We start from the raw sequence: 45609 nt of genomic DNA, 5'->3' as shown, positions 1-45609 counted from the left end.
CATTCGCATCAGCTCTCACTGACAGCTTAGTTATAATAACACCGCCCAAAGCAAAAGTCAACACCTTTTTTCGAATTTTCTTATTTTTAGAAAAATATAGTTAATTCTGCATATTTTATATTTTATCTGAATTTTTTAAAAAAGACCGTACGCATCACACGCCGGTCCTTTTTCCACAACTTCCTTCTAATTTTTCCCCACGCGCAGAATCGCATCCTGAATATTTTCCACCGGAATCAGTGCGATTCCACCGATTTTCTCCACGGACTTCATGCAGACAGCAGGTAAAATCACCCGCTCGAAGCCCAGTTTTTTTGCTTCCAGTACACGCTGTTCCGCCATGCTGACGGCGCGGACCTCACCGCTTAAGCCGACCTCGCCAAATACGACCGTTTTCTCATCGATCACCTGATCTTTGTAGCTCGATACGACGGCAAGTGCGATGCCAAGATCGATCGCCGCTCATTCATCTTGATTCCGCCTGCGATGTTGACGTAGGCATCGCTTGTCGAAAGATTGACTCTTGCGCGTTTTTCCAGCACTGCCATCAGCAGGTTCACACGGTTGAAATCGCATCCTGCTGCGGTGCGGCGCGGGATTCCGAAATTACTGTGGCAGACCAGTGCCTGAATCTCGATCAGGATCGGGCGCGTTCCCTCCATGGAGCATGCGACAACCGAACCGGAAGCTCCCTCCGGCCGTCCGTTCAGCATGTATTCCGATGGATTTTTCACTTCCACGAGTCCCTCTGTCTGCATTTCGAAGACGCCGATCTCATTTGTAGAACCAAAACGGTTTTTGACGCCGCGCAGAATCCGGTAGGACGCATGACGGTCGCCCTCGAAGTACAGCACGGTATCTACCATGTGTTCCAGCACACGTGGGCCGGCCACATTACCGTCTTTTGTCACATGACCGACGATAAAGATCGAAATTCCCATTCCCTTTGCAATCTGCATCAGCACATTCGTCGATTCCCGGACCTGGGATACACTGCCCGGCGCGGAGCTGACCTCTTCGTTATACATGGTCTGGATCGAGTCGATGACGGCAATCTCCGGCTTCTCTTTTTCCATGACGGCGCGGATAATGTCAAGATTCGTCTCACAGAGCAAGGACAGATTTTCATTAAATTCTCCGATCCGCACGGCGCGCAGTTTGATCTGGCGCAGGGACTCCTCGCCGGAAATGTATAAAACCTGATGTCCTGCTGTGGACAGCATGCGGCACACCTGCAGAAGGAGTGTGGATTTTCCAATTCCCGGATCGCCGCCGACCAGTGTCAGGGAACCCGGCACAATTCCTCCGCCGAGCACCCGGTCGAGTTCTCCGATTCCCGTCGGGATACGCTCTTCTTTTCCTGTTGAAATTTCCGTCAGATGCACCGGCTTTCTGCCCGCTGCGCTGTGGCTTCCGAGCCCCTGGTTTCCCGCCGGTGTTTTGGCCGCCATCGGTTCCTCCACAAACGTATTCCATTCTCTGCACGCCGGACACTGACCCATCCATTTTGCTGACTCATATCCGCAGTTCTGGCAGAAAAAGGCTGTTTTTTTTGCTTTTGCCATAGTTGTGTCTCCCTTATAATTGTCAAAAAAAGCTGCCGCACACGTTCTGCGACAGCCTTCTTTTCTTATTTCATCATGCTTTTACGATTTCTACTGCTACATCCTCTGCTTTTTCCAGCTCTACGCTGAAGGAAAGTTTTCCGCCGAGATTTGTGGTCATGTGGCCAACGTTTACGCCGTCGAGCAGCACCTTGTATTCGGTCTCTGCTTCCATTTCAACGGTGATCTGTGCATCCTCCGGTCCTTCTACTTTGAAGGTCATGCCGTCGTCGAATACGTTCAGATCGGTAACTGCGGTTCCCGGAACGGATTCGTATACGAACAGTCCGTTTCTCTCCAGCTTTGTGATTTCCTTAAAGGTTTTTACTTTATACAGATCTCCTCTGTGCTCAAAATCAGATTTTTTTGCCTTTGCCGCAAGCTCATAATCTCCGAAGCTGATGCCTCCGTCTGCCTCTGTGCGGATTAATTCTTTTACTACTGACATTTGTAAATGCCCTCCTGGTCTTGTCTTTTGTGGTGTTTCGTTTCTTTGTGAAAATCATACCATAATCAAAAAGATTTTACCATATAATTTATGGAATTTTATATTATTTTTTCTCAAGAACCTTAAATGTAATCTCTTTCTTATTCATTCCAGCCGCAACGGTATCGCCTTTTTTCACTTCTCCGTTCAGGATGGCTTCTGCGAGCGGATCCTCAATTTTGCTCTGGATCGCGCGTTTTAACGGGCGGGCACCGTACTTGCTGTCGAAGCTGTTTTCCACGAGATATTCTTTCACGGTGTCACGGACTTTCAATTCAATGTCCATCTGCTCCTTGCAGCGGCGCTCCAGATCTTTGAGCAGAATCTGCAGAATCTTCTTCATATCCGCCTTGGTAAGCTGATGGAATACAATAATCTCGTCGATTCGGTTCAGGAATTCCGGCTTAAACATCCGTTTGACTTCTTCCATCACCTGGCCCTTCATGTATTCGTAGTCTTTCCGCTCATCTTCTGTCGAAAGGAATCCAAGGCGTTTCGGCGCTACAATGTTCTGTGCTCCGGCATTGGATGTCATGATAATGCAGGTCTGTTTGAAATCAACTTTTCTGCCCTGCGCGTCGGTGATATGGCCATCATCAAGCACCTGCAGCAGAATGTTGAAGACATCCGGGTGCGCTTTTTCGATCTCGTCAAACAGGATCACACTGTACGGGTTGCGGCGCACTTTTTCGGAGAGCTGGCCGCCTTCCTCGTAGCCGACGTATCCCGGAGGGGATCCGATCAGTTTGGAGACGCTGTGTTTCTCCATGTACTCCGACATGTCGACGCGGATCAGGGCCTGCTCTGTACCGAAAACTGCCTCGGCGAGTGCTTTGGAAAGTTCTGTTTTTCCGACACCGGTCGGTCCAAGAAACAGGAAGGATCCTGTCGGACGGTTCGGGTCTTTTAATCCGACTCTGCCTCGTTTTACGGCTTTTGCCACAGCTGTCACGGCTTCTTCCTGGCCGACAACGCGTTTATGGAGTGTCTGCTCCAGTCTTGCCAGACGTTTCGATTCTCCTTCCGCGAGACGCTGTACCGGAATTTTCGTCCAGGTGGATACGGTTTTTGCGATTTCTTCTTCTGTTACCTGCAGTTTTTTGTTTTTGCAACGGCGTTCAAAGCGTTTTCGGATCTGCTCCAGATCTTTTTCGAGCTCCTGCTGGCGCGCCTGCAGTTCTTTTGCCTGCTCAAAATCGCCGGCACTGATCGCGGATTCTTTTTCTTTCTGTACTTCGAACAGTGTCTGCTCCTCTTTTGCCATGTTGTCCGGCACCTGGTAGCCGGCGAGCTGTACGCCTGCGGATGCCTCATCGATCAGATCGATGGCTTTATCCGGCAGGAAACGGTCGTTGATGTAGCGGACGCTCATTTTTACGGCTGCTTCCAGTGCTTCATCGGTGATTTCCACGCCGTGGTGGCGTTCGTAGTATGGGCGCAGACCTTTTAAGATATCAAGTGCTTCGCTTTCCGTCGGTTCTTCTACTTTGACCGGCTGGAAACGGCGCTCCAATGCGGCATCTTTTTCGATGTATTTACGGTATTCTTCGAGCGTGGTTGCACCGATGAGCTGAATTTCTCCGCGGGAAAGGGACGGTTTTAAGATATTGGATGCATCGAGTGCTCCCTCTGCACCGCCGGCCCCGATGATGGTGTGAAGTTCATCGATGAACAGCAGAATATTTTCATTGTCCGTCACTTCTTTGACGACACGTTTGATACGCTCTTCGAACTCACCGCGGTATTTGCTTCCGGCTACCATTCCGGAAAGGTCAAGGACAACAACTCGCTTATCGCGGATCGTTTCCGGCACAATGCCAAGGGCAATCCGCTGCGCCAGACCTTCCGCAATCGCCGTTTTTCCGACACCCGGCTCTCCGATCAGACACGGGTTGTTTTTTGTCCGGCGACTTAAGATCTGAATGACACGCTCAATTTCCTGCCCACGGCCGACAACCGGATCGAGTTTTCCTTCGCGCGCAAGCTCAGTCAGATCCCGGCTGTACTGGTCCAGTGCCGGCGTTTCGCTGGTCTGCGCTCCACCTCTTGTCTGCGGTCCGCGGCCGGTATTTGCATTTCCGCTTGCACCGCCCTGCAGCGGTGCCTCGCCCATGGCAGTAAGGATTGCTCCATATAGTTTCTGAATGTTGATCCCCATGGTAAAAAGCAAACGGGTAGCAACACAGTCACTTTCTTTTAAGATTGCGATCAGCAAATGCTCGGTTCCCACAGCTCTGCTCTTAAAACGCGCTGCCTCCGCTTCTGCATTTTCAAGCACTCTGCGTACCCGCGGAGTATAGCCCGGTCGGGATTCGGTCACGGTGTTTCCGCCTGGTGCAATCAGACGGTCAATCAGTTCGGTAAGCTGTCCGGCATCTACGTGAAACTCAGAAAGCACCATGCCTGCTGTGCCATCCTCCACGTTCAGAAGTCCGATCAGAAGGTGTTCGGTTCCTACGTAATTATGTCCACATTTTTCAGCTGTCCTAACCGCATATGCCAGTGCTTTTTTTGCCTGACTGGTATATCCTTCTCTCATAATACTATTGTCTCCTTCATGTTTCGTCTGCGTAATTGCTGTAAATTTCATCTACAAGCTGATGTACTTCTTCTTTTGATATATTTTTGCAGACGGCTTTTGCAAGAATCACCTGCAGATCTTCGCGCAGTTCCTGCATGGCATACAGTTTATCCGCATCGATAGAGATAACGGCTCCTTTTCTTCGGTCAATCGAAAGAAGCCCCTCCTGCCGGAGTACGCTGTAGGCCTTATTTACGGTATGCATGTTGATTCCGATATTGTCTGCGAGCTGTCTTACCGAAGGTAGAGTATCTCCTTCCTGAATTCTGGAAGTGGCAATACCCAGAATAATCTGATTTCTCAGCTGGATATAGATCGCTTCATCGCTGTTGAAATCGATCTGTATTGTCTCATAATACATAGTTACACCCTGCTTTCTCGTATCGTTTTGTTATACATATGTTATAACAATTCGCAAACTTTGTCAACAAACGGTTTCCCTACCTGTTTTTCTCGTAGATGATCTGAAGACCTTTCAGGAGCAGATTCTCATCGATGATGATGTCATGTCTGCAGTGCGGAATCACAGCTTTCGCCAGACCTCCGGTAGCCACAATCGTGCATTTGCAGCCAAGTTCTTCTTCCATCCGTTCGATCATGCCGTCGATGCTGGCAGCGTTTCCATAAATCATACCGCCTTTCATACAGTCCAGCGTATTTTTGCCAATGACTTTTTTCGGTGCTGTCAGACTGGTCTGGCTAAGCTGCGCGGCATTTGATACGAGAGCATCCAGCGAAGTACGAAGTCCCGGAAGAATCACGCCTCCGATGAAGCTTCCTTTCTGATCAAGTACACTCATCGTCGTGGCAGTTCCCATATCGATAACAATCTGCGGACATGTGTATTCATTCAGCGCTGCTACTGCTACAACAACAAGATCGCTTCCTGCCGTTGCGGGGTCGTCCAGTTTGATATTAAGTCCGGTCTTCACACCGGGGCCGACAACTTTGACCGGCTTTTTAATCACTTTTTCTGCCGCACTCCGGCAGAGCTCTGTCACCTGCGGAACAACGGAAGAGATGATACCTCCTTCGATCTGCTCCACCGGAATCTCATACAGTTCCAGTACATTTTTCAGGCTGACTGCGTATTCCAGCTCTGTTTTTGCCTTGTCCGTGGAGAGTCTTTCGATAAAGTATGTTTTTTTCCCTTCCACACACCCAAGGACGATGTTCGTGTTGCCGATGTCTATTGCAAGGATCATGATTCAGGTTCCTCCTGTAAAAACTATGAAATGAAATTCTTGTGGTTTTATTATACATGGTGCGGCGCTTTGAGACAAGGAAAAAGACAGCAAGAAAAAGACAATTAAGTCGATTTCATACTGTCTTCTGAATATTTCATTTTGAATTATCTATTCTTGTTGTTCACAAAAATAAATTTTACATCATTCTCAAACGTACGATTTAGCAGAATTTGCCCTGAAAATGTTTGAGTACTATACATTTTTACATCATTCTCAAACCATTACTTACAGATTTAGGGGAGGTGGAAAGTTTGAGTACCATACATTTTTACATCATTCTCAAACAGGCGGTGATGGATAGTGAGCAGCGAGCGGTTTGAGTACCATACATTTTTACATCATTCTCAAACTAGAAGCTGTCATTTACGCGCTCAAATCGTGTTTGAGTACCATACATTTTTACATCATTCTCAAACGTCTTTTACGCCGTCATATGACGTTTTCAGGTTTGAGTACCATACATTTTTACATCATTCTCAAACTTAAAACCATCATTCGCACCATATACAGTAGTTTGAGTACCATACATTTTTACATCATTCTCAAACTGGTTTTCGACTTTCACGTTTGTTCCTGATGTTTGAGTACCATACATTTTTACATCATTCTCAAACATCGTCGATGAAGGCTTTTCTGGACAGGGTGTTTGAGTACCATACATTTTTACATCATTCTCAAACTTCATGCCTGCAGAATAGAAATCGTCCTCAGTTTGAGTACCATACATTTTTACATCATTCTCAAACTTTCCTGCAAGTGGAATAATATTAGAACCTGTTTGAGTACCATACATTTTTACATCATTCTCAAACCATGGAGGTATTAGGTATGGCAATCTATCAGTTTGAGTACCATACATTTTTACATCATTCTCAAACCACCGATGGGAAGAATTCACAGGAAAGAAGGTTTGAGTACCATACATTTTTACATCATTCTCAAACTGCCGTGGCGATCAGTCCATTGTCTGCCATAGTTTGAGTACCATACATTTTTACATCATTCTCAAACCTCAAATTTAAAAATGAACTGCTTTCATCTGCACAAAACAGGTACTCAAACATCCGATGGATATTAATAGACATCACATCCATCTTTGTCAATTATATAATATTCTCTCTGATTCGAAAAGTCCCTTTGTATATTTTCTATGAAAAGCAAGGATATTTCATAGTAGCATGCCATTTGGGAGAGTTTGTTTATTTGTGTTTCGTTCAGATAGGATCGAATATTGACCAAAATCACCAGTTCTTTTTGGAGAAGTTCGGCCATAACTTTGATATATTGCGTTAATTTTTCCAGAAGCCCCATCTCTTTTTCGGTTTCTGTCTGAACTCCCATCAATTTTAGGAGTGCGCTCAAATCGATTTCCTCATTTTGTTCCAATTCGTACCCACTGACAGCTTCCAATTGATAGATGTATTTCTTCAGTTCCGCAATAATTCTCTGCGTTTCCAGAAACATTTCTTCATTTTGCGCACTTTTGACCAGCTCTGTAAATAACCGTTTTTGTATTCTGTGATCCGCAAAATCAAGAGAAAAGGGCGTTAATACCAATTCCACATCTCTTTTCATATTCAGCTCTGTGTCAGCTTTAGAAAGTACGAAATTTCCCTTCTCTCCCTGATTTTGTTTTTGCAGCTGCTCCACATATTTTAAAAACAGCTCCGGTGATTCTATAATCCATTCCGTGGGACAGTTCCGATGAATCGCAATAGGTTTTTCCAAGTCCACATGTACCAGTTTCATAAAATCACCAGCCTTTCATCCGTATTCAACACTTCACTCTTTACGTTCCCAACAATCAGATCCATTTTCGCATACTGCTTCTCAGTCACCGTTAAAAGCTGTATCAGACCTTCTTCCGGCTTATTTTTATGAATCTGATCCACGATTCCATTCACTACAGTTGTATTTAACGCAAGCTTACAGTATACGGATTCCTGGAGCATCAGGAATCCGCTTTTCAATAAAAACTTTCGAAATCTCGCATATTCTCTTCTCTGATCGCCCGTCAGCACCGGAAGATCAAACAGTACCAATACTCTCATAAAACGATAACTCATAGGCCATAAAACCGGATCAATGCACTGTCATTCTCATTTAAGGCATCAAATACACTTTTACAGTAAATTTTTATGGCATTATTCACATACTGTGTTTTCCCGTCTATCATGACTTCGTTGTTTAATACATTGACCAACTGTATTTTTTCCTCATGCGTAAATTCTTTCCTCTGCATTTGGATTACTTCCCGGTCAATCAGAACACGGAACGGTTCCATCAAATCGGACGCCAGATTAAACTGATTAAACATATTATCATGAAAGAGTCCGAGCTGTGTAATATAACCGCTCGCTACAATTTCTCTCGCAAACGCAGACAACAAAATGCTATATCCGTAATTCAGCGCTGCATTTTCCGGACAATCCGCAGTTCTGGTAAATGTCATACCGAACAATGCATTAAAATATACCTTTGCCGCATGCCCTTCCCGGTTTGTCTCATCGTTCCAGCCAATCTCCTGTAAATATGATTCTAACAGACCCGCTTCTTCCTTTCCCATATTTTTTAACAGTTCCTTCTGTTTTCGTATTTTTTCCGTCACAATTTCTGTCCAGATCGCTTCTTTACTGTGCCGGCTCCACTGAATCTGCTTTCTGATTTTATTGCTGGTATCATGACTTCCGTAATACCCAACCAGTTCCGACGATGGATTTCTCTTTTCATCGCAAAAAATCACTTTTATTTTCTTTTTTGTCAGCTCTGCCAGCAGACTTGTTGTGACTGTTGCTGCTGTTGACTCAATCAGAATGGTTGATATTTCACTTAAATGTATTTTTGTTACTTCCTCATTTCGCACCACAAGGTAACCAAGCTGATAGTCCAGCTTTGCCCGTTTGGAAATAACCACAATCCGCCAGCTCATAATGCATTCAGGTCTACTGTCTGCTCGTAGATACCGGTTGGCGATTGATGAATCATTTCGATTCGACTGCAATCGGTTATATTTTTGTTGAGACACAAAATTCCTGCTCTTCCAGATCCTCCAATTAATTTCAAATCAGCGGCAGCACTCTGGCACTGGAAAAAATGTAAAACTTCATACAAAACGATACACTTTTCTTCTATGCATAATTCTTTAAATTTTTCTCTTTTTTCCGTTAATGTCTTTGCCTGTGCTCCAAGTTTTTTTGCATATACCGTATTTGTTAATTTATTTAAAAAGGTTTCATACAGCATCACCACCTTCTTTTCTTCTAAATGGTCGGAATCGTAAATTTTCAGTTCTTTATTCTGTTTTTTACGTTCCACGTACTGTACTATTTTTTTCAGTATTTCTGTTTCTTCCTGGGAAAGTACCAGCTGATTTGCACCTTGCATCAATAGCTGATCCCCTGATCTTCCGGAAACCCACATATAAAATCCGTCCACACAAAACAGAGTATCTATTTTGATTTCCGGCACCAGCACTCGCGGATTCTTTAACTGTCTTTCCTCTTCCAGATACCGAATTATATTTTCTTCTGACTTCTGAATTTCCTTTTTCAGACGAATCGGCACATACTCGATTGTTCGTATTTTCTTTCCCTTTTTGCCCTCCGATTCTGCCAGTACAAAGTAAGCTCCCGCCTCTTTGTTATATCCTCCATACTTCTGTATATCACAAAGCCGTTCATCACTGCTCTTGATCGGAACCTGACCTTTTCCTTTTTTGACAATCTGCTGGTCAAACAATGCACCTGTTGCCTCATACGATCTTCGCGTCACAAGAATGTTGTTCTTTTCCATAAACTTTCGGACTGTCACAATGGTTCCGTTCCCGCCTTCCCAGGCAATTTCTCCGTTTCGTTCAATTCTTTCCTGTTCAAACATCTTCTTCAGGTTATAACTTCTTCCCGGATTTTCCTTAATGAAGTGAATCGGATTTGATGTGAATTTTACAAAATATGCGTTGCCAACGACAATATTCAAATAAGCATCCTTCGCATGATGATAATCATTCATCTCCCGTACCTTCAGAAATTTAAAATCCTTACGGAACTTTGAAACGGTTGGCGCTTTTACATAAACAATCTGTGTATCCGGGATCACCTGCTGCAGAATACTTGCTGCCGCTTTTGTACTCTGACGAGTTTCCACCAGCTGCCTGGAAATAAATCCAGCCAATTCAGACGGTTCAAATCCATTTCCTCTTATCAGCCGTTTATATTTTTCTTCACTGATCAATCCGGCATCCACTAAAGATTTCCAGAATGGCTGCATTTTTTTCCGAACTGTTTCATCGATCGGATATTTATCCTCTTTCATCTGATTACACTTTTTCTTTACAAGTACCCGGTTATCCAGGCTATCATCCATCACTTTGGACTGTGGAAAAATATGATCAATGTCATACTTCTGATTATCCCACAATTCCTCCAGTTCAATTGTTTCACCGGAATACATGCATTTTCCTTTTTGCGTATAATACAAATACAGCTTGTCTCTTCTCATTTCCGCATCGGAACGCTTTTCAATCTCATCTATCCAGTCTTTTTCTTCCGCTTTACATTTTTTATAAAGTTCCAGCAGTTTCTTTTTTCTTGAAGAGGTTCTTCCCTGATCGGTTTTTTCTCTTGCCATTTCTATAAAAACACGTTTCGGTGGGTTTCCCATCACTTTACAGATTTCCTTTACAATCAAAAGGCTCTGCCAAATCTGCCGCTTCACTGCCGGTGATACGTAAAGCTCCTCGACTAATTCATACGAAATATCCCGTTTTTTCTGTTCGTTTCCATTCTTTTCTTCGATTGCCGATGCAAACAAATATTTTTCGCTAAGCAGTTGCATCAGATTGTCATTCGTCTCCCACAAAGCCCGAATAATAGACCATGCCTCTCCCGTTTCCGGTGCCGGTGCTTCCATCTCTTCCAAAAACACTTTTGAGAGTCTTCCCCAACCACGATACGGCAGTTTACTTATGCTGTCTCTTTGTTTTTCTGTCAACTCCGGAAACAGTTTCTTTAATCTCTGTTTCAGTATCGCTTTATCATCTCCAAACAGCGTTACGTTCAGGATGATGCATTCTTTTTCCGCCTGGTTCAGTGCAGATTTGTTAATTTCTCTTTAAAGTCATGGTATGCCGTAAGAGAACTCTTGAAATCACCATCAATTCCGGTAATTTCAACTTCTTTTCCGGTAATTCCTTCTTTCACTAAATAGTTTTTCAGTTTTTTCTGTGTAACCTTTCTGCTTTTCTGGAATACTTCTTCATATATTTTCTGTTTCTGCTCTACAGATATCTTTTCTCCATCCAAACGCAGATTATTTAATTCATTTAAAACTTCGTATTTGCTGTACAGCAGAGAATACTTTGGTAAAACATCTTCACTTGGCAGATAAGTACATTTATTCGTCATTCTTCGAATAAACTGCTCTGCACTTGCTTCCAAATCTACCATCTCATCGAAGTTCCATGGATATATTTTGCCTTCTTTTCGTACCGCCCAGTTACTCTTCTCCCCTTTTTTTCGAATTCCGTTTAAGGGTCCTACGTAGTACGGAATGCGGAATGTGAAAATCTTTTGAATCTTCTCTCCATTCTCTTTCAGTAGCGGAACTTTATCTTCCAGATTTTTCAGGATTGCATTTAATTCATATAAATGAATCTGATATGGAATGACACTGTTGTCTTTTACAGTCTGTTTCGGAAGAAACGTTCCCATTTCCATTTCCTTCTGCATGCAGGATGCTTTCGTCACATCTGATATCTTGCCCAGAATATTCTTTTTCAGATAACCGTAAAAGTCTTCCTGACTACATTGTTTTGGTGCCTTGATATACGCATAATAATTAGCTTTTTCATCCTTTTTTGCAAACAGTCTCTGATATTCTTCCCTTGAAAGATTCTCTCTGACCAGCTTTTTCAGATCTTTCAGATCTTTTTTATGCTTTTCATAAAGTGCCACTTTTGCCTCTGAAAGAGAAGAATAGTTCTGCAAAATATCAGCCAGAACAGCCCAATCGTACACTGCTTTTGCGTGTTCAATTAATACATATTTTTCTCCCAGCTCTGCTCGATCTCTCCAGCGTATTCTTCATAACCTGCATCTGCGAAGCAAAGTTTTGGCCGTTCCAGTGTATCCATCTGTTTTTCCCCAAACAGATTTCCCAGTTTTGCTGTTCCACCGGTAATCAATCCCAGCCACTCTTTTTCACAGGATGTTTCTGCCCGCATTGCTTTTACTGCTTTTGTCTTTTTCGCAGATTTGGTCAATGTTCGGTCTTTTAAAATTGCCTCTATTTCCTTGCTTCTTTCCACTCCAATCTCGGAAGAAAAGCCAAGTTCTTCTGCCCGCACTGCTTCAAGGAACTGTTCAAATGTTGTCTGAAATTCTCTTACCTGTTCGATATTTCCGTTTAATAGAAAATGGCCTCTGTGTTTCATCATATGATGCAGAGCAAGATATATCAGGCGAATATCAGGCGTTTCGTCAGTTTCCATTAACCATTTTCTCAGATGATAGATGGTTGGAAACTGTTTATGATATTCTTTGTCTGTGTAATCATCATCCGCAAACAATGCATAGGGAAGTTCCGGACACTTTCCCTGCCTGTCACGCTTATCCTCTGGCCAGTAACGACTCTCTTTCATTCTGCGAAAAAATCCATCATCTATCTTTTCTACTTCTTCCGCAAAAATTTTCTGCAGCAATTCTATTCTCCAATTACGACGATCCAATCTTCGTTTTGCTGTCCGAAACCCTCTTCTCTCTTCTGCAGTCTGTGCACTGTCAAATAGCCGTACACCCCAAAGTGTTTTTCCATGTGCGCGCAAAATTTCGTACTTCTCATTTGTCACAGCCCATCCAACCGAACTGCTTCCCATATCAAGTCCGAGATAATATTCCCCTTTCATCTGTTCTTTCCTCCATTTTCTACATTTTATCTAATTTTACCATATATTTTGATTTTTTACATCTTTTCTTTCCTATTTTCAACAATTCTACTTCCTGGTTCTTGCTGTTCTCACAGTACTGAATCATAACCATGTTTCATTTCTAATTTTAGACAACAAAAAAAACTGCTGTCTATGAAGACAACAGTTTTCGTTCCACACACTGTGGACCATCTAACGATGGCGTTTTCGATAAATCGTTATTTGAACTTATGATGTAAAATTTAGTATGGTACTAAACTATCTACACTATACTTCTATTTTTTCCTTTCGTCAATCTTTTTTAGAAAGTTTTTATGATAATTATTCCATTTTTTTCTCTTGCGTCCTTCTTGTTTTTATGGTAAAATATATCTTGTTCTGATTACGAACACTGCCGCTGTGGCGGAATTGGTAGACGCACTTGACTCAAAATCAAGCGGTGAATAACCGTGCCGGTTCGAGTCCGGCCAGCGGCATAGCTAAAAAAGATCTGCAAAAACGAACGTTGATGCAGATCTTTTTTATTGTCTTCCCTTCAAAAAAACAGCTTTTGAAAGAAAGAAAACCCCTTTCGAAGAACCGGCCATCTGCCGCATGGTTCTTTTTGAAAGGGGTTTTACTGTTGTTATTTCTTATTTATTTCCAAACATCTTCTCATACTCCGGTGTTCCATCCAGTGTAGCGAAGTAGTCCTTCGGGGTTTCTGCGCGGCGGATGACTTCAAAGCTGCCGTCCTCTTTTAACAGAACCTCTGCAGATTTTAATTTTCCGTTGTAGTTGTATCCCATGGAAAATCCATGTGCGCCGGTGTCGTGGATGAAGAGGAGGTCTCCGACTTCCACTTCCGGAAGCATGCGGTCGATCGCGAATTTATCGTTGTTCTCGCACAGAGAGCCTGTTACGTCATATTTGTGGTCGCACGGCTGATCTTCTTTTCCCATCACCGTGATGTGATGGTAAGCGCCGTACATAGCCGGTCTCATCAGGTTGACCGCGCAGGCATCACAGCCGATGTACTCTTTGTAGATGTGTTTCTGATGGATGGCGCGGGTAACGAGTCCGCCGTACGGTCCCATCATGAAACGGCCCATTTCCGTGTAAATTGCAACATCGCCCATGCCGGCCGGAACGAGAACTTCATCGTACACTTTATGTACACCCTCGCCAATCACGCGGATGTCATTGCCTTCCTGATCCGGTTTGTACGGAATTCCGACGCCGCCGGAAAGATTGATGAATTTAATCTTCACGCCCGTCTCTTTCTGCAGCTTTACAGCCAGCTCAAACAGTGTTTTTGCCAGAACTGGGTAGTAATCATTGGTTACGGTATTACTTGCAAGGAAGGAATGGATGCCGAACTCTTCTGCCCCTTTTGCCTTCAGAATGCGGAATGCCTCAAAAATCTGCTCGGTTGTCATACCGTATTTGGCATCTCCCGGATTGTCCATAATATCGGTGCTGATTTTAAACAGTCCGCCCGGGTTATAACGGCAACAGATTTTCTTCGGAATGTAGCCTAATGTTTTCTCAAGAAAATCAATATGCGTAATATCATCAAGGTTAATGATCGCACCAAGCTCTGCAGCCAGTTGATACTCTGCAGCCGGTGTTACGTTGGATGAAAACATGATTTTATCTTTCTCAAATCCCATCGCATCGGAAAGCATCAGCTCCGTGTAAGAAGAGCAGTCGCATCCGCAGTCATATTCACCCAGCATTTTGATCAGTGTCGGGTTTGGGTTCGCTTTTACAGCAAAATACTCACGAAATCCCGGATTCCAGGAAAAAGCTTCCTTTACCGCTTTCGCATTCTCACGAATTCCTTTTTCATCGTAAATGTGAAACGGAGTTGGTACTGCTGCTGCGATTTCTTCCAGTTTTTCTTTTGTTACAAAAGGCTTCTTCGTCATTCTCTTTTGTCTCCTTCTTCTGCTTATTTTGCCTGAATAATGTGAAGCATGTTTGTCATATATCCTTCACCCGTCACCTCGTTAGTAGCAGGGTCTCCGGCCGTAAAAATAACCATATCGCCACGTTCTACAAGCTCCTCACGGCGCACCATATACATAGCATGGGAAATGATGTTCTCCGTAGAATCTTCCTCGTATCCGGTCACCGGACGAACGCCCCAGTAGAGCTGCATTTTTCTTCTTGCCCATTCATATGGGGTAACGCCGTAAATCGGTACGCTCGGACGAAGGTTGGAAATCAGTCTTGCAGTCTGACCGGACATCGTCGGAGTCACAATGCAGGCTGCTTTGATGTGTTCTACCATAGAAACGGCTGCACTTCCGACTGCTGCGGAAACATTTAGCTTTCCTTCCAGCGCTTTTCCATCGCGGTAGTCTTCGAATTTCAGATAACGCTCCGTCTGCTCGGCAATCTCTCCCATCATGGTAACTGCCTCGATCGGATATTTTCCGGCTGCTGTTTCGCCGGAGAGCATGATCGCATCCGTTCCATCATAAATTGCATTCGCAACATCGGCTACCTCTGCACGGGTCGGACGCGGGTTCCGGATCATGGAATCCAGCATCTGGGTTGCTGTGATAACCGGTTTGTATTTATGATTGCATTTTTCAATGATGATTTTCTGTACATGCGGTACTTGGCACGCCGGAATCTCTACACCAAGATCTCCCCTTGCAACCATCACACCATCTGCCGCATCGATGATGCTGTCGATGTTCTGCACACCCTCCGCATTTTCGATCTTGGCAATGATATCAATATGCTCTCCTCCGTTTGCCACAAGGAACTCACGGATTTCGTTAATTGCCTCTGCATTCCGGATAAAGGAAGCTGCAACAAAATCAATATCCTGTTCAATACCAAAAAGAAGATCTCCTTTGTCTTTCTCCGTCAGGTTCGGAAGATTGATCGAAACGTTCGGTACATTCACGCCCTTTTTTTCTCCGAGCTCGCCGCCGTTTACTACGGTACAGACAATTTCCGGTGCATTTACTTTTTCTACGCGCAGACCGATCAGACCATCATCGATCAAAATCGTATCTCCCTCTTTGATATCTTCCGTAAGGCCGGTGTAGCTGACAGAACAGTGATTTTCATCTCCGGTCTCCTGAACGGTTGTCAGGGTAAAGGTCTGTCCGGTTACCAGATTTACTTTTTTGCCATCTTTCAAAACGCCGGTACGGATTTCCGGTCCTTTAGTGTCCAGAAGGATTGCCACAGGAGTTTTCAGCTCTTTTCGAAGCTCTTTCAACATATCCATACGCATTTTCTGCTCATCGTGGTCTCCATGAGAAAAATTAAAACGAGCAACATCCATTCCGGTTTCAATCAGTTTTTTCATCAGGTCACGGGAGTTGGTATTTGGTCCCATGGTGCAGACAATTTTCGTTCTTCTCATACTTTCTCTCCTTCTTTATTTTACATGTTCATGCGTAAACAGGTGATCCTGACAGTATTCATAATTTCCGTTGCATCTGGAGCAGAAACGGAACTCCAGATTCGGATCATCTTTTTCGGTCCGACCGCAGATCGCACATTTGTGTTTTGTGATCCCGTTCGGATTGCGGTATTCGGCTTCGCCTCTTGAAACGGCCTTTTTGAATTCCTTCCGGCGTCTGTTCTGCTGGAAAGAGCCGCGTTTTCCTTTTCTTGTCATCAGGAAGAACACAAGGACGTTTGCAAGGGAACAAAGAATAACAACACATCCTGCCCAGTTTCCGCTCATGATGCTGGTAATCATGCTGTAGGCGAGAAGCGCTACGTCAAGGTATGCCAGCCATTTGATTTTGATCGGAATAATGAAATACAGCAGTACCTGCATATCCGGGAAGCTGATCGCAAAGCCGAGGAAAATCGAGAGGCTGATGTAGTAAGTGCTGAATGCCGTTCCCATCAGCGACGGATATCCGTTGACTGCATATAAGATTCCATACAGCAGGAAGGAACCGATAATGGTCATCAGAATGCCGGAAAAGATGTAAACATTATACTTGAAATCTCCCCAGGCTCTCTCAAGGCTTGTTCCGATTGAGTAATAGAAAAACAGCATGATGATCGTAAAGATATCAAGGCTGCTCGGCGGAATCAGAATCCAGCTCACCAGACGCCAGATCTGTCCGTGCAGAATATAATATGGTTCCAGTGTCAGATACTGTCTCATAATGGGGGCCGCAAGCGCAATGATATAGCCCGCAATGTACGTTACGATAATGTACATCGTCAGATGGCTTAACGCGTATCTCCCATATTTTCGCTCCATTTTGTCTAAAAAATTCATGCACACTCTTCCTTTTTGTTTGTTTTATTTTACCGGCTTTCACTGCCCGAAAATACATTCTCATTATACGTGCTGCCTTTTCGTTTGTCAAACGGTATAACGGTGAATTTCGTCTCTGAAAAAGAGCTTTACGAATGTTTTACTTTCCGGTATAATTTATTAGAAATCTTTTCCAGTTATTTTATAAATATACGAAAAAATTCAGGAGGACTTTATATATGGCAGGATCATCATTTGGTACCATCTTCAGACTGACCACCTGGGGAGAGTCTCATGGAAAAGGCGTGGGCGTTGTTGTGGACGGAGTGCCGGCCGGCCTTTCGCTTTCCGAGGAGGATATTCAGGTTTACCTCGACCGCAGGAAGCCGGGACAGAACCGCTTTACCACAAAACGGAAAGAATCCGATACCGTTCAGATTTTATCCGGCACTTTCGAAGGAAAAACGACCGGTACCCCGATTTCCATGGTGGTATGGAATGAGGATCAGCATTCCAAAGATTACAGCGACATTGCTTCCTATTACAGACCGGGCCACGCCGACTATACGTTTGATGCAAAATACGGTTTCCGCGACTACCGCGGCGGCGGACGCTCCTCAGGACGCGAGACGATCGCACGCGTGGCTGCAGGTGCCATTGCCTTAAAAATGCTCTCTGAGCTTGGCATCACCGTTTCCGCCTACACCCGCTCCATCGGTGACGTGGAAATCCAGTCTTTTGATGCCGTTGAAATCGCGAATAACGCCCTGAATATGCCGGATGCAGAGGCTGCCGAAAAGGCTTCCGAGCTTTTAACAAAAGCCATGGCGGAAAAAAATTCCGTCGGCGGTGTGGTCGAATGTGTCGTTCACCATATGCCGGCCGGTGTCGGCGATCCGGTGTTTGAAAAGCTCGATGCCAACCTTGCAAAAGCACTCGTCTCCATCGGCGCCGTAAAAGGCGTGGAAATCGGAGACGGTTTCTCGGTCTGCACAGCTACCGGGCTTACCAATAACGATGCCTTCCATGTAAATGCGGACGGCTCCATTGTCAAGCTGACCAACCACGCCGGCGGTATTTTAGGCGGTATCAGCGATGGAAGCGATATCGTTGTCCGGGCTGGTTTCAAACCGACCCCGTCCGTTGCTGCTTCCCAGCAGACCATCAACAAAGATGGTGAAAACATTGCCATCGAAATCAAAGGCCGCCACGACCCGATCGTCGTTGCACGCGCCGTTGTTGTCGTGGAATGCATGACCGCTCTTGTCCTGGCGGACGCACTGCTCGTCGGCATGAGCGCCAAACTGGACAATGTAAAGAAAGTCTGGGCTCCGGACGAGAAATAAAGGCCGGACTGCTTCTTTCTGGCTTCAACACAAAAAATGCCTGCGGGATACAGTTCTTCCTGCAGGCATTTTTGCGTTATTTTTTTAGTGAACGCCTTTTTTCGTAATCAGAATACAGTTCGGCGTCTCCACTTTCATCGGGCGGCCTTTCTGAACCAGCACGTTTTTCTCATAATCAACGGTAAATGTTGTGATCGTGTTGGACTCATGGTTTGCCACTGCGATATGTTTTCCGTCCGGGAACATTGCAATATCCTTTGGATATTCGCCGCTGATCGGAAGTGCAAACTTCTTCTCCAGGCAGCCGGTCTCCGGGTCGATATGGAACATTGCTACGGTATTGTCTCCGGCTGTAGAAGTAAACAGGTAGTGGTGATCCGGGGAAAGGCACATGCCGGATGCAGCGTCGTGCGCCTGGTCCACGTTCGCGGATGTGGTGCTGATCGACTGCAGTTTTTCAAATTCCGGTCCGTTTCCCGTATCACGGTAGCTGAATACATCGACTTTGTTCATCAGCTCGTAAATGACATACGCGTATTTTCCGGATTCACTGAAAACGATCTCTCTCGGGCCGGATTCACGCTCACAGCGCAGGATATCCACCAGTTTCAGGCGGTCACGCTGTGTGTTCAGCTTGTACATTTTGATCTGGTCAATGCCGTTGTCGACTGCGCAGACATATTTGTTGTCCGGTGTAGGAACGACACAGCTGACATGCGGGCGGAAGTTACGCTCTGCCACACTGCCAAGGCCCTTGTGGAACACGCCGTCCATCAGACTTCCGAGGCGGCCGTCCTTATGGGTATGTACAACGGTTACTTTTCCGTCATGATAGCCTGCCACGAACAGGTATCTTCCGGTTTTGTCCACCGACAAATAGCAGCCGCGCATGCCGTCGATGTCTACTTTGTTGATCGGGGTCAGGTCTCCGTCATCCTCCACTGCAAACACTGCAACGCCTTCATCTGCAATCGAATACAGGTATTTGCCGTTTAAGGAACGGGCAATGTGGGAAGAGTTGTTGACCGGTATGACTTTTCGCTCTGTCAGAGTGCCTTCTTCTACATTTACATCATATAAATGAATACCAATGCTGCTTCCATGGGTATAAGTGCCTACATAGCTACGTACTCATCCTTCATGTTGTTTTCATCCTTTCTGCCTTCTCGCACATCGTGTGAATTTTCTAAAAATATTTTAACACAATTTCCGCGCCACGACAACGAGGAAAACGGATTTTTGATATGTAAACGGTAACACTTTATTTTTAGACACAGGATATTCTCCTGCAGAGAATTTTTTAGATATTTCTATTGTTTTTAGATTGTAAGAGTTGAGGTTTCCGCTGCATACCATTTCCATTTTCTACGCTCTCGTCAGACTGATTTCCTGACTCATCATTCCCTGCAGTTTCTTGATTGCGCGGCTGTACTGGCACTGCAGCGCCTGTTCGCTTTTCTTGCAGAATCCGCTGAGCTCTTTGTAGCTGAATCCATATGCTCTCCCCCAGAAAATGCGCTGATCCATCGGATTCAGGTTCTGGATGCAGTTCTGCATCACCATTCGTTCCTCAATCTCGGCTGTCGCGGCCGCCTCCCCTTCATTTCTGTTCTCTTTCTGATACTGTGTATAGGAAACTTCATTCTGATAATAATGTTTTCTGCGCTGATTCTTGATCTTGTTTTTTGCCACACAGAACAGCCATTTCGTCATCTCTTCTCCTTCGAGATCGGCAACGGTTTCAAATTTTACCACCAATACCTCCCATACATCGTTCAGCACATCCTTCGCCGTCTCCCGGTCATTGTTCAACTGACCGCAGATATAACGGAACAGCACATGACTGTTTTCCTCGAATATGATCTGAAAAAATCGTTCCTCCTCTTGTCTCATACACTTCTTTCTCCCTCCTGTTATTTCGCTGTCCTTCTCTTCCGGGCCCGTCATATATGTAATGTGTTGAGACTATCGAAATCTTTCGTTTTTTCAGAATATTTCTACTATTTGACCTTATTACTTTTGTTAATAAAGCAAAATATTGCGTTATAACTGCACCGCGGCGCATAATCAAATTTTTTCTTTCGAAATCAGAAATTACTGTTTCTGACAAAAAAATTCCCGCAGAAAGGAGCTTTCTTCCTCTCTGCGGGAATCTTCTATTTTGGTTTTATTTTATTTAAAGTAAGCAACACCGGACTCAAAGATCTTCAGATCCTGCTCTCCGTAGATGTTGACTGCTACGCCGTTGTCGCGGCGCTCTGCGTGTGCCATCTTACCAAAGACACGGCCGTCCGGGCTGGTGATACCCTCGATTCCGCAGTAGGAACCGTTGACATTCCAGTACTCGTTGTTGGTCAGGTTTCCGTTGACATCGCAGTAGCGGGTTGCAATCTGGCCGTTTGCCATCAGCTTGTCGATCCACTCTTTCGATGCTACGAAACGTCCCTCTCCGTGGGATGCCGGATTGGTGTAAACACCGCCAAGCTCGGCGCCTGCCAGCCATGGGGATTTGTTGGTCACAACCTTCGTGTAAACCATCTTGGAAATATGGCGTCCGATGGTGTTGAAGGTCAGAGTCGGGGAATCCTCCGTCTGTCCGAGAATCTCACCGTACGGAACGAGTCCCAGTTTGATCAGTGCCTGAAATCCGTTGCAGATACCAAGGGCAAGTCCGTCTCTCTCATTCAGCAGTTTGGTAACAGCTTCTTTGATCTTCGCATTCTGGAATGCGGTTGCAAAGAATTTTGCTGATCCATCCGGCTCATCACCTGCGGAGAATCCGCCAGGGAACATGATGATCTGCGCCTGGTTGATGGCTTTTTCAAAGGCATCGACAGAACCGCAGATGTCTTCTGCGGAAAGGTTGCTGAATACCTGAGTGATAACTTTTGCACCGGCACGCTCGAAAGCTCTGGTGCTGTCATACTCACAGTTCGTTCCCGGGAAGACCGGAATGAATACGGTCGGCTGTGCCAGCTTGTGGGAGCATACGTGGATGCTCTTTGCCTGATAGCAGCTGTCTGCAACAATTCCGTTTTCGTCTGCTGCTGCCACATTCAGGGCATCTACCTCCGGAAGCTCTGCACCGGATACGGTCTTGAATACTTTTTCCAGCGGTTTGTTCCATGCGGAAACAGCCTCGCGGATGGTGATTTCGGTGTCTTTATAGGAAAGAACCGGTTTGTCTGTCACTTCACCGATGACGGTGTAGGTGCTTGCCAGCTCTCCGACTTTTTCAGCCGGAACTTCGCAGATCAGATCTGCAATATATGGAGTAAAGAGATCTCTCTCGTCTACATTGTGCTCGATGGTTACGCCGAGAGCATTACCGAATGCCATCTTGGATACGGCTGCTGCGATACCCTGACGGTCTACGACATAAGCGGCTTTCACACGGCCGTTCTGCATATCCTCATGCAGTTTTCTGTAGGTTTCCATGACGCCTTCGTACTCTGGAAGCAGATGTGCGTCGACTGGAAGGTGGATCCACACGAGTTTGTCTCCTGTGTTTTTCAGCTCCGGAGATACTACATCTTTTAATTTTGCAACGTCAACCGCGAAGGATACGAGTGTCGGCGGTACATCGATATGGTTGAAGGTACCGGACATACTGTCTTTTCCTCCGATAGACGGCAGGCCGTAGCCCATCTGTGCGTCGTATGCACCAAGAAGCGCTGCGAACGGCTGGCTCCAGCGGTGCGGATCCTCCGTCATTCTGCGGAAATATTCCTGGAAGGTGAAGCGGACTTTGCTGTAATCGCCGCCGACTGCCACGATGCGGGACAGGGACTCGGTTACGGCATAGACTGCTCCGTGATACGGGCTCCAGCTCGATACGTATGGATCAAAGCCGTAGCTCATCATGGTAACGGTGTTGGTTTTTCCATCCGGAACCGGCACTTTTGCAACCATGGCCTGAGTTTCAGTCAGCTGATATTTTCCACCGTACGGCATCAGCACGCTGGCTGCTCCGATGGAGGAGTCAAACATCTCGACAAGACCTTTCTGGGAGCATGCGTTGAGGTCTGACAGGGTGGACAGCCATTTTTCTTTCACGTCGGCAATGTCACCGCTTCTTTTTAACGGGGTGTCCTCTGCTTTTGGAATCTCTACGAAGACATCATTCTCCTGATGTGCTCCGTTGGTGTCCAGGAATGCACGGGAAATATTGACGATCTCTTTTCCTCTCCAGGAGAGTACCAGACGCGGGTCCTCGGTTACGACTGCAACTTCGGTTGCCTCCAGGTTCTCTTCTGCGGCATATTTCAGGAACTGCTCACGGTCTTTCGGGTCGATGACAACGGCCATACGCTCCTGGGACTCGGAGATGGCGATCTCGGTTCCGTCGAGGCCGGCATATTTTTTCGGTACTTTGTCCAGATTGATCTTAAGGCCCGGTGCCAGCTCACCGATGGCAACGGAAACTCCGCCTGCACCGAAGTCGTTGCATTTTTTAATCAGAAGGCTGACTTCCTCGCGGCGGAACAGTCTCTGCAGTTTACGCTCAGTCGGTGCGTTTCCTTTCTGTACCTCTGCACCGCAGGTCTCGATGGATTCTGTCGTATGTACTTTGGAGGAACCGGTTGCACCGCCGCAGCCGTCTCTTCCAGTACGGCCGCCGAGCAGGATGATGATATCGCCCGGATCGGAATTTTCACGGACAACGGCACGGCGCGGTGCTGCTCCAAGGACAGCTCCGATCTCCATACGTTTTGCCACGTAGTCCGGATGGTAAACTTCTTTGACATAGCCGGTTGCAAGACCGATCTGGTTTCCATAGGAGCTGTAGCCGTGTGCTGCTTCTCTTACGAGTTTTTTCTGCGGAAGTTTTCCTTCGAGTGTCTCGCTCTGCGGACGGGTCGGATCTGCGGCTCCGGTCACACGCATTGCCTGATATACATAGGTTCTGCCGGAAAGCGGGTCACGGATTGCACCGCCAAGGCAGGTTGCTGCACCACCGAACGGCTCGATCTCGGTCGGGTGGTTGTGGGTCTCGTTTTTGAAGTTGATCAGCCACTCTTCGTCTTTTCCGTCTACATCTACCGGTACGACGATGGAGCATGCGTTGATTTCATCAGACTCTTCCTGATCTGCGAGTTTTCCTTCGGATTTCAGTTTTTTCATTGCCAGAAGGGCAAGGTCCATAAGGCAGATGAATTTGTCATCACGGCCTTTGTAGAGTACCTCACGGTCGCTTAAGTAGCGGTCGTAGCTTTTTTTCATCGGCTCGTAGTAGTCGCCTTCGCCGAAGGTCACGTTGGTAAGCTCGGTGGAGAAGGTGGTATGGCGGCAGTGATCGGACCAGTAGGTATCGAGTACTCGGATCTCGGTCATGGATGGATTTCGTTTTTCTTCGCCGCGGAAGTAGTTCTGGATATGCAGGAAGTCTTTGAAGGTCATGGCAAGGCCGAGGGAATCATACAGGGCTTTTAATTCTGCCTCCGGCATGTCGATGAATCCGTCGAAGATTTTGACGTCTGCCGGCTCTTCAAATTTTGTCACGAGGGTTTCCGGTTTTTCAAGTCCTGTCTCTCTGGAGTCTACCGGATTGATGCAGTGTGCTTTGACTGCGTCAAACTGCTCATCAGTCATCTCTCCTTCGATAACATACGTAACGGCGGAGCGGATGATCGGCTGCTCGTCTTCTTTTAAGAACTGCACGCACTGTACGGCAGAATCGGCTCTCTGATCAAACTGTCCCGGAAGGAATTCTACGGAAAATACTCTCGCACCTTCTGCACGCGGGAAATCTTCCTGATAGCAGATATCAACCGGCGGCTCTGCAAAGACTACTTTACATGCTTTCTCATATGTCTCATCACTGATATTTTCTACATCGTACCGGATCAGCTCCCGTACGTTGGTTACGGTCTGGATGTTCAGATAGTGCTTGATTTCATGCTTCAGATCTTTCGCCTTAATCGCAAATTCCGGCTTTTTCTCCACATAAACGCGTCTGACTGTACTCATTTTTATCCTCCATTTGTCTGAATCATAGTCCCCAAAAAACGGGACAATCTTTCGTTACTTACAGAATAGCATATTTATCTTTATAAATGAAATTAATATATCTTATATGTTTTATAAGTTTTATTTCTTAATAGACGGACGCATTCCATTTTTCCTGCACTACCATCCCGCTCATCACCCATTTTCTCCCGTCCTAAACCGTCAGGCCCGCGCACTTTCTGGTGCTGGGGGATGCATTTGCAGGGGGCTTTAGAAATACTAAGAGCCTTGAAATTTGCGTTGTTATAAAAAAGTCAACTGTCTGAGCGCAGCGAGTTTTGACTTTTTTATAACATTTTTAGCAAATTCCAAGGCTCTTAGTATTTCTTATCCCCCGAAACAGTATCCCCCAGCACCAGAAAGTGCGCGGACCGTCCGTTTCCGTTTTTACATTCTATATTTCGCTTTTTTCTCCCGTGTCTGCAGTGCATTCCCCGCCTTTGCCGGCCGGTACAGCAGCATACAGGTTCCCGCATTCATAACAAGCGCACAGCACACATCCGATACGGAGTGCTGTTTTAAAAACATGGTCGAAAACACAATCAGCACCGTCAGGCCCAGGCAGACGTTTCGGAATACCGGGCGGTTTTTGAGCTGCTCGCTGTGTTCTACGGCAACAGCTACGGCTACGGAATTATATACGTGAATACTTGGGAATACGTTGGTCGGTGTGTCTGTCAGGTAAAGGCCTCTGACCAGATCCGTGAAAATGTTCTCCCGTGGGAATACCGTCGGGCGCAGGTTCTGGCCGTTCGGGTACAGATAGGAGATCACGAGGAACGCCGTCATTCCGATTCCCAGGTTGATAATCAGCTGATAATATTCTCTGCGGTTCTTGTTGCAGAGTCCGAAATAAAGGACAGACCATGCAATAAATCCAAACCACATAAAATAAGGAATCACAAAAAACTCACAGAACGGAATCATATCATCAAACGGAGTATGAATCAGATGATATCCTTTCGTAATGTGCGTTTCCAGATATTGAAAACATTTCAGATAGAAAATACCATAAACCACTACCGGAAGAAAATGCTTATATTTTTTTATTGTCTTCATAGTTTCCCTCCACTTTTCTGACGAGGTTTTTCTCTTCAACCTGCTGAAATTATAGCACACCGAAAACCGAAGTCAATAAGCTTTATTATTTTTTAAGAAACAATTCATCGGTTTCTGAAAACCGTCCTTGGGATGGAAATGTTCAAAGATCGCCGCGTCGAATTTTTTCCGTGTCCGGTTATATACATGCTCATCTTTTACCGTCCATGCAAATGCCGGTGTCCGAAACAGCATACGGTCGATCAGGAACCGGGCAGTCGGCGTAGCGGTGGTCGTAGGCGATAAAATCCGGTTTCCCGATAAAATTCAGCATCAGATGACGCGCCATTATCCGCAGGATCAGATGCACCTTATCATCCTTTGAAAAACGGCCGGAAAGCTGGCCGCGCAGCGTCTGCGGCATGTGGCGGCGGCACCAGCGGAGGGCCAGGCTGTTGAAGGATTCCATGCAGAACATACCGGTGTACCCCTCCATCTCCTTCTGAAATCCCGCACAGACCGCCGTGGAAAGTCCCGGCATCTTGATTTCGATTAAAAGCGGCACGCGGCCGTCTACCGTCTGCAGTACCTCACGAAGCAGCGGAATCTTTTCCGTGCTGTCGCCCAGATGGAACTGCTGGAGTTCCTCATACGTATAATCGCTGATTTTTCCCTCGTTTCCACACATCCGCTTCATCGTGTCATCGTGGAACACCACAATCCGTCCATCCTTTGTGATCTGAATATCCAGCTCGATGGCATATCCCTGCTCCGCCGCGCGGGCAAAAGCCGGAAGAGAATTCTCCGGAACTCCCTCCGCCGCGTTCCACAGACCGCGGTGCGCATAATTCCATTCCGCAAATTTCAGACATTCCTGCCGTCTCGATGTAGCCGGCAGAATGGAAAAGAAATAACCTGCTGCCAGAACGGCAAGCACTGCAAAAAATATGATCCAGAACATCATCTTTCCATCCCTTCTTTCACCCAGTCGCCCAAAAGGCGGAGACGCTCCGTTTCCAGTCCGATCCTTTCCTCCGTGCGGTGTCCGCCCGATTCTCCGTCCAGGTGGACCGGTTCCGCGCGGTCTGTCTGAAAGGAAAGGCTGCTGCACCGCTCCATATGTACCTCAGGAAATCCCGTGTGGCGTCCAAACAGCGCCATCGGCAGAAGATAGCTGACTTTCCATTTGGCAAGATTGGAAACCACCATCACGTCGAGCAGATCATCTGTCCCGTCCGCCTCCGGGCAGAAGCAAAAGCCGCCGCCCTCGTACGGAAAATTCATTGCCACTGCAAAAAGAACATTTTCAAACGAACGGTGTTCTCCGTTTTCCAGCGCTGCATCCAGTGTGAACGGTTCGAGATAAAAGAGCTGCCGCAGTGCAATCATCACATACGTAAGTTTTCCCAGATGCAGCCGGTTCAGCGTATTCTTGATTTTTGATGCCAGCGCCTCGTGGCAGATGCCTGCATCAAAACCGATGCCGGTGCTGACGAGAAATCTCCGCTTTTGGCTGCCAAGAAGCGCCGTTCCAATGTTGATCTCCTTTTCCTCCCCTTTCAGCACAGCTTCCAGCGCCTGCAGCGGATCGGAGGGAATTCCGGCACCGCGCGCAAAATCGTTGCCGCTTCCCGTTGGAATATAACCGAACTTTACATCCGACAGGCTGGTGATTCCATCGACCGCCTCATTCGCCGTACCGTCTCCGCCGATCGCCAGAAGGACATCATCGGGATTCCATACCCCTTTCGCGGTCAGCCGTGCTGCCGTCTCCCGTGCGCTTCCGTGATACTTTGTCGGATATACACGAAATTCCGTCCTGCGCCGCTCAAGCTCGCCCTCAATCACCGGCCACAGCTTCTCGCCGCGCCCCGACCGCGATTTTTTATTTACTATAATATGATACATTAAAGTCATACCTTCCTTTTTCTTCTGTAAAAAACCACTTCAAATCACCTGAATCATATTCTTACACAGCGAAACGGCAAGTGTTTCACTGCTGAGTGAACAGTAACCAAATCAGCCATATTGTAGCAGTTTTCCCCGCAAACCACAACTATCTTCACAAAATCTTAACTTGTTGCCGCCGTAAAAATTCCCGCACCCCTGTCTTTTCTTTCTTGACAGACCTTTTTGTTCTGCTAAAATAAAAAGTACCGCGGTTTCGTCCGCAGAACGTCACTCATTTCTGAGGAGGTTTTTATGAATTTTTACGATATGACACGCGCAGGGAGGATGATACGATGAAGCTCTCCCCCGCATTTCTCGCTTATAAGCTAAGCAGCGCTTTTTCGGTTCTTGCACCGGAAAACCTGCCGCTCTCCGGCACACTGGAGCTGCCTGTTCTTTATCAGACAGGCTCCGCAGCCACTGCGCACCGGGTCTTTCTCTGCACAGAAGAACAGATCGGCTCTCTTTCCTCCCTCCCTGAAGAAAGCAGTTCCCTTTTTCTTCTCTGTACCGAAGAACTGCCGGAGGAACTTCCGGCTCCGGTTTCGATCGCCGTTAAGAGCAGCGTATCCGCTGTTTTTTCGTTCCTGCAGGAGCTTTTCTGGACGTACGATTCATGGCAGAAGGAGCTGATGCAGGCACGTCTCGACGGAAAATCGATCCAGCATCTTTTAAATCTCTCCCTGCCTGTTTTTGCCCACCCGCTGATGGTGGTCGGCATGGATTTTTCCATCATCGCCGCAGCGTCCGAAGAACCTTCCTTTTTTCCCGAGAAGGTGTTTGGCTCCCTCGATGCAACGCGCCCGCTTCTGCTCTCCTTGACAGAAAGCAGCGAATACGCGTCCGTCCGCGATCTCGATGGATGGTTCCGCTTTCCGGATCACGTAACGGGACTTGGTTCCCTCTGCGTCAACATCACGCAGCATGGTCAGAGCGCCTACCGCCTGCTGCTCCTCGACACGAAAAAGGATCTTTCTGATTCCGAAGGCTTTCTTCTTGAATTTCTTGCAGAAATGATCCATCACGCCTTCCTGCACAATGTGATGCAGAAAACCTCGCCGGCGCAGTCGCTTCACACCGTGCTGCTCCGTGCCCTCGACGACCGGATGGCCGACTATATTGCGGTCAGCCAGGCTCTCGATGCGCTCGGCTGGCATTCCCGCCACACCTACTGCTGCCTCTATCTGCAGCTCTCCGATATGGATCAGAAAAACCTGACGGCAAACTCGGTCTGCGCCTATCTGGAAAATATTCTGACCGGCTGCTCCGCGTTTCCACACGGCGGCGGTATCGTTGCGTTCTTTAACCTCACGCTGTCCGATTTTTCCATGACCGATCTGATGGAACGCATGGTGCACTTTGTGGAGGACAGTTCCTTAAATGCCGGCTTTTCGCGCTGCATGAACGGCCACATGAATCTGCGCCGCCAGTATATCCAGGCAAAAATCGCCCTGCAGTTCGGTACGCGAAAATATCCCGACAAACGGATGCATCCGTTCAACGATATCTCGTTTGACTACATCCTCGATCAGGCAACAAAAAAGCTCCCAGGCTACATGCTGTGCCATGAGAGACTTCTCTTTCTGCAGGAGCACGACGACAGCTCCGGCAGTGACTATATGCGGACGCTCCGCTGCTATCTGGACAACCACTGCAATGTCGTCCAGACGGCGCGTGAGCTTTTTATCCACCGCAGTACCCTGCTCTACCGCCTGGAAAAGATCAAGGAAATTTTAGAATCTGATCTTTCCAGCCCGGATGAAATTCTGTATCTGATGCTTTCGTTCCGTTTTATCGACCTCGAGAATGAAGAAGAAAACCGTTCTGGATCTTCGCAGCCAGAAAAGCACAGATAAAACCAACCGCAATTCCCGCTAGGACATCGGTCGGGAAATGCACAAACAGATACAGTCTGGAAAATGCAATCAGGCAGGCCAGAATCAGTGCGGCAGCTCCTTCTTTTTTGTGCATCACAAAAATAGAGACTGCCGCCGCAAACGAGGCTGCCGAATGGCCCGATGGGAAGGAATAGTCCTTCGGAGCGGCAACCAGCAGCTTTACCTGCTCGTCAATCCAGCACGGACGCGGGCGCGCTGCCAGCGGCTTTAACACCAGATTACATAAAATCAAATCTAAAATCAGCGCGATCGCCATTCTTACACCGCATTTCCGGTATTTCGGAAGGATTAAGAAAACGGCGGTCAGCGCAATCCAGATCCATCCCGCATTTCCAAGTGAAGTGATTCCCACCATCACCCGATCGAGCACTGCATTGTGAAGATGCTGCAGTGCATATAAAATTGAAAAATCCATTCTTACCCCTCTCTGTAAAAAATGGGCATTTTTCTGCTGTACATCTGCTGATCGGCGGCCGCCTCGTACAGAAATTCCGCCAGGGCCTCTCTCGAGTATCCAGGCCGGAACTGGCTGCCGTCCAGCGAAATACTGCAGTTCTGCCCTACCTTTTTCACTTTCCCGTCTCTTCCCGGACACGTCCGCACCAGTGTCCAGTTCAGATCGCTCCGTGCCAGAACCTGTCCCATCTTCTGCATATCTTTATAGACACCTGGCCAGAAAATCTGCATGAATTTCGTACTCATTCTCTGGTATTTGTCCTCGCAGTCTCCAAACGCATGAATGCAGACATGGCCTACCGTCACAAACCGCGTTTTTCCAAGCTGCTTCATGGCCGAGAGAATCATCGCGTTTCCGTCAGCCAGCGGTGTCTCCTCTTCTTTTACATGTTTCACACGCATCGGAGTCAGCACGCTGATGACTGCATCCGCTTCCAGCAGTGCCTCCAGCACGCGTTCCCGGTTCTGAAGGCTTCCCTCAATCACGGTCATATTTTTTCTCGGCCAGATCGCTTTTGCATCCGGCACGTAGGCGGTCACCTGTGCGCCGTGAAGAAGCGCCGTGTTGGTCACATACTGCCCAAGCAGTCCCCCCAGACTGAATATTGTAATTTTCATGAAATCCTCACTCTCATCTGTGTGTCTTTTGTATCCTCCGCAGATTTTTTGACACACTTTCCTAATGTTATCTCCTATTCTAACACACCGCCCGTATACGATACAATGAAATAAAACTAAAAAAAGTATAACCTTTTTCGTCCTTTCTTCATATCGTAAGTAGAACCGTATTTTCAGGAGCTTTGATCTTATGCCCTATACTATCGTAATCGATGCCGGACACGGGGGAAGTGATCCGGGCGCTGTCTATGAGGGACGCAGGGAAAAGGATGACAATCTTTCCCTCGCCATCGCGGTCGGTGAGCTTCTTTCCCGGCAGGGTGTCTCTGTCATTTATACCCGCACAACCGATGTTTATCAGACGCCGTTTGAAAAGGCGCAGATGGCCAATCAGGCGGATGCCGACTTTTTTATTTCTTTTCACCGGAATTCTTCGGAGGAACCGAACCAGTATACCGGCGTGGAAACGCTTGTCTATGACAACTCCGGCATCAAACAGACAATGGCAGAAAACATTAACGGCGCGCTCTCGGAGCTGGGATTCCGGAATCTCGGTGTCAAGGCACGGCCAGGGCTTGTTGTTCTGCGGCGGACGAAAATGCCGGCTCTTCTGATTGAAACCGGCTTTCTGAACAATGAGCAGGACAATACGCTCTACGATGAAAAGCAGGAAGAAATCGCCCGCGCCATCGCGGATGCAGTGCTTGGAACGCTGGATCTCGAGACGGTCACGGAGGCTGACCGGCGCGCTGCGGAAACGGAGGCCGCCCGTCCGTCCGTTTCAACAGCGGATACCGTCACTGCTTCCGCTTCGCCCCATCCCACGCCGCCGGAACAGGAAAATCCTTCCGATACACCGGAAACCTTCTACCGTGTCCAGACCGGCCTTTTCCGCATCCGCCAGAATGCCGACCGTATGCTTTACGACCTTCTCGACCAGGGCTATCCCGCTTTTCTTCTCGCCGAGGACGGCTTTTTCAAAGTCCAGGTCGGCGCTTACCGCCAGCTCGGAAATGCCATTCTGATGGAACGCCGCCTGCGCCGCGACGGCTATTCCACCCTGATTACCACCTGAGCGTCTGACGCATCAGTCGAAAAAAGAGCGTGCCGGAATTTTATTTTCCGGCACGCTCTCGTTCTCCTTATAACTTTTTCAGTTTTGCAAACGAAGCAAACATTTTCTTCGTACCAGCCTGGTCGAAGTTGACGGTAACTTCATAATCTCTTCCGCCGTCCACGATATCCGTGACAATGCCGACACCGAACTTGATATGGCGCACCGTATCCCCAATTTCGTAATCGAGTTTCGTCGCCTTCTGCGCGCTGAAGGTTTTCGCCTGCTGCGGCTTCTCGCGGAATGCCTGCTTCATCGCCGCATAAACGCTGCCTCTCGTCGGAATGTCCATCTTCGGCTTCCGGTCTTCGATCTCCCCGCGCTCCCGCTCCAGTGAAATCAGCTCCCGCGGAATCTCTTTGACAAAACGGGACATCTTGTTGTACTGCACTTCGCCGCGGATCATTCTCTGGCGCGCACACGTCAATGTCAGATGCTGCATCGCACGCGTGATGCCCACGTAGCAGAGACGTCGCTCCTCCTCCAGCTCCGACGGATCATCCCCGGTGATCGTCATGTAGCTCGGGAAAATGCCATCCTCCATGCCGGCAAGGAATACGTTCGGGAACTCCAGTCCTTTTGCGGAATGCAGTGTCATCAACAGCACGTAATCGCTCTCCTCATCCACCGAGTCGATATCAGACACCAGCGCAACCTCCTGCAGAAAACCACCGAGAGATGGCTGTTCGGCGCTCTCCTCATAATCCGCAATCTTTGAAATCAGCTCGTCGATGTTCTCGATGCGGGCTGCCGCTTCTTCGGTTCCCTCCGCCTGCAGATCTGCTACATAGCCGGTCTCCTCGATGATTTCATTCAGCAGCTCTTTGACCGACAGATAATCTGCTTTCGCGCGGAGTACCTGTAAAAAGGACGTGAAGGATTTAATCTTATTTAAAGACCGCATCAGCCCCGGCACATACTCGGCCTCAAGAAGCGCATCGTAGAAACGGATGCCCTGCTCTGCCTCCCAGTCCTGCACTTTGTTGATCGTCGCCGCTCCGATACCGCGCCGCGGAACGTTGATGATACGCAGTACCGCAAGGTCATCCTCCGGGTTCTCGATCACACGCAGATACGCCAGCAGATCCTTGATCTCGCGTCTCGCATAGAAGTTAACACCGCCCACGATTTTATATGGAACATTTGCAAGCAGCAGTTTCTCCTCAAAAAGACGGGACTGTGCGTTGGTACGGTAGAGAATTGCATAATCACGGTACTTCTTTCCCTCCGTGCGGACGCCGCGCGTGATTTCTCCTGCCACGTACTCCGCCTCCTCAAAACCGCTCTGGAACTGCCGCAGATCGATCAGGTCACCCTCCGGATTCTCTGTCCACAGGCGTTTTGCTTTTCGTCCCTGGTTATTCGCAATCACTTCATTTGCCGCATTCAGAATATTCTGCGTGGAACGGTAATTCTGCTCCAGTTTAATGACCTTCGCATCCGGGAATACATGCTCAAAACTCAGAATATTTTCAATATTCGCCCCGCGGAATTTGTAGATCGACTGGTCATCATCGCCGACAACGCAGAGATTGCGGTATTTTGCCGCCAGAAGGCTCACAAAGCGGAACTGAACCGTGTTGGTATCCTGATACTCATCGACCATGATATAGCGGAACTGCTCCTGATAATAGTCGAGCACTTCCGGGAACTGCTGGAATAATTTTACTGTCTGTACCAGCAGATCATCGAAGTCCATCGCATTGTTTTTCTTTAACTCTGCCTGATACTCCGCATAAACTGCCGCATACTTCTGCAGCTTCCAGTCGATTCCCGCGTCAATCCGGTACTGGTCCGGCTCGATCATCTCATCCTTTGCGGACGAAATTGCCGCCATGATCGCACGGTCGCGGTACAGTTTCGGATCCATCTGGAGCCGTTTCATGATGTCCTTGATCAGCGATTTCTGGTCATCGGTATCGTAAATTGCAAAATTGTTGGCGTATCCCAGACGTTCAGCATGGCGGCGCAGAATCCGCACGCAGCTGGAATGGAAGGTGCTGACCCAGATCCGCTCCGATCCGTATCCCACGATTTTATCGACACGCTCACGCATTTCTCCGGCGGCCTTATTCGTAAAGGTGATCGCCATAATATTCCATGGATTGACGCCTTTGTCCCGGATCAGGGAGGCGATGCGGTGCGTCAGTACCCTCGTCTTTCCCGAACCGGCACCTGCAAGGATCAGAAGCGGCCCTTCGGTGTGCTCCACAGCTTCCATCTGCATCGGGTTTAATCCTGTTTCTGTCTGATTCATGTTCTTTCTCCTTCATCTGCTTCGAATCTTTTCACATGCATCTCAGTATATAACAAATCCGCCCCGGTTACAAGTAAGAACGAACATACGTTGCATTTTTATCATGGAAACTTTTTTTCGCAAAGTCCTTGCTATCTGGTATTAAAAACTATATAATGGGAACCGTGAGGTGATAACAAATGACGATAGACTCAGATAAAATTCTTCATGATTTACTGAATTCACTGGATTCTCTCGAAGGCATCCGCCCGGGGGAAATCCCGAACATTGCTTTATATATGGACCAGGTCACGACCTTTATGGACGCACAGCTCGCTTCTTCGCGCCGCTTCGAGTCCGATAAGGTTCTGACAAAAACAATGATCAACAACTATGCAAAAAACAAGCTGCTCCCGCCGCCGGTCAAAAAGAAATATTCGCCGGAGCACATGATGCTTCTGGTTTTTATTTACTACTTTAAAAACATCCTCTCGATCACGGATATCCAGACACTGCTCGCCCCGATCACCGATCGGTATTTCGGCACGGAGAGCGGCTTTTCCATCAAAGATATCTACGACGAAATTTTCCAGATGGAAAAAGAAGAAATTGCATCCGTAAAAGAAGATCTTCTGAAAAAAGCGGATGTATCCAAGTCCATGTTCGGCAGCTCACCGGAGGAGGACCGGGAATTTCTCCAGCTCTTTTCGTTTATCTGTCTGCTGAGTTTCGATGTCTATCTGAAAAAACAGATGATCGAGCACATGGTGGATGAACTGGCATCCCTCGCGGCGCCTTCTGATCCGAAAAAGAAAAATTAAGAACAAACGTGTAAAATCAAAAAAGACGGCTGCGTTGGAATCGCACCGTCTTTTTTGATTTTACACATTTTCTTTCTTTTCCATCCGTTCAAACACCATCTCATATCCGTCGTTTCCATAGCTTAAGGAACGGTTCACGCGGCTGATCGTCGCCGTGGATGCTCCCGTCTTTTCGGAAATTTCCAGATACGTTCTCTTCTCCCGCAGCATTTTCGCCACTTCAAACCGCTGCGACAGCGAAAGCAGTTCATTGATGGTGCATACATCCTCAAAAAAAGTATAGCATTCTTCCTTATTCTTCAGACACAAAATTGCCTCAAAAAGCTGGTCTACTGCTTCTGAATGAAGTTTCTTGTTCATTTCAAGCCCTCCTGTACGAAAATTAAGTCCCCATCTCATTCTTATAACTCGGAATACTACCATTTTAGCACAGTAAAGTGTGAAATACAAGTCCTTTTATCCCTGCATCAGCAAAGCCTGTACCATCGACTCCCGCTGTCTGCGGTAATCGCTCGGCGAACAGGCCTTTACCGTCTTGAAGGTACGGTTGAAGGCACTTAAAGAAGAGAATCCGGAATTCATCGCCACATCCGTGATACTCATCTTTTTGTCGTACAGAAGCTCCTCTGCGCGTTTGACGCGTTTAGAATTGAGGTACTCATAGAATGTCATGTTCATGTACTGCTTGAAAATTCTGGTAAAGTGGAACTTGGAAAATCCGCTGACCGTAGCTACTTCCTCGAGAGAAAGATTCTCCATGTAATGGACATTGATATAACGGCAGACGCTTAAAACAGCCTCTATATATTCCTGCTGCTTCATTGCCCCGAACGTATTCTGCGCGTTGGCATCCGAAAAGCCCTTGCGGCCAAACTCTGAAAAAAGCTCTTTGAGGCCGGTGCAGATTCTGTGCGTCATCACTGCGCCTCATTATCGTATTCCCGCACCAGTTCCAGAATCTGGCTGCGTAGAAACAGATAGAAGGGATCTTCCTCATCCTCTTTTTTGAAGTAGATGGCCGGAAGCCGCAGGAAAATCGTTTCCATTTCTTCCTGATTCTCCACACAGCCCGGTTCCACCAGCATGACAATCCGTTCTCCCTGGGATACGAATCTCATTCCGTGTACAACGCCGGAATTGATCATAATGATGTCGCCCTCTTTGAGATTATAGCTGTCTTTTCCGACAACAACCTCATATTCGCCTCTGGTCGGCATGATAATTTCAATTGCGGTATGCCAGTGCTTCGGATAGCCTTCTGTCACGGTGTTGTGAAAGATTTCAAACGCCGGCGGGTTTGCTGCATTCCGGTCAAATGTTTTCCCATGTTCCACTTTCTTCATCTTATTTCTTACCTCTTTTTATTACAGCAGCTCTGTAAACAGATCTTTTACGGTCGGATAAATCTTTGCAAATTTCTGATACTGGCGCTCATATTTCTCAACCAGTTCCGGTTCCGGCTCGATGGTCTCTGTCACACGAACAATTTTTTCTGCCGCCTCTTCTACGGATGAAAAGACACCGCAGGCAACGGCTGCCAGCATGGCTCCGCCAAGTGCCGGGCCTTCCTCGGACTCAATACGGTCCACTTTGATGTTCAGCACGTTTGCGATCATGCGTCTCCACAGCGGGCTCTTTGCACCGCCTCCGCAGATTTTCGTTCTCTCGATCTGGATGCCGAGGGATTTTGCTACCTCAAAGGAATCGCGGATCGCAAAGGCAACGCCCTCGAGAACAGCCTGGGTCATATCCTCTCTTGTGGTGTCCATGGTCAGGCCGATGAAAGTTCCTCTTGCATCCGGGTTGTTGTGCGGGGAACGCTCGCCCATCAGATACGGCAGGAAGAAGACATTATTCTCGCCAAGTTTTGTGATGTTCTCCTGCTCTTTTGTATATTCTTTTGTGCGGATGATTTCATCCATCCACCATTTGTTGCAGGAAGCTGCACTCAGCATGCATCCCATCAGGTGATAGTGGCCGTCTGCGTGTGCGAATGCGTGCAGGGCATTGTGGCTGTCTACGCCGAATTTGTTGCTGGAAATGAATACGGTTCCGCTTGTACCAAGGGAAACGTTGCACATGCCGTCGCCTACGGTTCCGGTTCCGACTGCGGCTGCTGCGTTGTCTCCGGCTCCTGCTACAACTTTACAGGTCTCCGGCAGTCCAAGTTCTGCTGCTACTTCCGGTTTTAAGGTTCCGACAGCGTCAAAGCTCTCATGGAGCTCCGGCAGCATCTCCAGGGAAATACCGCAGATTTCTGCCATCTCTTTGGACCAGCATTTGTTCTTGACATCCATCAGAAGCATGCCCGATGCATCGGAGTAGTCGCTTACGAATGCGCCGGAGAGACGGTATGCCAGGTAATCTTTTGGAAGCATGATTTTGCAGATTTTTGCGAAGTTATCCGGCTCATTTTCTTTCACCCAGAGAATCTTCGGTGCGGTAAAGCCTGCAAATGCAATGTTTGCGGTGTACTCGGAGAGTTTTTCTTTTCCGATTACGGTGTTCAGATAATCGGTCTGTTTTGCGGTACGGCCGTCGTTCCAGAGGATCGCCGGGCGGATGACGTTATCGTTCTCATCCAGGATGACAAGGCCATGCATCTGGCCGCCGAAGCTGATGCCGGCTACCTGGGATTTGTCTACGTCTTTTACCAGCTCGCGGATTCCCTCTTTGCTCTGTTCCCACCAGTCTTCCGGTTTCTGCTCAGACCAGCCTGGATGCGGGAAATACAGCGGATACTCTCTCGATACAATATTTACAATTTTGCCTTCCTCGTCCATCAGAAGCAGTTTGACAGCGGAAGTACCAAGGTCAACACCAATAAAATACATGTCGAATCTCCTTTTTCTACTCTTTTTCAAAAAGGGCGGCAGCAGACCTAGATCTCTGCTCCGCCCTTTTGCTTATGCGTTACTGCATATCTTTCTTATTTTTCAGTGATTCTTCCGGAACGGATTAGCCCCACGGATTCTCTGTCGGGTAACGAACACCCTTCGGCTGGTTGTAGCCGATCTCATCTACTTCAACACCGAGCATTTTGAATACTTCGAATAACGGTTTTCCGAAGTGTCCGAATGCTACTGCGCCGTGATGCGGATAGTTTTTCTCTACCAGTACGTGACGGTAGAATCTGCCCATCTCCGGAATAGCGAAGATACCGATGCTTCCGAAGGAACGTGTTGCTACAGGAAGAACCTCGCCCTCTGCGATGTATCCGCGCAGTTTTGCGTCAGATGTGCTCTGCAGACGATAGAAGGTGATGTCTCCAGGAACGATATCTCCCTCGAGGGTACCCTGTGTTACTTCTTCCGGAAGGGTTCTTGCCATGATCATCTGATATTTCATAGAGCAGAATGCCAGTTTGGTGGAAGCGGTATTTCCGCAGTGGAATCCCATGAAGGTATCTTTTAAGGTGTAATCAAATTTGCCTTTGATTTCGCTCTCATACATATCCTTCGGAACGGTGTTGTTGATGTCGAGGAGTGTTACGGTGTCTTTGGATACAACGGTTCCGATGAACTCGGACAGTGTTCCGTAGATATCTACCTCACAGGATACCGGGATGCCCATCTTGGTCAGACGGCTGTTGACATAGCAAGGAACGAATCCGAACTGTGTCTGGAATGCCGGCCAGCATTTTCCGGTCAGGGTTACGTATTTTCTGGAGCCTTTGTGTGCTTCGATCCAGTCTAACAAGGTGATCTCGTACTGAGCCAGTTTCGGCAGGATTTCCGGTTTCAGGTTTCCTTCGCCGAGCTCTTTTGCCATATCTTCTACGACTGCCGGGATTCTCTCGTCGCCTGCGTGTTTGTTGAATGCTTCAAACAGGTCAAGCTCGGAGTTCTCTTCGATTTCTACGCCGAGGTTGTACAGCTGTTTGATCGGTGCGTTACATGCCAGGAAGTTGGTCGGACGCGGTCCGAAGCTGATGATTTTCAGGTTCTTAACAGCTACAACTGCAGTTGCAACCGGTACGAAATCTTTGATCATGGCTGCTACGTCTTCTGCATCGCCAACCGGGTACTCTGGAATGTATGCGTGCAGGTTGCGCAGTTTCAGGTTGTAGCTTGCGTTCAGAACGCCGCAGTATGCATCGCCGCGTCCGCCTACAAGGTCGTCGCCGGTCTCTTCTGCTGCTGCTACTACCATGCAAGGTCCGTCGAAGTATTTTACAAGCAGGGTTTCCTCGGTCTCCGGTCCGAAGTTTCCAAGGTATACAACAAGTGCATCACACTCTGCTTTTTTCAGGTCTTCGAGTGCGTTCATCATGTCGATTTCATTCTCGACGATGATTGGACATTCGTAGATTTCTCCGTCGTATGCTTTTACGACTGCTTTTCTTCTGTTCTCGGAAAGGCTGTTCGGGAAGCAGTCACGGCTTACTGCAACGATACCTAATTTGATTTCCGGTGTATTGTTGATCATTTTTGAAGATCCTCCTTTTTTTGGTTTTCTTGGTTTTTGGTTTCTTTTTATGTTCAGAACTGCTCTTTTGGGGCAGTGTTTCTGATTTCTGGTTTTGTCTCTGGTTTTATTTTACCGAGAGGTTTTCTCCTTTGATGCCTGCTACGCTTCCAGCGATGTTTGCATCCGGGTGGCTTAAGAGCCATTTGTTTCTGGCGAAGAGCAGGTCGTCTTCCGGGGTGTGTTTTTCTTCCAGGGTGATGTCGGTATTGGTTCCTTTTGGAAGGACTACGACGCATTTGAAGCCGCTGGCTGCCACGTTGCATGGTGCGTAGTGGAGGGTGGTTGCGTAGACTTCAATGGTGGTTCCGGCCGGGATTAAGAAGGCCTCCATTCTGGATGAGTCGTAGGTGTGGTCTTCGGTGATGTCCTGTTCTTTTCCGAGGATCAGGATCAGGTCGGTTACGGCGATGTTGATTTCGCTGTCGCGGTGGTATTCTACGGCGTTCAGTAAATGGTTGTGGCCGTTGCAGTAGCCGATCTGGATCGGCATGCCGCCGTAGAGGCTGTCGGATACGGACTGGGCGCTTTTGCAGGCTTCGAGGCTTTCAATGGAAGGCTCGTAGACTACGTCGTCGGGACATGGGGTCTCGGACATGGCGGTGATGATGTCGCTGACGTCGAGGTCTTTGATGACTTTGCCGTACTGGCGGAATGCTTCGTCTGTTACTTTCAGAATCTGCATTGTTTTGGTGCTCCTTTCGTACAATTAGTTTAATGATTGAACTAATTGTAATATAGCACTTGTATGTACTTCTTGTCAACATGTATTTGGATGAAAAAACGGACGGGTTGACAAATAAGGGGGAGGTTGGTATACTTTAATACGTTAAAATAATAAGACGCTAGGGGAGCCTTTGGCTGAGAACGTGGGACAGGGATAAGCTCACGGACCTCACTACCTGAACGGGATAATTCCTGCGTAGGGAAGCTGGAACGTGGTTTCGGATGTGATTCGGGACTGTGTTTTTATGTGAGCCCCTCCAAGCGGAATGCGAAGGAGGTTTTTTTATGAGTTTTTTTGTTACTGCTGACGGCGGACTGACGACGGCCGGTTATGTTGGATGCGTGGTGCTGATGGTGGCGCTGGTGGTGATTGCTTCGGTTCTTTCTGCTCAGAAGAGTAAGGGGACGGGAATGGATGCAAGGAGCTGGCGTTTTGTGCGATGGGGATGGCGCTGGCGTTTGTGACTTCGTATGTGAAGGTGTTTGAGCTGCCGTACGGGGGATCGGTTACGTTGTTTTCGATGCTGTTTATTGTGCTGATTGCGAACTGGTATGGGGCGAAGACGGGTATTCTCGTTGGTTTTGCTTATGGACTGCTGCAGTTTATCCAGGGGCCGTATGTGCTGTCGCTGTTCCAGGTGTGCTGTGATTATGTGTTTGCGTTTGCGGCGCTGGGTGTGGCCGGATTCTTTGGAAAGAAGAAAAACGGGCTGCTGATCGGGTATATTGTGGCTGTGCTGGCGAGGGGATTTTTCCATACGTTAGGCGGATATCTGTACTGGATGGATTATATGCCGGAGAATTTCCCGCAGTCTTTGAAGGCGCTGTATCCGATTATTTACAACTACAGCTATCTGCTGGCTGAAGGTGTACTGACGGTGATTCTGATCTCGCTGCCGCCGGTGAAGAAAGCACTGCAGACGGTTGCAAGAACGGCACATGGTGCAAATTAAATAGAATTACGTGAAAAAATCCGGGAACGCATGATTTTGCGTTTCCGGATTTTTTACGTGGATATCAAAATTTACTGAGCACTCTCCTCTGCGGCTGTGTCGGCGGCGGAACTCATGGGGGTGATGACGATGTTTTCTACGCCGATTCCGGTTTTGCGGGTTACGATGTCTTCGATCTGGGCACGCTGTTCCTCGGTTACTTCTTTCATCGGAACGACGATGTCGGCGGTTTCGCCGGTCAGGTTTACGACGACATCGTTGAAGCCTTTGGCTTCGAGGAGGAGTTCGGTTGCCGACTCTTTTTCTACGAGTTCCGTCATTTCCACCATGCTCTGGACGGCGCTCTGGCGCTCGGTTTCGGAGAGGTTGGTGTTGTTGATGATTTCGTTTAAGGTGTCTTTATTCTGGGAACGGATCTGTTCCCGGTCGATTCTGGCCTGGGCCATGTATGTAGATGCCCCGGCAAGGACAGCCTCTCCCGGTGTTTCTGTGATGGTCCGCGAGGAATCGCCAGCGGCTCCGGCGTCCACCTCATCGGTGATGTCGGTGTCAAGGCTGGAGATGTCTTTTAATACGGTGCTTGTGTCTGCGGTGGTTCCGTCTGCCGTTCCTTTGGTGGACAGGGTGCTGTCCGCATAGTTGATGTATCCGGCGACGGCAATCATGATCGCAAGGGCGGTGATGATGACCTGGTTTTTCCGGAATTTTTTCTTTTTCCCGGCCGTCTTTTTCGGCGATGGTGTCTCTGCCATTTTCTCAGGTGCATTCATTTCCTGTTCTAATTTTTCCACGCATTTGACTCCTTTACTTCATTTTGACTACTTTAATCTTATTTGCGCCCACCTGAAATAATGCCATCACGGCCTCCTGAATCTCCTGTATCGTCACCGGGTTTCCCCCGCCTTCTGCGATAACGAGCACGCCGCGCACCGCCGGGTACTCCTCGGAAACCACATACGGTGTCTCGGCCCCGTTCTGTGTCTTTTCATAGACAGTTGCCTCATCCTGCGACGAGGATGTAACGCTTCCGGTCTCCTCTCCCTTCTTGTTTTCCTCCGTTGTGCTCCGCGTTGGGACATCTTTTTCCACAATCTTTTTTCCTGTGGATTCCAGCGTCACCACGACGTGCACTGCGCCCACACCGTCCATCTGGGAAAGTGCGTCACAAAGGCGCTGTTCCATCTCCTCCTGCACCGAAAGTCCCGCATCCCCCGCCGGACGCACAGCCGTCTCCTGCGGCTGTTCTGTCTCCTCACTGGTCTTTTTTGTTCCCGTCGGCAGCAGCAGGACAACGCCGATTGCCGCCAGCAGGAAGTACAGCATCCACTGCTCCTTTTTCTGTTTCCGGAAAAACGCCGCTGCCTTTTCCCTCATAGGCCTATTCCGAAATCTCTACCATAATATGCGCCGGATCGGTTCCGTAGACCTCACTTAAAACACTTTTGATCTCTGTCAGCTTTTCATCGAGCATTTCCCGCTGTTTTTTCTGTTCTTCGCGGTAAATGCTCGTCTGCCGCATCGGCGCTTCAATGCGGATCTCTTTTGCCTCACCGGTGTTTCCCGGCTCCAGCGTTACCGAAACGGCTGCCCCCGGAATGCCGCTCTCTGACAGATACATCCGGATCTGGCGCTCCGTCTCTTTTTCCCAGGCGCCCACGTAATACTGTTTTTCAAAGCTTTCTGCACGAATCTGTACATTTTCCATTGCTGCTGCCTCCTCTTCCAGCGTCAGACGGTCGAGCGTCTGCGCCATTTTCTGCTCCAAACCTCCCGCTTTTAGCACGGGCTGGAAAAAAATCAGTACCATCACAATTCCAAGAAAAAACTGAACCGGCTTCTTGTCCTCCTTCTCCGGGATCAGGTTCAGCACAGTTGTCATAAAAATCAGAAAAATTGAAATATTCTTAAGCCACTGCAGAATCTCTTCTACCATGCCGCCTCCCGCCGCTGCCTGCCCAACTACACGCTAGAGCGTGTCTGAAAAACCATTTCCGCAAGCTGCAAGCCCCACTTTGCGGGAGATTTTACCCTCATTCGGTTGCCGTAGCCCGCTACGCCGCCCTCATTCGGATAAAATCTCCCACAAACTGGGACTCGCAGCTCACGAAAAGCCTTTTTCAGACAAGCTCTAGGAAAAAGTTCCCGCCAGGATTGCAATCGTCAGCAGAAACAGGACTTCTACGGTCAGAAGGAGACGCAGAAGCATCGCATATCCTTTTCCTGCCGCCGCAAGACATCCCGCGATCCGCTTGTCCGAGACGGGCTGTGCCGCCGCGGCGAGAAGGCGGAAGGAAAGACCCGAAACGAGAAGTTGAACGGCGGGGACCATGCCCGCTGCGAGCAGTACCAGCATTGCCGTCACGCCAAAGCAGTTGCGGATCAGCACCGCGGAGCCTGCCACCAACTCGGTTACAGCATTCACCGCATTTCCGATGCCGGGAATCATTCCGGCAGTCCGCCAGAGTGCCATCTGCCGCAGGGAATCGAGCGCCGGTGCGATCAGATTCCGGATCATCTGCATTCCCACAAGTACGCCGAGCGACGATTTTAAAAGGCCGTTCACGCAGGTTTCCAGCAGCTCTGTCATATGGGACAAAATCTCCTCGCCGGAAAGATCGTTTACAAGGGCGATGAGCAGATAGATATGGATCATCGGGAGGACGAGGGCGAGCAGAAGCTTTTCGACAGCCAGAATCACTAGAAGGAGCATCTGATAAAACATCACGGCTGATGATGCGCCCCCGGCGGCCGCGGCCGCCAGATAGTAGGATGGCGTCAGGATCCGCATAAAAGCGACCAGCGATGTGATGACAGCTTTCAGGTTTTCCCCGCTCGACTGGAAATTTTTCAGAATCAGTGCAAGCGCAAGCAGATAGACCATATAAAAACTGGCGTCCCTGACCTGTTTTCCTTCAAAGAGAGAGGAAAAACTGCCGAGCACCGCGCCTGCCAGAACGAGGAGAAACAGCTCCTTCATCAGCCCCTTCTGCGCAAGGAATGCTGTTTTGGCACAGGAGAGAACGGCATTTCCGGCACGGAAGGTGCGGAAGGGATCGCCATCCTGCAGAAGAGAACGCACCGTACCGGCAAAAGAAAACTGCTGGCTGGACAGCAGGCTGTCCACTTCCTGCTGGATTGCATCGAAGTCGAGTTCTGCAAGAAGTTCGTCCTGCGCTGCTGCTGCCTGATCCGTTTCGGTATCCGCTGCTTCGATTTTCTGCGTTCTTCCCGTTCCGAAAATGAGACACAGAAAAAGCAGCGCCATGCCCCATCCGGCTTTTTTACAGAAAATCATGAACCGTTTCCAGCAGAGCGAGCAGCACTGGCATACTGACGGCAAGGACCGCCAGGCGGGCGAACAGTTCAATCTGCCCTGCAATGGAAGAATAGCCCGCATCCTTACAGATCCCGGCGGAAAACTGCCCCACATACGTGATCCCAAGCATTTTCAGCAGCGTATTCAGATACGATGAGTCCACCGGGAGATACGATTTCATTTGTGCGAGCATGCCGAGCAGATACTGCATTTTTCCGACGGTCCCGGCAAGAATGCAGAGGCCGGCACCGACCGTCACAAGAAGGGCAAATTCCGGCTTTGCTCCCTTTACTGTGATTCCAAGCAGCACGCCCGCCGTGCCAAGCGCAGCGATCCGAAGTATATCCATATGATCCCCTCCGTTTTTTCTCTCTGCTCTTAAATTGTAAACAGTTGTTTGATGTCCTCAAACAGCGCGGAAATATAGGGAAGAATCCAGAACAGCACAAGCACAAGACCGGCAAGGCTTGCAAGAAATGCCTGTTCTTCCCGGCCGCTGTGTTTTAATACCTGGCACAGGACCGATACCAGAATCCCGACTGCCCCGATTTTAAATAGAATCCCGACCTCCACGCCTGCTCCTCCGTTTTCAGACACGCCCTAAACCAGAATCAAAAATAAAAAAAGGCCTCCCATGATTCCAAGACTCTGACAGAGCCTCTTCCTTTCCGGCAATCCTTTCTGCAGTTCCGCGATCCGCTGCACAAGGCGTGCCTCATACCGGTCCAGATTCGCCTTCTGCATGGCGCGGTCCCCAGTGCCAAGGCTGCATCCGGCCTCCTGCAGCTCTTCTTTTTCTTCTTTTGTAAGGCGTGTATCCGCCAGGTGGACTGCCGTATTCTCTTCCAGAATCGCCGGCAGTGTCTTTCCGTCCGGGCGGCGCATATCCTCGGAAATATCCTGTAAAAAATCCCGGTACGGATCCCGCATCCGCCTTCCCGTCTCCCAGAACGCATCCGGCAGCGGGGAAGCCGCCGTCACAATCTCTCCACGCAGATACTGGATAATTTTCTGCAGTGTTTCCAGATCTTTCACATGGGCCGACAGCGCCGCACTCTTTGCAAAGCCGATCCCGACGCAGGCAAGAGAAGCCGCCAGTAAAACTGCAAGCCGCATCACAGAAACGCCTCCCTTCGGTACAGTGTCGTTCCTCTTCCGTCAAAAATAGCCTGTACACTTCCGGCGCGGGGTTTCGCATCCAGCACGATGTACCGCTCGAAAACGTGGGATTCCACGAGGCGGTTCAGGAGAGGCTTCTGCTTCATATCCTCCATGGAATTGCCATGCACGGTCGCGAGCAGCTTGCACCCGCAGTTAACGACGGACTCGATCGCACGGATGTCCTCGCCCGTTCCGATCTCATCGACTGCCACCACATCGGGCGACATGGCGCGGATCAGCATCATCATGCCCTCCGCCTTCGGACAGCAGTCGAGCACATCGGTGCGGATGCCGACATCATTCTGCGCAACGCCGAGATAGCAGCCTGCGATCTCGCTCCGTTCATCGACCACACCGACGGTCAGCCCCGGATACGGCGACTCCCCGTCCGAAATCTGGCGGATGATATCGCGCAGCATCGTCGTTTTACC

General features: G+C 48.2%; 40 protein-coding genes, 1 tRNA gene, 4 pseudogenes and 1 CRISPR repeat array (1 of these 46 cut by a window edge). Of the genes and pseudogenes, 8 read left to right on the top strand and 37 right to left on the bottom strand.

The features are described from left to right. Window positions 1–186 precede the first annotated feature (186 nt). The 10 genes and pseudogenes from radA to cas9 (DXA93_RS18945) form a co-directional block, all read right to left on the bottom strand. Window positions 187–1565 (bottom strand): annotated as a pseudogene (gene radA, locus DXA93_RS11515) (DNA repair protein RadA). 73 nt (window positions 1566–1638) lie between these two features. Further along, complete coding sequence (locus tag DXA93_RS11510; protein ID WP_055221437.1) at window positions 1639–2052, bottom strand: hypothetical protein; 414 nt, start codon at window positions 2050–2052, stop codon at window positions 1639–1641. 103 nt (window positions 2053–2155) lie between these two features. Next, window positions 2156–4630: an ATP-dependent Clp protease ATP-binding subunit gene (locus DXA93_RS11505; RefSeq protein ID WP_117510239.1), complete on the bottom strand. Its 2475-nt coding sequence runs from the start codon at window positions 4628–4630 to the stop codon at window positions 2156–2158. Between the two features lie 16 nt (window positions 4631–4646). Then, a complete protein-coding gene (locus tag DXA93_RS11500; protein ID WP_117510240.1) occupies window positions 4647–5033 on the bottom strand; it encodes a GntR family transcriptional regulator in 387 nt (128 codons plus the stop codon). A gap of 79 nt (window positions 5034–5112) precedes the next feature. After that, a complete protein-coding gene (locus tag DXA93_RS11495; RefSeq protein WP_117510241.1) occupies window positions 5113–5877 on the bottom strand; it encodes a type III pantothenate kinase in 765 nt (254 codons plus the stop codon). Window positions 5878–6102: 225 nt separating this feature from the next. After that, a CRISPR array of direct repeats spans window positions 6103–6930; the repeat unit is 36 nt; unit sequence GTTTGAGTACCATACATTTTTACATCATTCTCAAAC. Between the two features lie 63 nt (window positions 6931–6993). Next, window positions 6994–7668: a type II-A CRISPR-associated protein Csn2 gene (gene csn2, locus DXA93_RS11490; RefSeq protein WP_117762144.1), complete on the bottom strand. Its 675-nt coding sequence runs from the start codon at window positions 7666–7668 to the stop codon at window positions 6994–6996. Further along, on the bottom strand, window positions 7665–7970 hold the full coding sequence (cas2, locus tag DXA93_RS11485; protein WP_117762145.1) for a CRISPR-associated endonuclease Cas2: 306 nt from the start codon (window positions 7968–7970) through the stop codon (window positions 7665–7667). The genes csn2 and cas2 overlap by 4 nt, the downstream gene beginning before the upstream one ends. Window positions 7971–7981: 11 nt before the next feature. Further along, window positions 7982–8833: a type II CRISPR-associated endonuclease Cas1 gene (gene cas1, locus DXA93_RS11480; RefSeq protein WP_243038344.1), complete on the bottom strand. Its 852-nt coding sequence runs from the start codon at window positions 8831–8833 to the stop codon at window positions 7982–7984. Between the two features lie 11 nt (window positions 8834–8844). Beyond that, window positions 8845–10965: a type II CRISPR RNA-guided endonuclease Cas9 gene (cas9, locus tag DXA93_RS18950; RefSeq protein ID WP_256372648.1), complete on the bottom strand. Its 2121-nt coding sequence runs from the start codon at window positions 10963–10965 to the stop codon at window positions 8845–8847. A 38-nt stretch (window positions 10966–11003) separates the two neighbouring features. Further along, window positions 11004–12790, bottom strand: a pseudogene (cas9, locus tag DXA93_RS18945) (type II CRISPR RNA-guided endonuclease Cas9). Window positions 12791–13234: 444 nt separating this feature from the next. Between cas9 (DXA93_RS18945) and DXA93_RS11470 the strand changes: the two are divergent. Then, a tRNA-Leu gene (locus DXA93_RS11470) sits at window positions 13235–13317 on the top strand. Between the two features lie 156 nt (window positions 13318–13473). On the opposite strand, the gene DXA93_RS11465 is transcribed toward DXA93_RS11470, so the two are convergent. The 3 genes from DXA93_RS11465 to DXA93_RS11455 are packed head-to-tail and all read right to left on the bottom strand — an operon-like array spanning window position 13474 to window position 17090. Then, on the bottom strand, window positions 13474–14751 hold the full coding sequence (locus DXA93_RS11465; RefSeq protein ID WP_055221426.1) for a diaminopimelate decarboxylase: 1278 nt from the start codon (window positions 14749–14751) through the stop codon (window positions 13474–13476). 23 nt (window positions 14752–14774) lie between these two features. Then, window positions 14775–16211, bottom strand: a complete 1437-nt coding sequence (gene pyk, locus DXA93_RS11460) for a pyruvate kinase (RefSeq protein ID WP_022463218.1) — start codon at window positions 16209–16211, stop codon at window positions 14775–14777. A gap of 15 nt (window positions 16212–16226) precedes the next feature. After that, window positions 16227–17090, bottom strand: a complete 864-nt coding sequence (locus DXA93_RS11455; protein ID WP_055228519.1) for a hypothetical protein — start codon at window positions 17088–17090, stop codon at window positions 16227–16229. A 218-nt stretch (window positions 17091–17308) separates the two neighbouring features. On the opposite strand from DXA93_RS11455, the gene aroC reads away from it, so the two are divergent. Next, window positions 17309–18415, top strand: coding sequence for a chorismate synthase (aroC, locus tag DXA93_RS11450; protein ID WP_055228518.1), 1107 nt, complete (start codon window positions 17309–17311; stop codon window positions 18413–18415). Window positions 18416–18499: 84 nt separating this feature from the next. Here aroC and DXA93_RS11445 read toward each other — a convergent pair whose 3' ends face one another. The 6 genes from DXA93_RS11445 to DXA93_RS11420 all read right to left on the bottom strand — a co-directional run bounded on the left by DXA93_RS11445 (window position 18500) and on the right by DXA93_RS11420 (window position 27370). Next, a complete protein-coding gene (locus DXA93_RS11445) occupies window positions 18500–19501 on the bottom strand; it encodes a lactonase family protein (protein ID WP_334294858.1) in 1002 nt (333 codons plus the stop codon). Between the two features lie 279 nt (window positions 19502–19780). Next, window positions 19781–20308 (bottom strand): RNA polymerase sigma factor, encoded by a 528-nt coding sequence (locus tag DXA93_RS11440; RefSeq protein WP_158565082.1) that lies wholly within the window; start codon window positions 20306–20308, stop codon window positions 19781–19783. Between the two features lie 279 nt (window positions 20309–20587). Beyond that, the gene (locus tag DXA93_RS11435; protein WP_117814286.1) at window positions 20588–24385 is read right to left on the bottom strand and encodes a phosphoribosylformylglycinamidine synthase; all 3798 of its coding nucleotides are present in this window, start codon (window positions 24383–24385) and stop codon (window positions 20588–20590) included. Between the two features lie 426 nt (window positions 24386–24811). Continuing rightward, the gene (locus DXA93_RS11430) at window positions 24812–25483 is read right to left on the bottom strand and encodes a phosphatase PAP2 family protein (protein WP_117814285.1); all 672 of its coding nucleotides are present in this window, start codon (window positions 25481–25483) and stop codon (window positions 24812–24814) included. Between the two features lie 190 nt (window positions 25484–25673). Further along, window positions 25674–26426, bottom strand: coding sequence for a glycerophosphodiester phosphodiesterase family protein (locus DXA93_RS11425; protein WP_119208350.1), 753 nt, complete (start codon window positions 26424–26426; stop codon window positions 25674–25676). Next, complete coding sequence (locus tag DXA93_RS11420) at window positions 26423–27370, bottom strand: diacylglycerol/lipid kinase family protein (RefSeq protein ID WP_055228514.1); 948 nt, start codon at window positions 27368–27370, stop codon at window positions 26423–26425. The genes DXA93_RS11425 and DXA93_RS11420 overlap by 4 nt, the downstream gene beginning before the upstream one ends. 335 nt (window positions 27371–27705) lie before the next feature. On the opposite strand from DXA93_RS11420, the gene DXA93_RS11415 reads away from it, so the two are divergent. Beyond that, on the top strand, window positions 27706–29268 hold the full coding sequence (locus DXA93_RS11415; RefSeq protein ID WP_117510252.1) for a PucR family transcriptional regulator: 1563 nt from the start codon (window positions 27706–27708) through the stop codon (window positions 29266–29268). On the opposite strand, the gene DXA93_RS11410 is transcribed toward DXA93_RS11415, so the two are convergent. Beyond that, window positions 29204–29725: a phosphatase PAP2 family protein gene (locus DXA93_RS11410; RefSeq protein WP_055221420.1), complete on the bottom strand. Its 522-nt coding sequence runs from the start codon at window positions 29723–29725 to the stop codon at window positions 29204–29206. The genes DXA93_RS11415 and DXA93_RS11410 overlap by 65 nt on opposite strands. A gap of 2 nt (window positions 29726–29727) precedes the next feature. Continuing rightward, window positions 29728–30384 (bottom strand): NAD(P)-dependent oxidoreductase, encoded by a 657-nt coding sequence (locus DXA93_RS11405; protein WP_147342018.1) that lies wholly within the window; start codon window positions 30382–30384, stop codon window positions 29728–29730. Between the two features lie 190 nt (window positions 30385–30574). Between DXA93_RS11405 and DXA93_RS11400 the strand changes: the two genes are divergently transcribed. Further along, window positions 30575–31459, top strand: a complete 885-nt coding sequence (locus DXA93_RS11400) for an N-acetylmuramoyl-L-alanine amidase (protein WP_117802510.1) — start codon at window positions 30575–30577, stop codon at window positions 31457–31459. A gap of 67 nt (window positions 31460–31526) precedes the next feature. Here the strand turns inward: DXA93_RS11400 and pcrA are convergent, their stop codons facing one another. Continuing rightward, entirely contained in the window at window positions 31527–33755 is a 2229-nt protein-coding gene (pcrA, locus tag DXA93_RS11395) for a DNA helicase PcrA (RefSeq protein ID WP_055228510.1), read from the bottom strand. Between the two features lie 179 nt (window positions 33756–33934). On the opposite strand from pcrA, the gene DXA93_RS11390 reads away from it, so the two are divergent. Then, on the top strand, window positions 33935–34555 hold the full coding sequence (locus tag DXA93_RS11390; protein WP_055228509.1) for a DUF1836 domain-containing protein: 621 nt from the start codon (window positions 33935–33937) through the stop codon (window positions 34553–34555). A gap of 60 nt (window positions 34556–34615) precedes the next feature. Here DXA93_RS11390 and DXA93_RS11385 read toward each other — a convergent pair whose 3' ends face one another. The 6 genes from DXA93_RS11385 to DXA93_RS11360 form a co-directional block, all read right to left on the bottom strand. Further along, window positions 34616–34915 (bottom strand): YerC/YecD family TrpR-related protein, encoded by a 300-nt coding sequence (locus tag DXA93_RS11385; protein ID WP_022463203.1) that lies wholly within the window; start codon window positions 34913–34915, stop codon window positions 34616–34618. A 96-nt stretch (window positions 34916–35011) separates the two neighbouring features. After that, entirely contained in the window at window positions 35012–35473 is a 462-nt protein-coding gene (locus tag DXA93_RS11380) for a helix-turn-helix domain-containing protein (RefSeq protein ID WP_119208348.1), read from the bottom strand. Continuing rightward, on the bottom strand, window positions 35473–35898 hold the full coding sequence (locus tag DXA93_RS11375) for a cupin domain-containing protein (protein WP_119188860.1): 426 nt from the start codon (window positions 35896–35898) through the stop codon (window positions 35473–35475). Before DXA93_RS11375 ends, DXA93_RS11380 begins: the two co-directional genes overlap by 1 nt. A gap of 21 nt (window positions 35899–35919) precedes the next feature. Then, entirely contained in the window at window positions 35920–37389 is a 1470-nt protein-coding gene (gene xylB, locus DXA93_RS11370) for a xylulokinase (RefSeq protein ID WP_117510258.1), read from the bottom strand. Between the two features lie 124 nt (window positions 37390–37513). Further along, window positions 37514–38980, bottom strand: a complete 1467-nt coding sequence (locus tag DXA93_RS11365) for an L-fucose/L-arabinose isomerase family protein (RefSeq protein WP_055221457.1) — start codon at window positions 38978–38980, stop codon at window positions 37514–37516. Between the two features lie 109 nt (window positions 38981–39089). After that, window positions 39090–39707: a DUF4867 family protein gene (locus tag DXA93_RS11360; RefSeq protein WP_119208346.1), complete on the bottom strand. Its 618-nt coding sequence runs from the start codon at window positions 39705–39707 to the stop codon at window positions 39090–39092. Window positions 39708–40033: 326 nt separating this feature from the next. Here DXA93_RS11360 and DXA93_RS20950 point away from each other — a divergent pair, with 326 nt between their 5' ends. Next, window positions 40034–40213, top strand: coding sequence for a hypothetical protein (locus DXA93_RS20950; RefSeq protein WP_330421163.1), 180 nt, complete (start codon window positions 40034–40036; stop codon window positions 40211–40213). Then, a complete protein-coding gene (locus tag DXA93_RS11355) occupies window positions 40174–40701 on the top strand; it encodes an energy-coupled thiamine transporter ThiT (RefSeq protein WP_442857801.1) in 528 nt (175 codons plus the stop codon). The genes DXA93_RS20950 and DXA93_RS11355 overlap by 40 nt, the downstream gene beginning before the upstream one ends. A gap of 71 nt (window positions 40702–40772) precedes the next feature. Here the strand turns inward: DXA93_RS11355 and DXA93_RS11350 are convergent, their stop codons facing one another. From DXA93_RS11350 to DXA93_RS11340, 3 genes are read right to left on the bottom strand one after another with little or no spacing between them, the layout of a single operon-like run. Beyond that, complete coding sequence (locus tag DXA93_RS11350) at window positions 40773–41492, bottom strand: SpoIIIAH-like family protein (RefSeq protein ID WP_243030613.1); 720 nt, start codon at window positions 41490–41492, stop codon at window positions 40773–40775. A gap of 13 nt (window positions 41493–41505) precedes the next feature. Continuing rightward, on the bottom strand, window positions 41506–42075 hold the full coding sequence (locus DXA93_RS11345; RefSeq protein ID WP_117762190.1) for a stage III sporulation protein AG: 570 nt from the start codon (window positions 42073–42075) through the stop codon (window positions 41506–41508). A 4-nt stretch (window positions 42076–42079) separates the two neighbouring features. Then, entirely contained in the window at window positions 42080–42634 is a 555-nt protein-coding gene (locus DXA93_RS11340) for a stage III sporulation protein AF (RefSeq protein ID WP_022463195.1), read from the bottom strand. 14 nt (window positions 42635–42648) lie between these two features. Here DXA93_RS11340 and DXA93_RS20645 point away from each other — a divergent pair. Further along, window positions 42649–42777 (top strand): annotated as a pseudogene (locus DXA93_RS20645) (DUF6783 domain-containing protein); the annotation flags it as partial. On the opposite strand, the pseudogene DXA93_RS20640 reads toward DXA93_RS20645, so the two are convergent. From DXA93_RS20640 to spoIIIAA, 6 genes and pseudogenes are all read right to left on the bottom strand, one after another. Beyond that, a pseudogene (locus tag DXA93_RS20640) lies at window positions 42727–42858 on the bottom strand (DUF6783 domain-containing protein); the annotation flags it as partial. The pseudogenes DXA93_RS20645 and DXA93_RS20640 sit on opposite strands and share 51 nt — an antisense overlap. After that, window positions 42830–43996 (bottom strand): stage III sporulation protein AE, encoded by a 1167-nt coding sequence (locus DXA93_RS11335; protein WP_055221402.1) that lies wholly within the window; start codon window positions 43994–43996, stop codon window positions 42830–42832. The pseudogene DXA93_RS20640 and the gene DXA93_RS11335, both read right to left, overlap by 29 nt. Further along, window positions 43983–44366 (bottom strand): SpoIIIAC/SpoIIIAD family protein, encoded by a 384-nt coding sequence (locus DXA93_RS11330; protein ID WP_055221401.1) that lies wholly within the window; start codon window positions 44364–44366, stop codon window positions 43983–43985. The genes DXA93_RS11335 and DXA93_RS11330 overlap by 14 nt, the downstream gene beginning before the upstream one ends. Before the next feature lie 29 nt (window positions 44367–44395). Beyond that, window positions 44396–44590 (bottom strand): stage III sporulation protein AC, encoded by a 195-nt coding sequence (gene spoIIIAC, locus DXA93_RS11325; RefSeq protein ID WP_022463192.1) that lies wholly within the window; start codon window positions 44588–44590, stop codon window positions 44396–44398. Window positions 44591–44617: 27 nt separating this feature from the next. Then, a complete protein-coding gene (locus tag DXA93_RS11320) occupies window positions 44618–45133 on the bottom strand; it encodes a stage III sporulation protein AB (protein WP_055221399.1) in 516 nt (171 codons plus the stop codon). Then, window positions 45133–45609 carry the 3' portion of a stage III sporulation protein AA gene (spoIIIAA, locus tag DXA93_RS11315; protein WP_117762191.1) on the bottom strand. 531 nt of this gene lie beyond the right edge of the window, so 477 of the gene's 1008 nt are visible here — the last part of the coding sequence; the start codon falls outside the window, past its right edge — the gene reads right to left on this strand; the stop codon is at window positions 45133–45135. Before spoIIIAA ends, DXA93_RS11320 begins: the two co-directional genes overlap by 1 nt.

Origin of the sequence: Blautia sp. OF09-25XD (genome assembly GCF_003482095.1) — a bacterium.
GTDB classification, from domain to species: domain Bacteria; phylum Bacillota; class Clostridia; order Lachnospirales; family Lachnospiraceae; genus Fusicatenibacter; species Fusicatenibacter saccharivorans.
The sequence above is the reverse complement of the archived record's forward strand: the minus strand, read 5'-3'. Positions and strand labels throughout refer to the sequence as shown.

What these genes read in the sequence shown, in the direction of transcription:
- DXA93_RS11510 (WP_055221437.1), bottom strand. Translation starts at nt 2,052, where the DNA reads ATGTCAGTAGTAAAAGAATTAATCCGCACAGAGGCAGACGGAGGCATC.
- DXA93_RS11505 (WP_117510239.1), bottom strand. Translation starts at nt 4,630, where the DNA reads ATGAGAGAAGGATATACCAGTCAGGCAAAAAAAGCACTGGCATATGCG.
- DXA93_RS11500 (WP_117510240.1), bottom strand. Translation starts at nt 5,033, where the DNA reads ATGTATTATGAGACAATACAGATCGATTTCAACAGCGATGAAGCGATC.
- DXA93_RS11495 (WP_117510241.1), bottom strand. Translation starts at nt 5,877, where the DNA reads ATGATCCTTGCAATAGACATCGGCAACACGAACATCGTCCTTGGGTGT.
- csn2 (WP_117762144.1), bottom strand. Translation starts at nt 7,668, where the DNA reads ATGAAACTGGTACATGTGGACTTGGAAAAACCTATTGCGATTCATCGG.
- cas2 (WP_117762145.1), bottom strand. Translation starts at nt 7,970, where the DNA reads ATGAGAGTATTGGTACTGTTTGATCTTCCGGTGCTGACGGGCGATCAG.
- DXA93_RS11465 (WP_055221426.1), bottom strand. Translation starts at nt 14,751, where the DNA reads ATGACGAAGAAGCCTTTTGTAACAAAAGAAAAACTGGAAGAAATCGCA.
- pyk (WP_022463218.1), bottom strand. Translation starts at nt 16,211, where the DNA reads ATGAGAAGAACGAAAATTGTCTGCACCATGGGACCAAATACCAACTCC.
- DXA93_RS11455 (WP_055228519.1), bottom strand. Translation starts at nt 17,090, where the DNA reads ATGAATTTTTTAGACAAAATGGAGCGAAAATATGGGAGATACGCGTTA.
- aroC (WP_055228518.1), top strand. Translation starts at nt 17,309, where the DNA reads ATGGCAGGATCATCATTTGGTACCATCTTCAGACTGACCACCTGGGGA.
- DXA93_RS11440 (WP_158565082.1), bottom strand. Translation starts at nt 20,308, where the DNA reads ATGAGACAAGAGGAGGAACGATTTTTTCAGATCATATTCGAGGAAAAC.
- DXA93_RS11435 (WP_117814286.1), bottom strand. Translation starts at nt 24,385, where the DNA reads ATGAGTACAGTCAGACGCGTTTATGTGGAGAAAAAGCCGGAATTTGCG.
- DXA93_RS11430 (WP_117814285.1), bottom strand. Translation starts at nt 25,483, where the DNA reads ATGAAGACAATAAAAAAATATAAGCATTTTCTTCCGGTAGTGGTTTAT.
- DXA93_RS11425 (WP_119208350.1), bottom strand. Translation starts at nt 26,426, where the DNA reads ATGATGTTCTGGATCATATTTTTTGCAGTGCTTGCCGTTCTGGCAGCA.
- DXA93_RS11420 (WP_055228514.1), bottom strand. Translation starts at nt 27,370, where the DNA reads ATGTATCATATTATAGTAAATAAAAAATCGCGGTCGGGGCGCGGCGAG.
- DXA93_RS11415 (WP_117510252.1), top strand. Translation starts at nt 27,706, where the DNA reads ATGAAGCTCTCCCCCGCATTTCTCGCTTATAAGCTAAGCAGCGCTTTT.
- DXA93_RS11410 (WP_055221420.1), bottom strand. Translation starts at nt 29,725, where the DNA reads ATGGATTTTTCAATTTTATATGCACTGCAGCATCTTCACAATGCAGTG.
- DXA93_RS11405 (WP_147342018.1), bottom strand. Translation starts at nt 30,384, where the DNA reads ATGAAAATTACAATATTCAGTCTGGGGGGACTGCTTGGGCAGTATGTG.
- DXA93_RS11400 (WP_117802510.1), top strand. Translation starts at nt 30,575, where the DNA reads ATGCCCTATACTATCGTAATCGATGCCGGACACGGGGGAAGTGATCCG.
- pcrA (WP_055228510.1), bottom strand. Translation starts at nt 33,755, where the DNA reads ATGAATCAGACAGAAACAGGATTAAACCCGATGCAGATGGAAGCTGTG.
- DXA93_RS11390 (WP_055228509.1), top strand. Translation starts at nt 33,935, where the DNA reads ATGACGATAGACTCAGATAAAATTCTTCATGATTTACTGAATTCACTG.
- DXA93_RS11385 (WP_022463203.1), bottom strand. Translation starts at nt 34,915, where the DNA reads ATGAACAAGAAACTTCATTCAGAAGCAGTAGACCAGCTTTTTGAGGCA.
- DXA93_RS11380 (WP_119208348.1), bottom strand. Translation starts at nt 35,473, where the DNA reads ATGACGCACAGAATCTGCACCGGCCTCAAAGAGCTTTTTTCAGAGTTT.
- DXA93_RS11375 (WP_119188860.1), bottom strand. Translation starts at nt 35,898, where the DNA reads ATGAAGAAAGTGGAACATGGGAAAACATTTGACCGGAATGCAGCAAAC.
- xylB (WP_117510258.1), bottom strand. Translation starts at nt 37,389, where the DNA reads ATGTATTTTATTGGTGTTGACCTTGGTACTTCCGCTGTCAAACTGCTT.
- DXA93_RS11360 (WP_119208346.1), bottom strand. Translation starts at nt 39,707, where the DNA reads ATGCAGATTCTGAAAGTAACAGACGAAGCATTCCGCCAGTACGGCAAA.
- DXA93_RS20950 (WP_330421163.1), top strand. Translation starts at nt 40,034, where the DNA reads ATGAGTTTTTTTGTTACTGCTGACGGCGGACTGACGACGGCCGGTTAT.
- DXA93_RS11345 (WP_117762190.1), bottom strand. Translation starts at nt 42,075, where the DNA reads ATGAGGGAAAAGGCAGCGGCGTTTTTCCGGAAACAGAAAAAGGAGCAG.
- DXA93_RS11340 (WP_022463195.1), bottom strand. Translation starts at nt 42,634, where the DNA reads ATGGTAGAAGAGATTCTGCAGTGGCTTAAGAATATTTCAATTTTTCTG.
- DXA93_RS11335 (WP_055221402.1), bottom strand. Translation starts at nt 43,996, where the DNA reads ATGATTTTCTGTAAAAAAGCCGGATGGGGCATGGCGCTGCTTTTTCTG.
- DXA93_RS11330 (WP_055221401.1), bottom strand. Translation starts at nt 44,366, where the DNA reads ATGGATATACTTCGGATCGCTGCGCTTGGCACGGCGGGCGTGCTGCTT.
- DXA93_RS11320 (WP_055221399.1), bottom strand. Translation starts at nt 45,133, where the DNA reads ATGCGGCTTGCAGTTTTACTGGCGGCTTCTCTTGCCTGCGTCGGGATC.